Consider the following 57671-nt stretch of genomic DNA (forward strand, 5'->3'; position numbering starts at 1 on the left):
TCGACTACGGCGCCTTCACGCCGATCCAGGTGGCCGCGACCCATGCGCTGAACGGCGACGGTTCCGACATTGCGGAGGTTCGCAACGTCTACAAGCGTCGCCGCGACGTCATGGTCGAAAGCTTCGGAAAGGCCGGCTTCGACGTGCCGCCGCCGGCTGCCACCATGTTCGCCTGGGCAAAGATCCCGGAAAAGTTCCGTCATCTCGGTTCGCTGGAGTTTTCCAAGCTGCTGGTCGAGAAGGCCGACGTCGCCGTTGCACCGGGTATCGGCTTCGGCGAAATGGGCGACGACTATGTCCGTCTGGCGCTCGTCGAGAACGAACACCGCATCCGCCAGGCCGCGCGCAACATCAAACGCTGGCTTAGCGGCGACGAGAAATTTGAAATCAACGTAATGAATCAGTGAAAGGATACCCGATGCCAATCTTCGGATCATGCCAATGCAAAGCGGTTACGTACCAGGTTCAGGAAATTGATGGACCCATGTGGAATTGCTTCTGTCAAACATGCCGGAAGTCACACGCCGCTGATCACAATACCGCTGCGAAGGTGAAAAGCGAGCACTTCAAGATCCTTACAGGCCATGATACGCTTCATAGCTTCGAATCGACGCCTGGAAAGCTGCGGTGGTTTTGTTCGGTATGTGGCTCGCACGTTTATGCGGAGCGGCCGGCCAGCCCGGAGCTCAAAGTCGTTAGAGCCGGCACGTTCGATACCGATCCTGGAAGTGTGCCGATGTCAAACGTATGGGTATCGCATGCGAAACCTTGGCTCGCCCATGATCCATCGAAGGCAAGCTCACCAGAGTTCCCGTAAGTGACCGGGATACTACCTGTCGTAACTGAGGTGGAGCCACGGCGACCGTATATCAAGCGGCAACGCCTCATTCCGTGTCCAGGAGGTTCTAACGCAAACGTGCTGGGTCGGTAAAAGCGGCAGGGATTGCAGACAGTAGGTGCGCTTGCACGGCGAGCCACCCATTGAGAGAATAAAGTCGTACGAGACAGAAGACTTCTGCGAAGCAATCCAGCCTTCGAGGTTGGGAAATTACGGGTTGTGAGGGCTCAGGACACCGCAGGACTATTTTTGCCCCCACGGGTCCTCAACAACCTCCATTGCGGTGTGAGTGAAAATTGTAAGATTGTCTTATGCGAGAATGTTGGGAGTCCTGTGACATGAAAGTTGTTGTAATAACGGGGAATTTATCGCGCCCCTCGAAAACCCGGGCCGTAGCAGACTTCATGGTGGATCGGGTGCGCGCGTCCGGCAACGAAGCAAGCTGCTGGGACCTTGTCGACCTTCATCCGCACCTTGGGGCAACAGTGTTGCCCTCCAGCGCCGCTGAGATTGTTAAAGCGGCACTCAACGATATTTTGGCTAGTGACGTGCTAGTTGTTGGTAGTCCGGTCTACAAAGCATCTTACACTGGGTTGCTGAAGCATTTATTCGACCTTGTCGACATGAAAGCGCTTAAGGGCCGCTATGTGATCCCTTTTGCAACCGGTAAAGCATCGAGTCACAAGCCGCTCGTCGAAGCCTCGATGGAAGCCTTATTCGACTTTTTCGAAGCGCAAATACATAGCCGTTTCATTTTCGCTCTCGATGAAGATTTTCAGAACGATGCTCTTTCTGAGAACCTGCGCGCGCTTGTCGACAGAGAGCTCGATGCCGCGCGTCGCGCCGTCAGCCCATAATAAGGAGGAGGATTCCATGTCTTTTTCGAGCATAGATGAGGCGATCGAGGCGATCGAAGCGGGCGAGATGGTTATCGTGGTCGACGACGAAAACCGGGAGAATGAAGGCGACCTAGTCGTTGCTGCCGAAAAAATAACAGCTGAGCACATCGCTTTCATGATGAAATATGCGAGAGGCCTTATCTGCGTGCCACTTCCAGCCGAACGTCTCGACAAACTCGAGATCCCCCTGATGGTCACACGTAATTCGGACTCACTGCAGACGGCATTTACCGTTTCCGTCGATTGCAAACACGGCACAACGACAGGGATTTCAGCCGAAGATCGAGCAGCAACCGTCAAGTCGCTCATCGATCCGCAGACGCGGCCGGAAGACCTATCGCGACCGGGTCACATTTTTCCTTTGCGTGCAAATCGTCTCGGTGTCCTGGGCCGTCCTGGCCACACCGAAGCTGCCGTGGATCTTGCACGACTTGCCGGCCTGGCGCCGGCTGGCGTAATCTGCGAGATCGCCAATGACGACGGAACCATGTCTCGACTGCCAGATCTCGAGAAGTTCGCAATCGAACATGGCCTGCACATAGTAACGATCGACGCTTTGATTGAGTACTGCAGGAGTCGTGATACGAGGGTAAAGCGTTACGCGCAGTCCTTTATGCCAACGCGGTTTGGGGATTTCAAGGCCATTGCTTATCGCGATAGTTTGACGGGAACGGAACACTTAGCTTTGACACTTGGCGAGTTGTGCGAGAAGGAAGACGTTCTGGTACGGGTGCATTCTGAATGTCTGACAGGTGAGGCGTTCCGGTCCATGCGATGCGACTGCGGTCAACAGCTCGAAATGGCTCTTCGGGCGGTCCAGTTAGCGGGCGCTGGTTGCGTGATCTACATGCGTGGGCAAGAGGGGCGTGGCATTGGCTTAGGAAACAAAATTGCGGCTTACAGCCTGCAGGATCATGGTCGTGATACTCTTGAGGCAAATCGGGAACTCGGCTTCGCATCTGATTCCCGCGAATATAACGCAGCGGCGGATATCATCCGCGACCTCGGTATCGGCAGCGTTCGGCTTCTGACCAACAATCCTACAAAAATAGAGGCGCTGCGAACGTCAGGCGTCATCGTGTCGTCTCGCCAGAGTCTGATCGCCGCATCTAGCGCGTCCAACATCACTTATCTTAAGACAAAGCGCGATCGGTTTGGCCACCTGTTGGACCAGGACACGTCAGCTGAACACGTCGGCCGGAACAACGTCTTTTCAGTGTTTGGCGCGCAGGTGTTCTCTGGACCCCTTGGATAACGGAGCCGCCCTCGCCACTTACCTGCCGGTGATTGTAGGGGGCCGCCTTTGACCGGCAGAGTCCTAGAGCTTTTGCGTGGGCCCTGCCAGCACATCATTCGTGCAGGCGTATCGGAGTGATGTGGCCCGCGATTGCATCGAAAGCAGCGTTCGACCATATCTCGTCTTGAGCACGGCTGTTCCGACGGATCGCATTTAATCGCGGTCCGTCTTGTCTTTCGAAAAGTCTCGCAAAACTAATGCTTCATGCGAAGGATCGGCTTAATGACTTTGCCGCTCTCGGAATCAGCCATCGCCTCGTTGATCTGGTCGAGTTCATAGAACTGAACCAGTTTGTCGAACGGGAAAAGTCCCTGCTGCCAATACTCGATCAACTGCGGGACGAACTCGGACGGAACGCTTTGTCCTTCGACAACGCCGATCAATGTGCGGCCGAAAAGGAAGTTCCCGATATCGATCGTGCCTTCAGTGCCGAGAGCGGACGAGCCAACGAGACCGCATGTTCCCGGCGTACCAAGGCAGTCGACTGCCTGACGGAAAACTCGCGGCGAACTCGTGCATTCCAAGCTGAAATCAACGCCTGCGGGGACGATCTTCCTGATCGCGGCAACGCTGTCCAATTTGCGGGCATTTATCGTGTGCGTCGCCCCGAGTTCGCGCGAAAGTTCCAGCCGTTCATCGTTCAAGTCGATCACGATGATGGTCGCGCATCCGGCGATTTTCGCGGCCATCGTAGCCGCCATGCCAACCGCACCAGCACCGAACACTGCTATTGACGAGCCGGGCTTCGGCTTGAGGCAATTCAGTACCGCGCCAGCACCGGTCTGAAGCCCGCACCCGAGCGGTCCGATCAACTCGAGTGGAACATCCTTTGCAACCTTCACGGCGTTTCGTTCGCTGGCGATGGCGTAGGTTGCAAATGAGGACTGCTCGAAGAAGCAGCCACTAATCTGTTTCCCGTGAGAATCATGGATCGGGCAGGTGCCATCCGGACGAGTGCCGCGGAAATTGCGACCGAAGAAGTCCTCGCAGTAGAAAGGTGTACCGGAAAGGCACTTTTCGCACTTGCCGCAATAGGCGTAGCTCAAAGCAACGTGATCACCGGGCACAAGATCTTTAACTGCGCTCCCGACGGCCTCGACGACGCCAGAGCCTTCGTGTCCCAACACAACAGGTTGAGGTACGTCATATCCCTGGTCCCTGACCACCAGGTCGGTATGACATACCCCCGATGCGACGATGCGGACCAAAATCTCGTCTGCACGAGGTTCCTCAATCCCTATGCACTCCAAGATCAAGGGCTTCGCCTTTTCGCGCGAGACCGCCGCATATGCCTGCTTCATGTAACTGTTCCTCCAAGGCTCACAACGCAATTCGCGCGAACGTACTCATCGTCAGACAATCAGTCAATAATTACTCTATTAAATTAGATCAGTTCAACCGGAGCAGGGCTGCAACGCTGATTTGAAGTGATCAAAGGGTTCCGATGCATGTTCGAAAGGGAGCATGCGTCTTGTCCCGCTTTGGGCTGAAAGATCGGCAGACGAAAATTTAGTAGCAACGTGTGAGGCGAGCCGGATGGCGTCGCTTGCCGACGTCGAGCCGGTTCTGAAGGCTATCGACAGCTTCGAGACACCGGTATTGCCAAGTTCAACCGACTACAAACGATGCTACTGCCAGCCAGGCTTAACAGACAGTACCAACCAGGACGTTAGTCTTCTCGATGATCGAGAGGTCCGACGCAATCCGGTATACAGTTGGCGCGGCGGTCGGTGACTCAATAGCGAGCGTATCCTGGATCGTGAGGCGTTCGATGCCCTGCTTTAGTGACCTGATCGTATTCCCGTGGGCCACCACAAGAACCGACTTCCCTCTCAACAAGGGGGGGAACACTTCGCTTATCAAAAAGGGCAGAACCCTCGCGCTTATGTCCCGTATGCTTTCTCCCCCAGGTGGTGGAGTGCTGTACGAGCGGCGCCAAACCTGGACAACATCCTGGCCCCACCGCTCACGTGCCACGTTCTTGTTGATGCCGGTGAGCTGTCCGTAGTCGCGTTCGTTCAACTCGGTTCTCCTGATTGGCTCCAGCAGATCGCCGTTGGTTTCGTTCAAAATCGCTCTGCAAGTGTCGACTGTGCGCAAGAGGGCAGAGCTAAACGCAATATCGAACGAGATGCCGAGGTTCGCGAGCAGTGAGCCGGCTCGCCTGCTCTCAGACCAGCCCTCCTGTGTGAGCGGAACGTCGCTCGCACCCGTGAACTCCCCGCGCGCGTTCCCTTCGCTTTGGCCATGCCGGACAATCACCAGAGTGGACATTCATAACCCTCCCATCGATTTAGCGAACACGAATATTGTCGCACTATCGGACAATCCGTCAAGTGCGACTATGTGCAAGTGAAAACAAAACGATGTCGAAAAAACAAACGTCGAAGTTTATATTTATTGACAGATTGTCTGATAGCTCATACCAATGCACTCCGCCGTATTGAGGAGAGTCCGGCACGGCTTGGGAAGGCAAGGCTCTCGCCTTAACAGACAATGCCGCCCAGAGCGGCCGGAGGAGGAATTTTCATGAAGAGACGTACATTTCTACAAGCGAGCGGGGCAATTGCTGTAGCCGGCACGTTCGGAATGCCGGGGATTCTTCGCGCCGACGACGCGATCAGTCTCCTACCTGACACTTGGCCCTCCGAAGGCGCCAACCCAATTGTCGACGCGGGTAAGTTCAAGAAGTCAGGCCCGTGGAAGATCGGACACAGCCACTACGGCCTCGCTGGTTCAACGCATACCTACCAGACGGCGTTTGAAGCCGAATATGAAATAAAAAAGAACAAGGATCGGATCGCTGATTACCAGTTCCGGAGCGCTGATCTCAATGCCTCCAAACAAGTTGCCGATATCGAGGATCTGATCGCCCAGAAGGTCGATGCGATCATCATCGCACCGCTAACCACCGGTTCCGCCGTCGAGGGCATCAAGAAGGCAAAGGCTGCTGGCATTCCAACCGTAGTCTATCTCGGACGCGTCGACACCGAGGAGTTTACGGTTCAGGTCCAGGGCGACGACTTCTATTTCGGGCGCGTGATGGCTCAGTTCCTCGTCGACAAGCTTGGCAACAAGGGCAAGGTATGGGTTCTGCGTGGCGTCGCCGGGCATCCCATCGATGCAGATCGTTATGCAGGCGCCATGGAAGTCTTCAGCAAGTCTGGACTTCAGATCACGTCGACCCAGCACGGAAGCTGGTCTTATGAGGACTCAAAGAAGATCGCCGAAAGCTTGTATCTCTCCGACCCCGATGTCGCGGGCATCTGGACCGATGGAGCCAACATGTCTCTTGGCGTTTTGGATGCCTTGCAGGAGGCTGGCGCCTCAACGATCCCGCCAATCACGGGCGAAGCACTTAACGGCTGGATGCGTCGTTGGAATGACGAAAAACTTTCCTCGATCGGTCCGATTTGCCCACCCGCTCTGTCTACTGCCGCGCTACGGGCCGCCTTCGCCTTGCTGGATGGGAAGCCGATTCAGCGTAACTGGACGAACCGCCCCAAGCCGATCACCGACGAGACGCTCTCCCAGTTCTATCGCGCAGATCTCACTGATGCGTACTGGGCGCCGACCGAAATGCCGAACGAAAAGCTCCTTGATTATTTCAAGGCTTGATGAACTACGGGCACGATCACTCGTGCCCGTATCCCTGTCGAAGATGGAAATTCCCATGAGCACGCTTGTCGAGATGGTCGGCATCAACAAATCGTTTGGTTTCACGAAAGTCCTTTCGGACGTTCGCTTTTCCCTGGAACGTGGCTCCGTGCACGCTCTGATGGGGGAAAACGGCGCGGGGAAGTCCACCCTGATGCGTATTCTGGCGGGGGTATATCAGCCGGGCGCAGGAAGTGTTCGGCTCCGCGGGGAGGAAGTCAATTTCCGTTCCCCTAAGGAGGCACGGTTGGCGGGAGTGTCGACGGTGTTTCAGGAGTTTACCCTGATCCCCAATCTCACCGTTGCTGAGAACATGTTCCTGGGCCACGAACCTCGTCGCATTGACGGTTCGATCGATAGCGTCGAGGTAGTGAAACGCGCTCGCGCTTTGCTGGCTGACGTATTTCCACAGCTCGACGCAACCGCGATCGTCGAGACACTGACTGTCGCGCAGCAGCAGGCAGTAGAGATCGCGAAGGGACTTACGTCGAACGCGGACGTATTCATCTTCGACGAGCCAACGGCGGCGTTGAACTCGACCGATGTCGCGCATCTTTTCAAGGTTATCCGCGACCTTAAGGCTCAACATAAGGCTGTCGTCTACATCTCTCATCGCATGAATGAAGTCTTCGAACTATGCGACACCATCACCGTCATGAAAGATGGCGCTTGGGTAAGGACTGCAAGAGCGCAGGACTTCAACTTGCAAACGCTGGTAGCGACAATGGTTGGTCGCGAACTTCAGAACTTCTTTCCGCCGCGCTCGCAGGCCACCGGAGCGGCAATGCTGGAGGTTTCGGACTTGCGCCTCGACGACAGCAGCTCGACAGTCACTTTCGTTGTCAGAAAAGGTGAAATCATCGGGCTGGCAGGGCTCGAAGGACAGGGCCAGCGAGAGATAATGCGTGCCATTGTGGGCGTTGAATCGCCAAAGGCCATCGCCGTGTGGCGTGCCGGCCCCGACAACAGCATGCATGTGGTGAATGTAGGGTCAGGGTTCGCTCGCGCGGTCGCATCAGGAATCGGTTTTATCCCTGAGGACAGGAAGCAGGAAGGGCTGTTCCTGCGCCTGCCTATCTACGACAACATCGCGCTGGGAAAACAGCTCAATCGGAATATGGCAAGCGTTGCGTGGCGATCGGTGTCGAAGGTCCGCGAGGTGATCAAGTCGTTACGAGTTGCGGCCGCCGATCCCAATGCGCCCGTAGGTAAACTCTCGGGCGGGAATCAGCAGAAGGTGCTGCTGGGCCGCTGGTTGCTCTCCGGAGTGGACATCCTCGTTATTGAGGAGCCCACGCGCGGCGTCGACGTCGGTGCAAAGGCAGAGATTTACAGATTGCTGCGGGACTTCAGTGATCGTGGCGGTGCGGTCGTGGTTTCGTCGCGCGAGCACGCTGAGCTTATAGGGCTCTGCGACAGCATTTTGGTCGTTCATGACAGGAAGATCGTCGGGCAGATGTCCGCAGAGGGGGCGACCGAGGAAAGAATCCTCGAGACTGCGCTGGGGGCGAGTGCGTCACCGGATCCCCGGCTGCGGTGCATTGAGGAGGATAACTTATGAATTCATTTGCCAGTCGCCTGAAGCTCCCTTATCGCGCGGGAGCGATCGGGCTTTCCATTGGAACGCTCCTGGTGATGGTTGTCGCCTCGGTAATATTATTGCCGGACTTCATGGATCCGGAGAATTTGTCTAATCTCCTGGCGCAATCGACGGTGCTCGTCATCTCGGCTCTCGGTCAGACGTTCGTCATTCTCACTGGCGGCCTCGACGTGTCGGTTGGGTCCGTCATCAGTCTAACGACGACGATCATGACGCTTGATCTTCCTGAGATAACCCGCGTGCTTATCTGCATCGCGGTGGCGATGGGGTTCGGAGTAGCGAACGGTTACGGTGTCGCGCGCCTCAATGTACATCCAATCATCATGACGCTGACAACAATGGGCATCGGCCAAGGTATCGCGTTGATCATTTTGCCAATCCCAGGTGGGCGCGTTCCGGAGTGGCTTTCCGGCTCGGTAGCCGGATCCATCGGCCCCGTACCTAACTCATTGTTTTGGTTGATCACGGCATCGCTCTTCGCATCCTGGATTCTCTATCGTCGTCCCTTCGGCCTCTACCTCTTCGCTTCCGGCGGCAATGACTTCAACGCACGGATGAACGGTGTTCCCGTCGAGCGCACCATCATCAAAGCGTATGTTCTTTCCGCTCTATTCGCATGCGCTGCGGGGATGTTTCTTGCAGGTCGCCTTGCATCGGGTGATCCTAAGGGCGGCGCTTCATTCGGGATTGAGTCTGTAACGGCTGCAGCATTGGGTGGGGTCCACCTCGCCGGGGGCATCGGAAGCATTGTGGGAACCGTCGTTGGCGCGGCGATCCTCGGGACAGTGAATAATGTGATGAATCTGGCCAACGTCTCTGCATTTCTTCAGTCGGTCGTCAAGGGTGTGTTGCTTCTCGTACTCGTCGTTTCGCAGCGACGCAAAACAATCGGACTTTGAAAGAGATGGACTTCTCGATGACCACATCAGACTCGAAAACTGAAGCACCATCTCGCTTATTGAGGGGTAAGAGCGCCATTTCGTGGATACTCGGGCTACCGCCCGCATACTATGTGCTCGCAATCCTGGTTGCGGTTGCTCCAGCAGTGAGCGCCACGCTCATAAATCCCAACTACTGGTTTGTAATCCTCAAGCAGTCAGCGCCGCTCGGGATCGCGGTGCTCGCCCAGTCGCTTGTCATGCGGGTGCGATCCATCGATCTCTCTGTCAGCGGTATTTTCGCGTTCGCGATTTATCTGGCCAGCTCGGGCCAGCTCAACAACTATCCACCGCTAATGACCGTCCTCATGCCTGTTGTGATTGGGCTAGCTGTGGGGGGTGTAAACGGAATACTCGTAGCATACGTGCGCGCTTCTGCCGTTATCTCCACACTAAGTGTTTCGGCCATTCTGATTGGGATCGTTCAATACATGAGCGCCGGCCGCGCGCCCGGTTCAACGCCAAGCTGGCTTCGAATACTTACGAGCGGCAATATCCACGGCCTTTCCTATTCCGTGGTCCTGTGGATCGTCATCGCCGCCCTGATTTCTATCGCATTCCGCTTTCTCATCGTCGGGCGTTACTTCAGGGCCGTCGGCGACAATCCGAGGGCGGCGGAAACTACAGGAATTCCGTTGGCACGTACGATTTTTGTCTCGCACACGCTCGCGGGCGCCCTGACAGGCATCGCGGCCCTGGTCCAGGTATCCGCGTTGGCGGTCGGCACCATCAAGCCAGGCTTCGACACCTTCATGAATGCGCTCGCCGCCACGATCCTCGGCGGTGTGACGTTCGGCGTCGACCGGGGCGGCGTCGCTGGGCCGTTCGTTGCCGTCGTTGCCTTCAGCTTCCTGTTCGCGATGCTGACCGTCTTCGGCATCCAGGAGCCGGGCAAGCTTATCGTCCAGGGCGTGATCATTGCATTTGCCGCAATCATCTACGGTGCGCGCGCGGGTCGCGTCTAGTCCGTGGGGCCGATCAAGTCATTCCCGTAGCAATTGCGGGAGAACGCAGGAGAATATAATGGTGAAAATCACTGCGGCTGTCGCCGTGAAGCCAAAGAGCCCGCTGGAATTCCGTGAACTCGAACTGGCTGACCCCGAAGGCAACGAGATCCTGGTTCGCACGGTTGCGAGCGGGATCTGCCACACGGACTTGCTGCTTCGCGACGGTATTTTTGGCCCGCCGGCACCGGTGATCCCGGGGCACGAAGGCGTCGGCGTCGTCGAGGCGGTCGGACCAGAAGTTCAGAGCCTCAAAGTGGGTGATCACGTCGCACTGAGCCAGAGCTCATGCGGATTCTGCGCCGACTGCCGCCGTTCTCACCCAATGAACTGCCAAAACTATACCCAGTACAATCTTACGGGGCTTCGTCCGAATGGTAAGAAGGCATTGCTCTGCGATGAAGTTGGCATTGGCAGCAATTTCGTGGGCCAGTCGTCCTTTGCGACGCATATCCTTGCGACTGAAAACAATGCAGCGCTTTTGCCGAAAACAGACCTCGACCTTACCGACGCTGCGCCACTCGGGTGCGGCATGGCAACGGGTGCAGGAACAGTGATAAACGCGATGAAGCCGGAAATAGGGTCGACGATAGCCGTTTTCGGCGCAGGTGCTGTCGGCATGGCCGCCGTGATGGCCGCCAAAGTTCGTCGGTGCAGCAAGATTATCATCATAGATCTGAATCAGCAGAGGCTAGACATGGCCATGGGGCTTGGTGCCACACATGCGATCAACGGCAAAGATCCCGACGTAGTCAACCAGATCCATGCGCTGACGGGCGGCGGTGCCGACTTCGCGATCGACGCAGTTGGCATCATTCCGGTTATTCTGAACTCGATCAAGTGCACCCGTGCCGGCGGGCACGTTGTCTTGCTCGGCCTCGACGCGCTCGGGAACGACATTCCCATCCCCCTCGATCTAATGGTGTTCAATCGCAAGATCCAGGGTGCGATCCTTGGTGATCAGATTCCACAGCTGTTCATTCCGCAGATGATGGATCTTAATCAGGCTGGGCTTTTCCCCTTCCAAAAATTGATCACCAAGTATCCCTTCGAGAAGATCAACGAAGCGATCGCGGACGCCGAAGCCGGGCGAGTGATCAAGCCGGTCGTCGTTTTCAATTAGGAGCCAGCGCAAATGACATCGACGAAGTCAGAGGAACAGCACCTTGTCGTGGAATTCAAAACCACGTCCCAAAATCGAAATCGCGTAAAAGAACTCCTTCAGGAATTCATTGGACCCGCCCGCGAAGAGTCTGGTTGTCTCTACTACGACCTCTACCAGCGGTCGGACGATCCGAACACTTTCATCATCTTAGACGGCTGGCAGAATGAGGCGGCTGTCGTTGGCCATGGCGAACATCCTAATGTCAAGCGGGTGCTGGAGCCTCTTCTTCCACTGTTGGTGAGTCCACCGTCGATTAATGTAAATACCCGTATCAGCGACTGATCGGGCGCAATGGCCATTTCTACGAGGCGCGCGCCCCGAGCGCGCAGGTTTGAGGGAGACGAAATGGATACGCATCGAGTTGTCGTAGTCGGCGGTGGCTTTGCCGGACTCCAGTTAGCGAAGGACCTCAAGTGTCCCGACACTTCCATAACGATCGTCGACAGGCGCAACCATCACCTCTTTCAACCGCTCCTCTACCAAGTTGCCACGACTGTATTGGCAACCTCGGAGATAGCCTGGCCCATCAGAGCATTGTTCAGAGGACGAAAGGATGTATCGACGCTGCTGGGCGAGGTTGTTGGCGTTGATACCGAGGCACGCGTAGTATCGCTCAAGGATGGGAATGCTATTCCCTATGACACGCTCGTTCTCGCGACAGGTGCAAGGCACGCCTATTTTGGCCGGGACGAGTGGGAGCCGTTTGCGCCCGGGCTAAAGGCACTCGAAGACGCGACGACCATCCGGCGGCGGCTTCTTCTCGCGTTTGAGAAGGCCGAATTGGAGGCTGATCCCGAACGGCGGAAGGCAATGCTCACGTTCAGCATAATCGGAGCAGGCCCGACAGGCGTGGAGATGGCTGGGATTATAGCGCAACTGGCCCAACGAACCCTTGTTGAGGAGTTCCGTAGCATCGACACCAGATCGGCGCGCATCCTTCTCATCGAGGCAGGTCCACGTGTCCTACCCGTGTTCCCGGAAGCACTTTCGAGATATGCCGAGCAGTCGCTAATCAAGATGGGCGTCGAAGTGAGAACAGGCATTCCCGTGACGGCATGCAACGAGAACGGCATCGCGATCGGCGATGAGTTCGTTTCAAGCCGGACCGTCATCTGGGCTGCGGGGGTGCAAGCGTCGAACGCCGCCGCCTGGGTCGGTGCTGAAAAGGACAGGGCGGGTAGGGCGGTCGTGCAGCCAGATCTGACTGTTGGCGGTAAGCCCGAGATTTTTATTATTGGAGATACTGCCTCCGTGAAGGCCGCTGATGGAACACCCGTCCCCGGAGTGGCTCCCGCCGCCAAACAGCAAGGCAAATATGTCGCTTCGGTAATTGAAGCACGACGTCTGGGTACACCCACTCCAAGTGCGTTCAGATATAGGCATCTGGGAAACCTGGCTACCATCGGGCCGAATTCGGCTGTTATCGACTTCGGGAAAATCCGGCTCAAGGGCGGAATTGCATGGTGGATTTGGGGGCTTGCCCATATCTACTTCCTGATAGGTACGAGGAGCAGATTGGCAGTGGGACTAAGCTGGCTATGGATCTTTGTTTCCGGCCATCACTCCGCACGTTTGATCACGCAAAAAGAAACCTTAAAGGATGAGGTTTAGTCGCTAGCGCGAGCACGCCCGAGTCTGCTGGGCGGTGAATGGAGACCATCAAAGGCCAGACATTTGGGAATCGGTTGCGAAGCGATGGTTGGCAGCAGGTAACAATTCTGTCGGAGTTCCATATAAAACAATGATTGATCTTCGCACTATCAACTTAGGCGACTTCGACTGCGTCGAATTCACGGCGAGGACTGGCCGCGACAAGTCAATTGCCCTGTCCGCCTGTCGTTAGCGATAGGCGGGCCTCATGCTTGAATACCGTTTCGGGAAGAAGTGATGATGTGGAGAGTTGAGAGTGTCCCCCTCTAAGATTGACCATTTCTCGCTCAAAGGTACCTGCAGCGAGGAACTCGCGGCAGCGCTTTCGAGGCTTTCCCCGCAATCTGAAGCGCATGTACATGGCGATAAGACGATCGCCTACGATGTACATGCGATTACCAATGGTCCGATTGCAGTTATTGCCGCGCACTACGAGGGCGACCTAACGGTCCAGCACCGGGGACCGGCGGAGGCAAACATCATCATGCTTCCACTACATGGGCGATCGGTCGTTACCGTTGACGGCAGACAAATCCCGTCAGAGGGAACGCGGGGCGTTTTCGTGAACAGTATGTCGGCGAGTACGACCCAATTCATTGGGCCCAGGAAACATTTGGGGCTTAGGATCGCCCATGATGAGCTGACGCGCCGTTTGGGATGTCGGCTCAATACGCCAATAAGAGGCAGCCTCGATTTTTCGCCAGAAATCGACCTATCGGTCGGGTTCGGCTCCCTTTTGGTTCAACTGGTACCAGTGCTGTATGCTGGATTACGAGACGGAACCCTCCTTCAATCACCGATAGCACTTCATCACCTCACTGAAACGACGATGGAGCTTTTGATCGAAGCTGCGCAGCATCGCTACTCATCTGAGTTATGCCGCGTTGCTGAATCACCCTTACCCAAGGCCGTTAAGCGGGCGGTCGACTATATGCGTGCCAATATTACTCGGCCGCTATCTCTTGAGGAAATCGCAACGGCTTGTGGCGTAAGCCGACGCACTCTTCAAAGCGGTTTTCGCAACTTTCGGAATACGACCCCTCTGGCATTCCTGCAGCACCTACGGTTGGAATTAGTGCATCAGGAACTGATGACAGGCGAACCTGGCCTCTCGGTCACGCAGGTCGCTCTGAAATGGGGCTTCGTGCATAGAGGCAGATTTTCTGCGGACTATCGCAAGCGCTATGGGGTACTTCCCTCGGAAACATTGCGTATATCATAAGCAGATTGCGCCGACCGAGCTACGATCAGCCGGCACGCTCGACCGTCCTCAAGGCTTGCAGCAACAGCACTCTCCAGAAAATCCGACTGCCTCGGCCCAAGATCTGTCTTGCAGATGATCCCCTGAACGCGACGATGTTCCGATCTGCGCAACGCAGTTCAAGACCACTACAGGGGTTAATCTTATAGTAATTATGCCGAGGTCATCTCACACATAGCGGTCAATGTCGCAATGTTCTGGACCGCGTCGCTAATGGAAGCCGGTGTAATTTATAGTCGTCTATGAGGAACATATGTCGAGACTGCCGCTATCTCTACTTTTAATGATTTTGGCAATTATCCCGTTGACGGCGTTCGTAATCATCGGAGTATCAACATCACTGGGATATTACCGAGAATACTCTACCTTCCGCAGCGCACAAACAACGCAGCGACTTGGGCGGGAAGGCGGATTCCTCGCCCAAGCTATAGCGGCGGAAGCGTTTGCAGGCGCCGACGTGCGTCGGGCAAAGCAAGCTGCATCGGACAGGGCTTTTACAGCGGTCTTTTCCGCTTACGACTCTTGGAAAAAGGCATTCGACGATCCGGCCATAGAACGGGCGGTACAGATCATTCGTGAAAGGCGGGACAATATCGATAGCTTCCGCCGGCGCGTCGATGACGGAACGGCTAGCGAGGCGGAGGGAGCTGTTGCTTTGCGCCCAGCTGCCCTTGCGGGCTTGGAGCTCGTCCGTCGCACTGGGGCGACTGTCAATGATTTGGATTTAGCACGCCAAATTACCGGTTTTCACGCGCTCATGCAGATCACGGAAGCTAGTTTGCTGGAGATCAGGCCCGGCCGAGCCTACGTCAAAAATTCAGCTATGTCCGTCGATCTATTTTCGTCCCTCTTACAGTCAAAAAATCTAAAGCAGCTTTATGTGCCTGCGATGCAGGAATTTCTCCCCGCCGATCTCGTCAAATCTTATGACGACTTCGAGGCCAGCGCCGCAGGCAAGTTCATCGCGGGCGTTCGCGATCAGATGTATGCAAACCAGCCGGGCGTTTCCTTCCCCCCCGAGACGTTGGATCGATGGAATGAAATCACCCAACAGCGGGCTGCTTTGTTGACCGCACTCATTATGCGCACCGGCGACGAGTTGGACGAGATGGCATTTCAGCGTTACGCCGATCTTCGCAATGCCTTTATCGGCTACTCCGGCGCCACGCTTCTGATCATGTCTACGGTACTCATTTTGTGCATTTCGGTCGTTCGGAGAATTTCAAGCTCCATTCGGACTCTGACAAGCCGAATGAAGGCACTCGCAGAAGGCGATACGTCGGCGCCGGTGCCCTTGACGATCCGACGCGACGAGATCGGGGACATGGCGCGTTGCCTTGAGTTTTTCCGCGGCGCGGCCATACAGAAAAGTAACCTGGAGACATCCGCGGAAGCTGAGCGCATTCGTTCTGACCAAGAGAAGCTGGATATTCAGGTAAGGGCGGAAAAAGAAGCAGAAGAGCGCCTCATCCGAGCGACGACGGCATTGGCAACCGGGTTGAAGCGGATGGCGGATGGAGACTTGATTTATGAGATTGAGGAGCCGTTAGCGCCACAGTTTGAAAGTTTGCGCAGGGATTTCAACGCTTCCATTCGTCAGCTCCGGGACGTGCTTGTTACCGTCGGCCATTCAGTCGAAACGGTCACGAATGGCAGCTCGGGCGTCTCGGCCGCATCTGAAAATCTTTCAAGACGCACGGAGCAGCAGGCGGCTTCGCTCGAGGAAACTGCAGCGGCGTTGGAGGAGATAACCGTCAACGTTGCATCGACCACGAAGAGGACGGCTGAGGCGCGCGGAGCCGTCCAACAGATGCGAGATCATGCGGAAATGTCCGGTCGGGTTGTACGCGATGCTATCGGCGCCATGAATCGCATTGAAAACTCCTCCAAGCAGATTTCCCAGATCATCAGCGTCATCGACGCGATCGCCTTCCAAACGAACCTCCTGGCGCTCAACGCCGGCGTCGAAGCAGCGCGTGCTGGCGACGCGGGAAAAGGCTTTGCGGTTGTTGCCCAGGAGGTCAGGGAGCTTGCACAGCGCTCAGCGACAGCGGCAAAAGAAATCAAGGATCTCATCGGCAATTCAGCTCTTGCCGTCGACGAAGGCGTAAGGCTCGTGAGTGAAACCGGATCGGGCCTGAGAACGATTGAAGGGCTTGTGCAGGATGTAAATCTTCATATGGACGCAATCGCAACGGCCTCCCAGGAACAATCGTCGGGCCTGCGCGAGATTAACGGCGCGGTTAACCATATGGACCATGCTACTCAAGAAAATGCGAGCATGGTCGCGGAGATGAATACTGCAGGATCGCACCTCGCTCAAGAGAGCCAAAGCCTAGCCGCACTGTTGAAACATTTCCACTTCAAAGACGAGAGCGGGAAGCCACAGAAGGTCACGGGCGAACTTGGGAAGAGCTTCCCGCCCGGTCAGACAATGGTTGACCGCGGAGACTATCCGATGCGCCGTGGTAACCTGGTGCTCGCGCCTTCGAATGATGATTGGCAAGCGTTCTAAATGATATGGGCGGCGTCGCCGACCACATGCAAATACACGTCTTTGATGATTCTGAATGAGAGCGATATCCCGGTGGGGTAGCGGCATGGTACTCCGCCAAATGAATTGTGCGGTCCTAACAAAATGCTGGCTTGACGCATGATTGCTCAGCCACGTGACAAAGCAGGACAGGCACATGAAACACGTACGTCAATCGGAACGCACATCCCGCCCCGAACAGCCTGTGGAAGTGCAGATGGCGACTGATGCTCAAATCGACCAGGGGCGTGGAGCCTTCCGCAACGCGGTCAATGCCAGCCCTCCGCTTGCCACGGGCACGGCCCCGCCATTTTCGGAAGCCTCCGTTGTCCGGCCATCGCACGGTCACGACGCAGATGTCGCAAGTCTGAAGCAACCGTTTGAGAAGGCTTTCCGGGCGAATCCCCGGCATCCTGCGACAAACGTCGACTTGCCATTCAACGCCGAAGAGATGTCCAGTGCCGTCGTACTCGACGCGATCCCGTTACCCGTCTTCTTCAAAAACAGAGATGGGATACACCTTGGTTGCAACAGGGCCTTCGAAAGCTTCTCCGGCCGCTCAAAGGGAGATATTATCGGAAAAACCGTTTTCGATTTGGTGCCCGCACCCATAGCCGAGACGTATGCCGCGTTGGACGAGGCGCTTTTTGCAAATGGCGGTGTTCAGCAATATGAAGCAAAGGCCACCACCGAGAATGGTGGTGTCGTTGATCTTTTGCTCAGCAAGACCGCAATCACTGATATCGCTGGTAACAGGATCGGCTTGGTTGGCGCGATGTTGGACATCACAGAGCGAAAACGTGCGGAGCATGATCTTAAAGAGGCTCTTGAATTCGCAGAGGGAATTATTGCCGCCATTCCTGACGTTCTGTTCGAGGTAAATGCCGACGGTCGCTACCTGCAGGTCTGGGCAAGGAATCAGGAGATCCTGGCGCAGCGAAAAGAAGTGCTGCTCGGCAAGCTTGTCCGCGATGTGCTCCCTCCAGATCAGGCCGACATCGCTATGCTGGCTCTTGAAGAAGCCGATGAAACCGGCGCCTCCTACGGTCGTTGTGTCCGTATAGCCCTACCAAACGGCGAATCCCGTTGGTTTGAACTGTCGGTCGCAAGGCGACCAAGCAGCAATCACTCAACCGTCACTTTTCTGGTGTTATCTCGCGATATTACCGAACGAAAGCACGCCGAGGGCACGACTACTGAAGCTCGAGCTCGCCTCCTAAGTGTCCTGCAGACCATTCCGGATATGGTATGGCTGAAAGACGTAACAGGCAAATATCTGTTGTGCAATCATGCCTTCGAAGAATTGGTCGGCAAGGCAGAAGCGGAAATCGTCGGGAAAACGGATTATGACCTGTTTACTCCCGAACTCGCCCAGTTTTTTCGTGACAAGGATGAGGAGGCCATGCAAGCCGGCCGTATTCTCATCAATGAGGAACGGTTTACCGCTCACGAGGACGGTCGATCAACGCTTTTGGAGACTCGTAAGGTTCCGGTATTCACGGGGGGAAAGCTGATGGGGATCCTCGGCGTCGCCCGCGATATCACCGAACTGGACACGTCCCGTAAGAAAATCCATCAGATGGCATTCTACGATTCTCTGACCGGCCTGCCTAACCGGACACTTTTCAATGAACGGCTACGCGAGATGATCGGGGACGCGGCTTCGGCGGGCCAGCGAGCCGGGGTGATGCTGATCGACATGGACCATTTCAAAGCGATCAATGACACTATGGGACATCCCGTCGGTGACGAGTTGCTGCGGCAGGTGGCGACACGCATGAAAAAAGGCGTCCGTGCCAGCGACACCGTGGCGAGACTCGGTGGAGATGAATTTGCAGTCTTGCTGCCCAATGTTCAGGACAATGACGATTTGGCTCAAATTGCCAGCAGAATGCTTGCCGCATTCGGCGAACGCTTCATGCTTTCCGACAGGGAGATCTTTGTATCCTGCAGCATCGGGATATCGGTATTTCCAAATGACGGCGACGCTCCCGACGATTTGGTGAAATATGCGGATTCTGCGATGTATTTGGCGAAGCGCTCGGGGCGTAGCAACTTCCGCTTCTACTCAAAGGATCTCACGATTGGGGCTGAAAAGCGCCTAGCGCTAGAATCAGACCTACGCCTAGCTTTGAAACATGAGCAACTTGAACTCCATTATCAGCCAAAGGTCCTATTGGACAACGGAAAGGTGATCGGTTCAGAAGCACTGCTACGATGGCATCATCCGAAGATGGGATTGATCCCTCCGGGAGAATTCATAGGTGTCGCCGAGGAAACGGGATTGATCATCGATCTTGGACGATGGGTGCTGCATGAGGCGTGTTGCACGGCTGCCGTCATGAATGCAGATGGACTGCCCCCGCACAAGATTGCGATAAATTTGTCTCCTAAGCAGTTTCAATGCCCGCGTTTGTCGCAAACGGTGGCGGACGTATTGCAGGAAACCGGTTGTCGTGCGGAGTGGATCGAGGTTGAAATAACTGAGAGTCTCCTGCTCCATAACTGCGAGGTCGTTTCGACGACACTCTCTCAATTGCATGCGAGCGGAATTTCCATAGCGATCGATGATTTCGGCACCGGCTACTCATCTCTGAGCTATTTGGCTAACTTTCCCATTGATACCCTCAAAATTGACCGGTCATTCATCAATCGATCCGACAAGCGAAGTAGAGAACTGGTCAAGGCAATTCTCTCAATTGCGCGCTGCCTAGGGCAAAATGTAGTCGCTGAGGGCGTGGAGACGGTCGATCAAGAAAAATTCTTGGCTGAAAGCGGCTGCGCTGTGGCACAGGGGTTCTACTATAGCAAGCCCATCCCGAAGTCCGAACTTCTCGCTGCAAACGCAGTGCCCGAGTTCTCTCGCGGTGATTCCCATCTTACGCCGATGCCCGCAGAGGAAGGGGTGGCACTCATGCGCTTGCCTCCCGCATCTGTTGGGACCCGAACCGCGTGAAGCCTACGGCTAACAGCGCGCAGGATCCACGCCACCTGCGGCGCTGTTTATACCGCACTCATCCAACGGAAGCCCAAACTACTCTGGGCGATTGGATAAAACGCGGACCAACAGGAACTACTGAAAACTTCAGGTGCTTTGATGTTCCGAAATATGCAGGCCCTGTACCGAATTGCGCGACGAAACATACGTTGACGTGTTTTCGCTTTCGATTGCCATTGCAAAGACTTGCCCAGTACAATCTACTATTCTGAGTCGATATCGTCAAAAGCATAACCGTGCAAAAGCTCATCCCATTTCCCCATCCGAATAGAAATTCTGCGGATTTGAAAAGTTCAACTGCGAATTCGAATGGCTCCGGACATTTCGACATCATCCAATCGCTGAAATCGGAACTTCACGATTTGGCTAGTGCCGTAAATCAGTTGGAGGCGCTATGTGAGTCATACCGATCCCAAGTTGATACGTGCTCGCAACCTGACTGAACGACTGAGCGTCCGCGCTTGTCATCGTATTCCCTATGACCCTCTCTGGGCGTGGCGGCCAGTGGTTCGTTGAATCTTGCCGAACGTTCCCGGATCGTACCACTTCCCGAAGACGGGAGCTTCAATTCGATCAACTCGAAACTTTCGGCCATTTGAACGGGTGGCGGAAAAAAACGCCAGCGATTGCGCCGTGATTTCGTAATGGTTCTGCCTATTTGCTGAAGGCGGTCGGCCGATTGGAATGCTCCATCAGACCTCAACTTACCGGCAGCAAGGACTGCAGGTTCGATAGCTTCTTTTCGTGGATGAGGATATACGGATCCTCGAACTCTACCCGCATCTTGTCCTGGTTGGCGACGAAGTAGGGGCTGAGGTACGCGGTCGAATTGCATGCGCGCGAAGACCACGAGTTTGGTCTCGGCGGTCTTGGCTTCCTCGACGAAATGGCACTCTCGTTGCTAACCTTCTCCATTGCGTCGACGAGGAACGGCCGCGCAAGGTCGATGCCACGCTTCGGGTCCATCGATTCATCCCGGACGCTCCCGCCTTGCGTAATAGACTGGATTTTTCATTTCTGCCTGGGTTTCAAACCAGTCTCGCCGTGGTGTTGCTGCATCCCGTCCTGCCCCGGCTTTTGGTCCTGCCAGGCTCGCGCCGCCCACAACGGCTTTGCCGTCCTCCACTTCGTTGCGGCCCTGCGGGTGCGGGCCGCGCTTGCAGCCCGGCTTTTGGACCGCCGTAGCAGGTCGCGATGGCCGCGACCTCGAACGGAGGTTCAGACATGAACAGGCAGCAATCCAATCAACGATCCGATATCTACAGCCGCATCACCACCAAGATCATCGCCGATCTCAAACAGGGCGTCCGTCCATGGACCAAGCCGTGGACGGCGGGAGGCGGGACGGCCGAGGTCAGCCGGCCACTGCGCCACAACGGCCAACCATACACCGGCATCAATGTTCTGCTCCTCTGGTCTGAAGCCATCGCCCGCGGCTTTGCATCGCCAAGGTGGATGACGTTTCGTCAGGCAATCGAGCTTGGCGGCGCCGTCCGCAGGGGCGAAACCGGCACAACCGTCGTCTTTGCCAGCTCTTTCATCCGCGCCGAGACGACGGAGACAGGCGCCGAAATCGAGCGGGATATCCCCTTTCTCAAAACCTACACCGTGTTCAACACCGATCAGATCACCGGGCTCAATGGCCTTGCCCATTCCATCGCCCGTGATCAGGATTGGATGAGCCGAATCGGTGCTGCCGGCCGCTTCTTTGCCAATACCGGCGCCCTGATCCGCCACGGTGGATCGGCGGCCTATTATGCTGCTGCTCCGGACTACATCCAGATGCCATGCGTCGACGCCTTCCGGCACGATGCCTCCTACGTCGCCGTCCTCAGTCACGAGATGACGCACTGGACCGCTGCACCGCGAAGGCTCGATCGGGATCTGAGCCGCTACGCGAAAGACAGGAGCGAACGCGCCCGCGAAGAGCTCATTGCCTTATCTTGACAGTCTGCACTAACTCTTGGCTTCATGCTCAGGTTGATTCACTCGCTGACGGAGGCGCTTTCCAGGCCGGACGCAGCGCTCCCAAATAGCTGGCGGAGGCCGGCCTGGAGAGTGCCGGGCAAGTTGAACTCCTTCGTTGATTCTGGGCTCCCCGGATGGGGGTCCGGGGGAAGGTTGAGCAACTTGTGGACAATGTAATCGCAGCTTTGAGTATCACCATTCAGGAGCGCAGATCATCGGCGGGGCTTGATGCCTATGTCCCGATGATCCTCTGCGATGGGGCGCTATACGATCCTGATCTGGACCGCTTTTTCCGCGACCTCCCTCTCAACGGCGTTCGCTCCCGCCATTCTCTTCGTGCCTATGGCTACGACGTTCTCGTCTGGGTTCGTTTTCTTTCGGAAGCCTGCGCGAAGACGATATGGCAAGCCGACCGGCATGATGTTCTTGCCTATCACCGCGTCCGGCGCCGCGCCGACGCTGGACAACGCATCTCCGCTGCCTCGTGGAACCGCGCCGTCGCCTGCCTCGACCGGCTATATCGCTGGGGTGTGCAGGAAGGACTGATCGCGGAAGCACCCTTCACGCATCGCTCGGTCTGGAGGCAGGGGTACGCTGGGCGGCGGTCGCAGGTGGCAGCGCGGAACGATGCCTATGAGCCCGCCGCGCGTCGAACCGACGTCAGTTTCGTCACGCTCGATGACTACCGACGGTTTCGGGACGTCGGCCTCAAAACGCTTTTGCCTGACGGCCACGTACGCCCTGGCGCCCGAGATCGCAACGGTATCCGCAATGCGCTGTTCGCCGATCTCCTGGTGACGACAGGTCTTCGGCTGGAAGAAGCATCATCCCTCTTCACCTCCGATCTCGGTTTCGGCGATCAGCGTCCGGGCCGTCAGGTCTGGCTGGATTTGGCGGATGCCCAGACCAAGGGTGATCGCGGTCGACAGATCCTCGTTCCCGCTCGACTGCTCCAGCAGGTGCGCGCCTATGTCGGTGTCGAACGTGCTCATGCCGTCACGAAGTTCCAGCAACGCTCTGCGTGGCGGTCGATCGACCGACCGATCTTCGTTCATCGGGATCGGCATGCTGCCCGGCTGCGGTTGCTTGATGGCGGCGATATCGCACTCGACCTGCTCGATCCGGAGGAACGCGGTCGGATCATTGTCTGCGACAGCGACGGCACGCCGAGCGAACCGGCGATATTATGGCTTTCGGAGATCGGCTTACCGGTGCAGCCGAACTCCTGGGAAGTCGCTTTCGCCCGTGCCTCCAGCCGGTGCAGATCCTTCGGTTTCGATATCAGCATCAGCCCGCACCAACTCCGTCACACCTTCGCCGTTCACATGCTGGCGATGCTCATTCAGCATCGCCTCCGCGATGCTGCCTTGCCTGCCGGGCTGATGGAGGGATATCGGCAAGTTCTTGGCGATCCTCTCCAGCAGGTGCAACGGCTTCTGGGCCATGCCAGCCTGACGACAACATATATTTACCTGGACCACATCGCGACGCGCTCCGATACCGTCGATGCGGCTGTCGAAGAACTCCTGGGACTGCTCCCCTCGGAGGCCACGCTATGAGGGGGCGCCCACGCAAGGGAACTGCGGTTCGTTTTGCGCCAGCCGATGGCGTTGTTCTTCCACACGCCAGCGATCCGGTGCTGGGTCTGCGCTTCAACATCGAGGCGCGGTATGGCGGGTCCGTCGAAGTTGATCTTGTCGGCGAGCATCCGAGACCCTTCGCCCTCGCGTTTGCAGGGGCTCTGCGCCGGCAGTCCGAGCTTGGTGGTCCGCTCGGCGCGCGGAGCACGATCAAGCAACACCTCCAGGCCTATCTCCGCTTTTTCGCATATCTGCGCGAGCATTCCACGGTAAAGACGCCCGCCGATCTGCGCGCAGATGATATCGATGGGTATGAGGATTTCCTCGCATTCGTCGGGATGACCCCGATCCACCGACACACTGTTCTCGCCAAAGCCATCCTCGCCCTGCGCTCGATAGACGCCGACCAGCCAAGGCTTCTGGATGAAGGTGTTCGTCGTCGCCTCAGCTACACTAGCTCACAATCCGCCGGCCGATCCCGACCGCGTGATGCCTATAGCCCGTTCGTTGCAAGGCAGCTTCGCGACGCTGCCCGTGGCGATATCGCCAGGATATTCCGGCGGATCGGGAAGCCGCTGGATGAAGACGACAACTATCCCAATCTTCGCAGAGTGACCGACGAGGCCAATGCCCGGATCGTCGCGTCCGGCAGGCTCAGCAGCGCAGACCCCGCCTTCAAAAGCCTCTATTTCATGAGGCTGCGGCGTGGTCTTCCGGTCTCGACCCTGGCCGAGGATCTACATGCAGGTTTCCATCTGCGTGCAATGGATATTCCTCCTCTGCTGACCTTCCTGTCACTGGAGACCGGCCTTGAGATCGAGTGCTGCAAGGCATTGACGGTCGACTGCCTTCAGAATTCCGGACCCGGCACGATCGAGATCGCCTATGTGAAGCGGCGGGCCCGCGGCGCTGAGCACAAGCACATCCGCGTCCGTGACGGTGGGATCGGAACACCGGGCGGTCTGATCCGCAAGCTGATCGAGGCAACGGCATTCACACGGCAGTTCGTGCCGAGCGAGAATCTTTGGCTCTATTATTATACCGGGCCTACGCAGCTCCGGGCGGGTATCGAGCATCCACATGAGCTCGTCGACCGATGGACCGCAGGCCATGGGATCGTCGATGACAATGGTGAACCTCTTCGTCTCGTTCTTTCCAGGCTGCGCAAGACCCACAAGGCGCTCTGGTATCTGAAGACCGAGGGTCATATGACCCGTTTCGCAGTCGGACATACGCCGGAGATCGCCGCTCGCCACTACGCGGATATCCCCTCGCTGCGACCGCTGCACGAAGCCACCATTGCCGAGGCATTCTCAGAAGTCGCGGCCGCTGCAGGTCCGATCGTTGTGGCGCCCGCCCGGGAAGATTCCTGGCGGCAATGCGATGCGACGCCGGAAGCGCGCGAGAACCGAGACGGTATCCTCAGTGGCGAGCAGGACGTTTGGCTGGCGGCATGCTCCGGGTTTGACCGCAGCCCGTTCGGAGACTCAGGCGAGCCCTGCCCGCAACCGTTCTGGGGCTGTCTCGAATGCCGTAACGCTGTCATCACCGCGCGCAAGCTGCCGGCTATCGTCGCGTTCCTGCGGTTTATCGAAGAGCAGCGGGCGGGTCTCTCCGCGGCGGATTGCGCCATGAAGTTTGGGCGTGCCCATGCTCGCATTGCCGGGCAGGTTCTGCCGGCATTCCCCGACAGTGTGGTTGCCGCAGCCCGTCGCGAGGCAGAAGTGCATCCCCTCTATCTCCCTCCGGAGGCCCGCCAATGAGGGGACTATCGTCAGCAGCCCGGCAATACGATCTGCGCCCGGTTCTCGCGACCGCTCCGTTGAAGCCTGGTTTCGATCGGGACGCTCTGTCGCGCTACAGTGATCCGAGCTGGGATCTCGGCCCGGCCGTGTTTCGGGAGAGCGCCCGTCGCTGTCATGTCACCGTGCATCTCGGGTCTGTCGGGGATACGAGCGTCCGCGAGGCGTTGCGCGAACTCCTCTATGCCCGGCTGAACGTCGATCTGCCGGGTCACCGCAAGATACTTCCTCCCGGCAGTGTCCGGCAGGCGTTCAACCGAGCGCGGCGCTTCTTCGATTTCGTGCGTGATGAACTCGGTGCTGTCGATCTTCACCTGGTCGATCAGCCACTCCTGGACCGATATGCCCGCCATCTCAGTGCCGATCGGGCCCGTCGGCCCGTCATTGTCGCGCAATTACTGGAAGTACCTGCCGATCTCTTCCTCTATCGCGACCATCTGCCCTCCGGAGGACTGCGGTTTCAACCTTGGCCCGGAAGATCACCTGCGCGTGTCGCGGGCTATCGTCACATCTGCGAGAACCGAACGCCGCGCATTCCCGAGACAATCATCTCACCGTTGCTGGCTTGGTCGATCCGGTATGTCACCGAGTTCGCCGCCGATATCTTCGCAGCCCGCGAGGAGATGGACCACCTCGAAGCTCACTGCACCTCACTCATCGAGCAGGACAGCGTTCTCGAACGTAAAGACCGGCGGCGCCAGCAGCGTAAGCGGCTTGAGGATTATTTCGGGCGGCTGCGCAGTGAAGGTCGCGGGGTGCCGGTCTGGGGCACTGCCCATAACGGCATGTTTCTCCGGCATCCCGAGACAGGAGAGCTGTCGCCACCCGTCAACGCCCACCTGCTTCACCTGCACATCGGTATCGACACGCTGGCCGAGCCGAAGATGCACATTCAACTCACGAACGGCGCTCCACGCCAGATCAGAGCTGCGGTGCTCGAGCTCGGTGTCGAGACTGGCGGCATGGATACACCCATCTCCATTCTTCCAGAGACCGGCAAGCCCTGGCGGTCTCGCTTCGATGCCAAGACCCTGGCGGCGGAAGAGCGCATGCTGCAATCAGCGGCCTATATTCTCTGTGCTTATCTGACCGGCATGCGAGATTGCGAAGTCCAGGCGATGCAGCGTGGATGCGTTTCTCTGACGCGCAGCGACGACGGCGTGATCATGCGCCATCGCGTGCAATCCGTCGCCTATAAGGGCAAGTCTGCCCAGGGTGAACCTGCCGGGTGGGTCACCATCGAGCCCGTTGCCAGAGCTGTCGAGGTTCTGGAACGCTTGTCTTTTCGGGTCGCTTCCGCCCGCGGCCTGATGACGCTCTGGCCCGTTCTGATCGCAAGGCCTGTTTGCAAGGACCACCTCTCGGCTGAGATCGTCCGCCAGCTCAACCGATTCCGAGATCACCTCAACGACCTGTTCGGAACACCCGACGAGCCAGCGGTCCCGAGCGGACCAGGTGGACAACCCTGGCGTATTACGACGCGGCAGTTCAGACGAACGATCGCATGGCACATCGCCAATCGTCCCTTCGGCACCATCGCCGGAATGATCCAGTACAAGCATGCCTCCGTCGCCGCTTTCGAAGGATATGCCGGCTCCAGCCGTTCCGGTTTCAGGGCGGAAGTCGAGAACCAGCGTAGCCTCGGCCAGCTCGACGACCTGTTGATCTATTTCGACGAGCGGCAGGCCGGAGCCAGGCTGTCGGGGCCTGCGGCGGTGCGGATCGCGAAGACGCTCGACAGCGTATCGGATGATCTCGGGCCGCTTCCGGCCATGATCGCTGATCGCGCCCGACTGCGCACCATGCTCGCGAGCCTCGCGCGGACCCTTCATGTCGGCGTGCTGGCCGATTGCTTCTTCGATCCCGGCATGGCCATGTGCCTGAAGCAGGCCACCAACAACGACAACAAATCGCCGCTAACAGCACTTTGCCAGCCAACGCGCTGTCCAAACGCCTGCATCACCGCTCGGCACCTGCCAGCATGGAAACGTATGGCTGACGATACTCGAAGCTTGTTGAAAGAGAAAAGGCTGTCAAAATTGCAACGGGAAGTACTAAGAAGTGAGCTTGGGCGCATACAGGCAGTTCTGGAGGGAGGGGGGCAATGACAGATTATATTATCCGTGCGTCATTACACGACGAGGCGAATGAGGGGTGGGTCTGGGTCGAAGATTTCCCGTCCCGAAGTTTGATAAAAATAATCCATCAGACAAATGATCGGAGCGTCGTTTGTCAGACCAGAAAGTTCGATAAGAACTTCTTGGATCGCTACAATGCCGAGGGTGCTGGCCGTATAGAGATCAACGAGCTGAAGCAAAACACCATCGTGATGTCTGGGTGGTATCGAGATGCCTTGGGAGGCTTTGGCACTACCGACAAGGATAACGAAACTGGCAAGGTAACACTCAATTTATGCCCGCTCGGGTGCTGGAAACCCTGGTACCAGATGCGTGCTGCGTCACATCATCCAGATATCGTCGTGAGGTTAGGGGTTCGTCTCGGTGCTATAGGAATCTGGGCGGGATTACTTAGCATTTGGCTGGGTCTGCTATCAATCGTTCAGCCCGGCGGATGTGCCAAACCGATAGCAGGGGTCAGCGGTCTTGTCGTGCTGCTCCTAGCGGGCTTCTTCCTAGTTGCTGCATGCTGGCCACCGAACACATCGCCAAGAGGCCGCCATGAGTGAACGAATTGCAATCCTCGGATGGGGCTCTTTGCTATGGGACGGGCGCCCAGATTTCGATAATTGGCATGGGCCGTGGCAATTCGACGGGCCGGTCTTGAAGATCGAGTTCTCACGTATTTCGTCGTCTCGCCTCGGAGCATTGACGCTTGTGCTGGATCCGATGAATGGCTCCGATAACCAGGTTGCCTATTGTCAAAGCTTGAGAAGTGACCTGTCGGAGGCTGTGGAGGATCTCCGCATCCGAGAAGGCACAAGCCTTGCCAATATTGGTTATATCCATCGGGATGGCCGCACACGATCGCGAGATGATGGGTCGGGCTCCATAATTAACGCTTGGGCGGTCACGAGAGCGTTCGATGCCGTCGTCTGGACCAATTTGCAGAGCAATTTCACGCAGAAGACCGGCAAGCCGTTTTCAATATCCGCTGCTGCGGAGCACATTCGATCGATTTCAGAAGATGGGCGCCGCGCGACGCTCGAATATGTCGCCAAGGCTCCAGATTTCATTGACACCCCTTTTCGCCGGTACTGCGCCACGTCCTGAACATCGTATTTTTCGGTTGACTGTCAGGATATATTGCCGAACTTGGTAGCTGCTTTCTCTGCGCCGATCTTGGTGTCGTTCCAGAGCTCGAACCGCGCCCCGACCACGCAAGCTATCTCGACAGCTGGCTCAAGGTTCTCGGCAACGACAAGCGCGCCATCTTTTCAGCGGCAGCTCATGCGCAACGGGCCGTCGACTACCTGCATGACCTGCAGCCGGATCTCAACAAGGAGGAGGCGGCTTGAGCCGCCTCCTTATCAGCCACCCGGACGCCGCCCACTGCCGCGACCCGACGGCCGCAAGCTCCTATCCCGCGAACCGGCGTCTAAAATCGTCACGCATTGACCTCGCGCAGCTAGTGGGGCGTATTCACCGGCATATTGAAGTGACGCGCGAAGTATTCCGACGGCGTCGTCATGCGGCCCCGTGGTGAGAACCAGCGCATCCCCTCGACCGTCGATGCTGAAAATCACGCTACTGTCCAGGCTTGCAACCTCCTCCGGCAGATCCTCCCTTAGCATCGCGATGGCGGAAGCCATCGTCCGCCGAGGGCGAACGAGAACGATGTCCCGCGCGAAGGAGTCGTCGTGCGTAGCATCGAGAGAAGCGTTGATGACAGCGGGTCGTCGGATGATTTATTTGGAACTAGCAAAAAATATTGCTTTGGCGCCCTCACCGGTAGGTCATGTTCCAGCCGAGTTCGCCGGTGCGCAACGCGCTCCATATGCTGAGCGGCGACGGAGATAGGGAACGCACGGGCGGGGGCAGTCGGTCCCGCCTCCCTTGACGGCCGCTATGCTGAGGCTCCTGCGGCTGCCCTTGTTCCGCCCTTAGCGGGGCGAGAATTCCCGAAATCCGCCTCACGGCGCCGCTATGCTAATTTCTCCGATACTCTTCATTGTTTGATTGCAACCCGCCTGCGGACGGGTTGCCTGATCGTCCCTGATGACTACCGGCAGCCATGCGATCGGGCTGGCGGATGATTCGGTATCTCGCCTCACTAAAGGCCGAAAATCAGTCAGTTTAACCCCGCCTCCTGGCTGGCGCGGAAAGAGCTCAGCTTGCTCAGGAGGTGCTGAGAGATCTCGAATTGCCGCGCCGTCCCCCGGCCCATGGCGTTCTTCCCCATCGTCTCCACCAGCATTCCCCGCTTTACCAAAAGGTCGACCGTCTCCTTCACACCGCTGCGTGTTAGCTCGGTAATCTCAATGATATTAGAGAGTGTTAGCTTCTGATGGGCCTGGGTCATCGTATAGAGGATCGTCATCATGCCGATCTGCTTCAGTCTCGCCTGCGGAGTCTCGTCCTCCAGCGGATGGTCGAGGATCTCATGGAGAATAAGTCCCGAGAAGGCAAGGTTGTGCAATTGCGTTTTAATCGCGCTTGTCATGTCATTTAACTATGTTATATACGACAGTATAAATGCGGGCAGGCGGATTGGGTCTCCCGAAACGCAATAGGGCGCCATCGTCTCGAAGGATCCTGTTCATGAAAAGCCTTCTCCTGAATTCACTGCTTACGGTCTGCTTCGTTGCGCCACCCTATCTTATTTTCGGCAGTAAAGCGCGGGCCGAGGATTGGGGATGCCAGGTTATTCTATGCCTTTCCAATCCCGGCGCGCCGACGCAATATGCAGAATGCCGGCCGCCGATCCAGAAGCTGTGGCGGGAGCTTGCCGAGGGGCACTCATTCCCGACCTGTAGCGGCGTCGGTTTTCAGAGTTCGCGGCCTGGCTATGAACCCTATTATTGCGATGCGGGGTACAAGCTCACGACTGATAGCGGTCGCGGCGGTCGGCAAGCAACCTGCGTATCGACATCGCCGCAGCCGGTGAGCAACAGCCTCTGCTGGGATGGGAACGACTATACTTCCCGCGACAATTCGGTCCTGTCGCCACATTGGCAGCGCGTGGACGGGCACCGCCAGTGCATCGGCTATCCGACAACGCGCCCGAATGTGCGATCGCAGCCGCACTATGTCGATGTCACCATCGACGGCGCCGGTAAACAGCGCGTTTGGTATTGACCGATGGGTGCTGCATTCGTCGAAATCGCGCAAACCTGCGCGCCGATGGTTCAGGTGGAGACGCTGGCCGGCATTGTCAGCCTTGAGAGCCGGTTTCAGCCCTTCGCCATCCGCATCAACAGCGGCCCACCACTCGCTGCTCAACCCGCATCGAAGGCGGAGGCGATCGAGGTCACGACGTCTCTGATTGCCGATCACCAGGATATTCAGATCGGGCTCGGCGGTATCGCGATAGAGGCGCTTCAAAAATTGAAGCTATCCGTCGCCGACGCCTTCGATCCCTGCATGAACCTCAAGGCCACGGCTACGCTTCTCGACGGATACTACCGCGCCGCATTACGCGCGGGGGATCCGGCTCAGGCCGAAAGGGTGATGCTCCAGTCCTATTATGGCCGCGATGATCGATCCCTCGGCGCCATGGTCAAATATGACGAGCAGGTACGCCAGGAAGTAAAGCAGTTATCGCCGACGCTTGCCTCGCTCACCATCGGCGAACGAGGTGACCAGGCCGGGTCTGGCGTGCCGACGCAAGATGAGGCGCCGCCGGCGCTTGCGAAACAATCCTCCCAAACCGCTGAGGCCGCATCCTGGGATGTTTTCAGCTCAGGGCGGCGATCCACGGTTCTCGTTTTCCAGAATGATTGATCGGAGCAAAGTGAATGATCTCCAAAGCCAGCCTTCGCCCCTTTGCCGCATCCACGCTGATGGCGGCCGCCATTGTCATCTGCCTGGTCGAGCCGGCCTTCGCCCAGGCCGCCGGCATCGAAACCGTGCTGCAGAACATCGTCGACATGCTGACCGGCAATATCGCCCGTCTGCTGGCGGTCATCGCCGTCATCATCATCTGCATTGCCTGGATGTTTGGCTACATGGATTTGAGGCGGGCCGGCTTCTGGATTATCGGGATCGGCGGCATTTTTGGCGCCACCGAGCTGGTCAACACCATCGTCGGAGGCTGACGGGCATGGCAAACGCTCCCAGCCTCGAAGAAGACATCCTGTTCCTCGCCTGCACCCGCCCGGCGACGATCGCAGGCGTGACGATGGAGGCGATGGGCGTCAACATCATGCTGACGACCATTCTCTACATCACAGCGGGGTCGATCGCCTATGCGCTGATCGGCGTCGTCTTCCACGTCGTGTTCCGGGCGCTCGTCAAGCACGACCACAACATGTTTCGGATCCTGATTGCGTGGATCGAAACCCGTGGCCGCTCCCGCAATGCCGCCTATTGGGGCGGCGCCACGCTCTCGCCTCTGACGCTCACCCGACGTTATGACGAAAGGGATCTCAGCTTTGTCTAACATTGCAACGCTCCGGTCGCGCGAGCTCGGGCCGGAAACCTTCATCCCCTATGTCAGGCATGTCGACGAGACGACCATTGCGCTCGAATCCCGAGCGTTGATGACGATGATCGCTCTCGACGGCGTTTCCTTCGAAACTTCGGACGTCAGGGACCTCAACGACCTGCACCGCAGCCTGAACACGCTCTATCGCAATATCGCTGACGAGCGGCTGGCGCTCTGGACGCATCTGGTGCGCCGCCGCGACAATGCTTATCCCGAGGGACGCTTCGCCAATCCCTTCTCCGACGGTCTGAACGCGCGATACCGCGAGCGCATGGTGAGGGAAGATCTGTTTCGCAACGATCTTTACCTCACCCTTGTCTGGCATCCCGGCCGGGATCCTGCCGAAAAGGCGGCCAAGCTTCTCTCCCGGCTGCGCAAGGCCCGCCGATCCGATACCGAGCTCGACGGGCAGGCCCTGAAGCATCTGCGTGACCGCGTGGCGGATGTCGTCGCCGGCCTGAAGCGCTTCGAGCCGCGGCTGCTCACCCTCCACGAACAGGACGGGATCCTGTTCTCCGAGCCGAGCGAAGTGCTCCACCAGATCGTCGGCGGCCGGCGGGAGCCGATCCCATTGACGGAGGGACGAATTTCCTCGGCAATCTATTCCGACCGGGTCATTTTCGGGCGCGAGACCGTCGAGATCCGTCACGAGGCCGACAGCCGCTATGCCGGCATGTTCGGCTTCAAGGAATATCCGGCGACGACGCGCAGCGGCATGCTCGACGCTATCTTGACCGCACCTTTCGAGCTTATCCTGACGCAGTCCTTCGCTTTCACCTCAAAGGCCGATGCCCGCACGATCATGGGCCGCAAGCAGAACCAGATGGTCAGCGCCGGCGACAAGGCGGCCTCACAGATCGAGGAACTCGGCGAGGCGATGGACGATCTCGAATCCAATCGCTTCGTTCTCGGGGAACATCATCTTGCGCTTGCCGTCTTCGCGCCCTCGGTCAAGGAACTGACTGATCACATGGCGAAAGCGCGGGCCTATCTCACCAGCGGCGGCGCGGTCGTCGCCCGCGAGGATCTTGGGCTCGAGGCTGCCTGGTGGGCGCAAGTGCCGGGCAATTTCCGCTACCGGGCGCGCTCGGGAGCGATCACGTCGCGCAACTTCGCAGCCCTTGCTCCCTATCATTCCTATCCGGCGGGCAAGAAGGACGGCAACGAGTGGGGACCGGCGGTCGCCATGCTCAAGACCGCGTCCGGCTCGCCCTTCTATTTCAACTTTCATCACGGCGATCTCGGCAACAGTTTCGTCTGCGGTCCGTCGGGCGCCGGCAAGACGGTGCTCTTGAATTTCATGCTGTCCCAGCTCGAAAAGCATGACCCGCATATGGTCTTCTTCGACAAGGACCGTGGCGCCGATCTCTTCGTGCGGGCGGCCGGCGGCACCTATCTGCCGCTGAAGAATGGTGTCGCCACCGGCTGCGCGCCGGTGAAAGCACTGGAATTCACTGCGGAAAACAAAGTATTCCTCACCGGTTGGATCGCCAAGCTGGTCCGATCCGGATCTGGCGAATTGTCGATCACCGAGTTGCGCGACATCACCTCGGCGGTCGACGGGGTGGCGGACCTGCCGGTGGAGCGTCGCTCCATCGGCGCCCTGCGCACCTTCCTCAACAACACCGATCCCGAGGGCATTGCCGCACGTCTCCGACGATGGGAAAAGGGCGGCCCGCTCGGCTGGGTATTCGACAACGAGGCTGACGATATCGGCATCGGCGCCAGGTTCATCGGCTACGACATGACCGATTTCCTCGACAATGAGGAGATCCGCACGCCGTTGATGGCCTACCTGTTCTATCGGATCGAGCAGCTGATCGACGGGCGTCGCATCATCATTGTCATCGACGAGTTCTGGAAGGCGCTGCAGGACGAAGGCTTTCGTGATCTCGCCCAGAACAAACTCAAGACGATCCGCAAGCAGAACGGTCTCATGCTGTTTGCGACCCAGAGCCCGCGCGATGCCATCGTCTCGCCGATCGCCCACACGATCATCGAGCAGTGCCCGACACAGATCTTTCTTCCGAACCCGCGCGGCGACCGCGCCGACTATGTCGACGGCTTCAAGCTGACGGAGCGCGAATTCGAGCTCGTCTCGCGCGAACTCTCCGTCGAGAGCCGCCGGTTCATCGTCAAGCAGGGGCACAACAGCGTTGTCGCCGAGCTGAACCTCAACGGCTTCGACGACGAACTTGCCATCCTCTCCGGCCGGACCGCCAATGTCGAGCTTGCCGATGCTATCCGTTTGGAGATCGGCGAGGGACGGGAGGACTGGCTTGCCGTGTTTCATCAGAGGAGGAAGACAGCATGATCCGAACAGGAACGATGCGGCCATTGTTTGTATCGGCCGCTCTTTTGGCGTCGGCGATGCTAGCATCGGCGCAGGGCATCCCCGTCATCGATCAGACATCGATCGCCAAGCAAATCGAGAGCATCGCGCAGCTGAAGTCCCAGCTCGACGCCTTGAACCAGCAGCTCCAACAAGCCCAGCAGCTCTACGGCTCGCTGAACAAGATCACCAACATGGCCGACGTCGCCAACCTGCTGAACGATCCGTCGATCCGCAAGGCGCTTCCGCAGGACTTCAACGCGATCGAGGGGCTGTTCAAAGGTTCCGGCAGCGGCGTCTTCGGTAGTTCCGCTTCCAAATTCCTTCAAGACAATTCCACCTACCGCACCGATGCCGACGATTTCTATGCGCAGGAACTGTCGCGCATCCAGAACCAGAACGCCGGGCAGATGAGCCTCGGCCGGCAGATCTACGATGCGGCGACCAAGCGCATCGGCGGCATCGATGAGCTTCGCCAGAAAATCTCCGGTGCTGCCGACGCCAAGGACATCGCCGATCTGCAGGCCCGCCTCCAGGCCGAGACCGCCTTCTTGCAAGCCGACGTCCTGCGCATGCAGGGCCTGCAGATGGTCCAGCAGGCTCAGGTGCAGGTCGATGACCAACGCAAGGCTGAGGACTGGCGCAAGCGAATGGACACGATGGGAGCGGCGCTGAAATGAAGTGGCTTCTTTCTAGCGCGGCCATGCTTTTACTGGCGGCCTGCTCCCCACAGGCGGATAACATTTACACCGTCGATGAGCTCATGGCGGACGATGGTCTGCTCGCTAGGATTATCGGCGAATGCCGTAACAATCCCGGAGAACTCCGCGATACGCCCAATTGCCGCAACGCCGAGGCAGCCGACGGCAATCTGCGGCTGGAGCGGATGGGCAAATCGTTGGGAGGCTGACGATGTATCAGGTCTTCAGCTTCGTCGACGGACAGTTCAAGACACCGCTGGAAAACTTCATTTCCTCCGGCACCTCGAATATCGCCAACTGGGTCAGCGGCCCGCTGACGGCGGCACTCACCCTCTATGTCGTGCTCTACGGCTATCTCGTCCTGCGCGGCTCCGTGCAGGAGCCGATCCTCGAATTCGCCTTCCGGGCGATGAAGCTCGCCATCATCGTCATGCTGGTGAGGAACGCCGGCGACTATCAGACCTACGTCACCAATATCTTCTTCGATGCGCTGCCGCGCGAAATCTCGCAGGCGCTGAATTCGGGCACGGCGCCGAGCGCGTCGACCTTCGACAGCCTGCTCGATAAGGGCCAGAAATGCGCCAAAGAGATATGGTCGCGGGGCTCCTGGCCTATCGATATCGTCACCGGCGTGGGCGGCCTACTGGTTATCGGCGGAAGCTTTCTTGTCGCGGCGATCGGTTATATAGTTTCGCTCTATGCCCGGCTGGCGCTTGCCATCGTGCTGGCAATAGGTCCGATCTTCATCGCGCTCGCCATGTTCCAGTCGACCCGCCGGTTCACCGAATCCTGGATCGGCCAGCTCGTCAATTTCGTCATCCTTCAGGTCCTGGTCGTTGCCATCGGCTCGCTGCTGATCACCTGCATCGATACGACGTTTACGGCGATCGAAGGTTATAGCGACGTGCTGATGCGGCCGATCGCGCTCTGCGCCATTTGCGTCGCCGCACTCTACGTCTTCTACCAACTGCCCGGCATTGCTTCGGCTCTTGCGGCGGGCGGGGCGTCGCTCACCTACGGCTACGGCGCCGCCCGCGATGCGCACGAAAGCACGCTCGCCTGGGCGACATCCCACACAGTCAGAGCGGTCGGCCGCGGCGCGCGTTCCGTCGGCCGCCGCCTGACGCCAGGCCGGACCGAATGACGGTCACCAACGCTTCAGACAATTGAACAGGTTTTTTCGATGCTTCGTATCGTTTTGTCGTTTTTGCTGACCGCCGGTCTCGTAGGCTGCGGTTCGATTTCCCACCCGCTACCGAAATGTGATGGTTATTCCCGCCGGCCGCTGAACCGCGCCATGTGGCAATGGCAGGACAGTGGAGGCGAGCAGCCGGCGACCCGGGCCGTTCCCGCTGAGCCGACCAGTCACGCCGCCGCCTATGTGCCGGAACCATCCTCAGGCACACCGGCCGCTTTCGCGCATTTCGATGTCGCGAGCTCCTACCGTCCATGCGAGGGCGAGTGACATGGTGACCACGGATAACCTCAAAAGTTACTTCGACAAGGCCCGCCGATTCGATCAGGACCGGGTGATCCAGGTCGAGCGCTCCGCCCGCATCGCTTGGTTCATCGCTGCTTGCGCCGGTACGCTTGCTGCCGTTTCCGTCTTTGCCGTTGCCGGCCTCACGCCTTTGAAAACCGTCGAGCCCTTCGTCGTGCGGGTCGATAATTCCACCGGTATCGTCGATGTGGTCTCGGCGCTGACATCCACCGCCGGCACCTACGACGAGGCCGTCACCAAATATTTCGCGGCCAAATATGTCCGCGCCCGCGAGGGCTACGTCTGGAGCGAGGGCGAGGAGAATTTCCGCACCGTCGCGTTGCTATCGACGCAGCCGGAACAGACTCGATTTGCCACAGTCTACCGCGGCAGCAATCCCGATTCCCCGCAGAACATTTATGGCCGCAGCGCCACGTCGCGGATCAACATTGTTTCCATCTCGCTGATCAACGCCAATGTGGCATCCGTCCGCTATATGAGGACCGTGACCCGCGGTGACGAGGTGCGCACCACGCACTGGGTTGCGACCCTGACCTTCTCCTATGCCAGCGCTCCGATGTCCTCGACCGACCGGCTGACCAATCCGCTCGGCTTCGTCGTCAGCGAATATCGCGCCGATCCGGAGGCCATCAATTGAGACCGCACTTTCTCCTTCCGCTCATCCTGGCCACCGGGTTTTCGTCTGCAGCGCTCGCCCTCGAGACGCCGCGCGGCGCCGCGCAGGACAGCCGCATCCGTTTCGTCGACTACCAGCCCTATAACATCACCAAAGTCGTCGGCACACTGCGGTCTTCGGTGCAAATCGAATTCGCCGCCGACGAGGAAATTGCTCATGTGGCGCTTGGCAACAACGTTGCTTGGGAAGTGGCGCCGGCCGGCAACATCCTGTTCCTGAAGCCCAGGGAAAATCAGCCGGTGACGAATATCTCGGTCGTGGCGACACGGCGGGACGGCTCGACCCGCAGCTATCAGATGGAACTCACCGTCCGCGACGGCAGCGTCGAAGCCGGTCAGAACACCTATTTCTATGTGAAATACCGCTATCCCGCTGATGAGGCGGAGCGGCGCCGCCAGGAAGCAGCTGCGCGCGCGCAGGCGGCACAGGCCGGCGAGGCCGATCGCGTGCTTGCCCTTCACGAAGCTTATGGACCGCGCAACTGGCGTTATTCGGCGCAAGGGTCCCAGGCGCTCGAACCGCAAGCGGTCTATGACAACGGCAAGGTCACCACCTTCGCCTTTGCCGGCAACCAGGAAATGCCGGCGATCTATATGGAAAATTCCGACGGCAGCGAAAGCCTGGTTCCGAAGTCGGTCGACGGCAATCTCGTCCTCGTTCACGCGATCAGCCGCAAGTTCATACTGCGCCGTGGCGGCGACGTGCTTTGCGTCTTCAACGAAGCCTACGATCGCGTCGGCACCAATCCCGAGACCAACACGACGTCACCATCGGTCGAACGCGTCGTCAAAGTGCCGCCCGGCGCGGCGCAATAGGAGGTGACATGGCCGAGGAAGAGATTACCCAGATTCCGGGCGAGCGCGCCGAGACGTCGGCCGGTGGCCGGCTCGACAATAACCCGATCCTCAAACGCGGCGCTGTCGCCTTGGCGATCGTCGCCTTTGTCGCCTTCGCTCTCTGGTCGATGCGAGGGCAGGACAAGCCGTCAGACGGTGCCCAGCCGGAGCGCGTTGTCATCCGGCAGACATCGGATTTCGAACCGGCGAAGGAGCCACAGCCGGTGGCGACACCGCCGCAGGTTCAGCTCCCGACGCCTGTCGCCGCCGAGCAGGCGCCGACCGACGATGACAAGCTGCTCGACGCTGCCCGCCGTGCGCCGGTCATCGCCTATGGTGGCGAGAAATCGCCGGCGACGCGGCGGCAGGATCAGGGCGAGGCGTCGGATCAGGCCTCGAATTACGTGCCGCTCGGCAACAATCAAGCAGACCTCGGCTCGCAGGGCGAAAACGAAGATCAGCGCTTCAACCGCTTGCTGACGCCGACGCAATTGCAGGGATCGCGTGCAGGGACGTTGGGCAATCGCGATTTCATCGTCGCAATGGGGACATCCATTCCTTGCGTTCTCGAGACCGCGCTCTCCTCCGATCAGCCGGGGTTCACGAGCTGCGTCATCAACCGGGACGTTCTTTCAGATAACGGCCGCGTGGTGCTGATGGAAAAAGGCACGCAGGTCGTCGGCGAATATCGCGGCGGCATTCGCCGCGGGCAAAAGCGCCTGTTCGTTCTCTGGAACCGGGCGAAGACGCCGAAAGGCGTGATCATCACGCTGGCATCGCCGGCAACCGATGCGCTTGGCCGGGCCGGCATCGATGGTTATGTGGACACCCATTGGTGGGAGCGGTTCGGCAGCGCAATGCTCCTGTCGATCGTCGGTGATGCCAGCTCTTATGCCAGCAGCCGGCTGCAGGACAGCGATGTCGACGCGCAAAACACCACCAGCGCCGGTCAGCAGGCGGCGGCGATCGCCGTCGAGCAATCGATCAACATTCCGCCGACGCTCATGAAACATCAGGGCGAGCTGGTTTCGATCTTCGTCGCACGCGACCTCGACTTCTCGAGCGTTTATCGGCTTCGCGTGACCGAGCCCCGCAATCGCGTCTACGACCGTGCTGTCCTTGGGGATTTCAGCCCCTCCTCGAAGCTCGTGACAAAATAGGTTCGGCAATGACTGAAGCTGCCGACGCCGGCGTCGTGCGCGAACTGCTTTCGCCGCTATCACGCTTCCTGCGTGACAAGACCCTCTATGAGGTCATCGTCAACCGGCCAGGGCAGGTTGTCACGGAGGGGAGACAGGGATGGCAGACCTATGAGATGCCCGAACTCTCTTTCGACAGGTTGATGCGTCTCGCCCGCTCGGTCGCGAGCTTTTCCAATCAGGCGATCGACCAGACGCGACCGATCCTGTCGGCGACGTTGCCGGATGATGAGCGGATCCAGATCGTCATCCCGCCGGCAACGACGAGGGGAACCGTCAGCATCACCATCCGCAAGCCGTCCTCCGTGTCGCTGACCCTTGAGGATCTCGATCATGGGGGATTGTTCGCCGATGTTTTGCGGGTCGACGGCGACGGGAGCCGATCGGACCAAAGGCTGTTGGAATACTATCGCATTGGCGCCTACAAAGCGTTTCTCCGGGAGGCGGTGTTTGCAAGAAAGAACATCATCATCTCCGGCGCAACCGGGTCGGGAAAAACAACTCTATCGAAAGCGCTGATCCGCCACATTCCGCAAAGCGAGCGGATTATTTCGATCGAAGACACTCCGGAACTGGTGGTCCCGCAGCCCAACCACGTTCGACTGTTCTATTCCAAAGGCGGCCAGGGATTGTCTAAAGTCGATGCGAAGGATCTGCTGGAATCCTGCTTGCGCATGCGGCCCGACCGCATCCTACTTCAGGAGCTCCGAGACGGCACGGCATTCTACTACATCCGCAATGTCAACTCCGGCCATCCTGGCTCAATCACCACCGTCCATGCCGACTCCGCCCGCCTCGCCTTTGAGCAGCTGACTTTGCTGGTCAAGGAGTCGGAGGGTGGTGGGGACCTCGAACGGCACGACATCCGCGAGATGTTGACGATCGCGGTCGACATCATCATCCAATGCAAGCGTATCGACGGCCGGTTTCGGGTGAGCGAGATCTACTATCGAGACGCCACGACTGACCTCGGCCGCTCTTCGTCGGATCGAGCTTAACGGGTTGCTTCCGGGCCTCTAACAATTCTGTCGGTCTCGACCGTCAGTCCAATTGTGCTGCCTTCTCACGCAGGACCACTGAAAACGCGCGGAGCCCCTGATGGTCCAGTGCATCAATGAATTCGTGAACCGCCGGCACCGTCTTGCGTAAATTCAACCGGGCGTGCCTGATGCTGTCGATCAATGCGCTCGAAAAGGTGGAATGGAGGCCCACGAGGAAATTGTCTGGCGATACGCAGGTCACCCCATGAGGCCGAAGGTCCGCGGCTGGGAAATCCTTGAGATTCCACGTGACAATCACAGAAGCCTTTCCGGCGATGGCTGCAGCTAAAACATGACGATCATCCGGATCCGGTAGCGAGAGGTCGGGGATGAGAATTCGGCGGTTGCCGACATCGGCATCGGGCAAGACTTTTTTGATCCGATCACGGGTCGCTTCCAGACGGGGGAAGGGTATCTCGGGTGAGCCGATGGCCAGATTGCGAATCCACTCGGCGTGGATGTCGTCGGTCCAGCGTGCGTCGACGAGACCGTCGAAAGCACACTGGACCAAGACATTACGCAAATGGAAAGGGTAGAGGACGCAGGCATCATAGACCGCGACAGGCGGCTTAGAGGCCATGATTGACGATCAGATCCTCTGTGTCCTCGGCCAGCGCGTCGAGGCTTTTCTGGCGAGCATCGAGCTTGGCCTTGAGCGAGAGAACATCCTTCAACTTGGCTCGGCGGTGCTTGCCGACATAGCGGAAGGGCAGATCGCCGCGATCCATGCGCAGCACCACGAGAGGACGTGAGATGCCGAGGATGGTGGAGGCGTCGGTCGGGCTCAATTCCTGATCTTCCGTGAGCACGGCAACACGCTTGCCGCGCAACAGGTGATCGAGGAGTGCTTCGACAGGCGCGAGAGCCGAGGCTGGGAGAGAAAGGGTTTGAAGTTGTCCACTTTGACGGCGAATCCGTAGTTCCAGTTGGTCGCCCTCCGCCAGATTTGGCATAGGCGCGACGGCCTTGCGGTCGCGATCCGACAATTTGGTAAATTGAAGAACATGGCTGGTCATGGCGAACACCTCTGACCATGTATATAGGGCAAGTCGCTCATAACTGCAATAACTGAAATATCCTCCGCTTTCCATCTCCGATTTCCGGGTGCCATAGGAGCGCGCGGCGAACGAGCTCGACCCGCCAACTTGAAGCGTGGGTTACCGCCAACGGCAAGCGCTCCGCTTCCGATGTGATCGTGCAATGCAAAGGGGCCGCCTCACCAACTATGCAGAAAAATAGGGCCGCTGGAAAACCAGGGCCCTTTAAGGTGTGAAGGTCAATAACCTCCAGAGGGGAACAGCTGATACGATGGCACTGGGAGGAAAACCATCGACTGCATCAACTGGAGGCAATATGCTCATATTTTGACCGCTTGGTAAAACATTTTTTGTGCAGTGCAGCTATGCAGAAATGGCAGAGAGTTCTCTGGGCCGATTTGACCGGGATATAGCTTCACGCATTCGAGATCGCCCGGGCGATGGCTTCCTTTTAGGGCGCCTACGTCGCTGACCAAGGAGGCTGGTGTGGATCATGGCAGCCGCGGCATTTCGCCGTCGGCCACACGCCAGATCCACGGCGTCATCTCGGCTCTCGCGGCGATCATCTCATTCAGTGCAACGTCATAGTCTTCGTCGGCCTTCGTCGGAACGATGAACATGGCGATCGGCGCTGGCTTTGCCTCCGGTAAGGTCACGGAGGCAATCGGCTGGTCGCGCGAAAGATCGAACCGGAGTCCTTTCACGCTTCTTCGCTTCAGGCTTGAGAGCCGCTCCAGGAGACGCTGTTCATGGATGGTTTCGAACGGGATCCAGTTCTCATTGACCACCATCAGCGCCACTTCCTCGACCGAAGCTATCCCCGCTCCCGAAATGCCGAACGTGGCGATGACGATGAGATGAAACCCCTCGTTGGATCGCCACAGTTCCAGTTCGGTTTCATATCGGGCATTCAACCGTTTCCACGCACCCTCATCGAGCATGAAGGGGAAAGGCAGGTGGCGCACCAGCATCTTCTGGCCATCGCGCGCTGAGGAAAATTCCTTTACCTCTCCGACGGTCATCATCAGTTTCCGCGGACCGGGACCGGTTAACTGGGCTCCGGCCAACATCGCTGCGCGCCTGGCGGAGATCCCTTCCTTGTCCTCCTGATGAAACACTTCCGGCACGAACAGGATGTCGCTAAGCGGACCGCCGCGGACAATCATCTGTCGCGCTGCGTTCAGCAGGCTGCTGCGGACGCGACCCCAGCCGCGTCTCCCAGCCCACAGCGCCGTCCATTCAGTCAGTTCCCCTGTCTCCCAGAGATAATGGAGCATGGCCTTGAGCGACAGCTTTTTCGGATCGTTTCGCACCGTTTCCGACGGCTCCGAAGATGAGGCCGAAGCCGATCGGTTCCCTCGTTTCGACAGCGAGAAATCGAGTTTCAGCACAGCCGCGCCCGTCGCTGCGTCGATCTGGATGGCATTGCCGATCAATGGACCAAGACCCGACAGCTCATATGGCGGTTCATAGGATGGGCAGCCGGGATCGTGATCTCGTCCTGAAAGCGGCATCCGTTTGATCAGGAATTGGCCATCCATCCGGGCGATATACATCGGCACCGGCGGTTGCCGACACGGGCAAAGTGGCCTGAGCTTCTGTTCGTAAGCGCGTTCGAGCTGCGGCAGAAACTCTGGAGAACTGTCGTCGAACGCCTGGTTGCCGATCAAAAACTGTCGCACGTCGTTCCTCCCTTGCCTGGCCAAAGGCTGATCGAGCCGTAAAAGGAAGGCGTAGCATGAGCTTCGCGCACTTTACTAGCGCAAAATAGTTAGTATGTAAATGTTACGGCCGCTGGGGCCGATTTCAACGCCAAGGCAGGAAAGAAGATACGTGCATTCCAGCCTCCAAAAATTAAAATTAACGATCATGATAATTAGAAGTCAACGGTGCGTTGATTAGAAGTCAGCCGGTCAAAATGTAGAGGCTGCGCCAGCATGAAGTGAGTTCTAATCGCGTGCTACCCAGCCCTTCGAGCCGGCCGGCACTGAACCGCCGATCACCTTGCCGCCTTCCGACTGCCCGATGGCTGCCGGCGTCTCTACATCGCAGCTGACGCCGATGCGGCCGGCCGGCACGTATCGAGGGATTGAGCTACCGCGCCCAGGCGCTGGGGATCCTGCCGCTAGTGCTTGCCCCGGAGTTCGGCGACTTCAACGAGGATCTGCGCCGGCTCAGTCCGGAACGGCTCATCGCTAATCTCAGGGCGCAGCTCGTTCTGAAACGCTCTGGCCTTTCTGCCCGCATGATCGAGCCGGACGGGGAAGGTGAGGGCGTGAGGGCCTACAGGATGGCAGGTCTCTGCCGGTCGCAGCACGGGTAGGCGCCCGCCCGCGGGCCTGCCGAGAGGCGACCCTTACCATGCGGCGGGCGGGCCTTCAGCGGGTCGCTCAGGTTTCTTCCCCTGGCTTGGGCCGCGTGCGGCCCGCCATTCCTGGCACAGCAAGAAACCTCCCTTCCGCCGCCCGGCGCTTCGCCGCGGCGTCAGGCGCCGCGGTTCCGGCCCGTCTGCCGCGTGGACAGGGATCGCCGTCAGGCCGCGAGAGGCGCGGCCCAAATCCGACGGAGACCATCTGAACCTAAGTCTTCCCATCGACGACGCCTTCGAGCCCCGCCCCGCCTCGTCCCCAACCGACCGTTTCATCTACGAGATGCAGATCTACGGCCATCGCCCCTTCCAGGATGAACCGGACCCGCGTCCGCTGCCGGAGGAGCCGGTCGTCCAGTCGGCGCTGACCGCCATGTTCGATGCTCTATTCGAAATGCTCGGCAATACCCGCCTGGAGCCCGATCTCGAAGACCTCCTGTGGTCGACGGTCAATCTCTTCCACCGCGCCGGCGAGCGCATCCAGCGGGAGCTTCAGCGTAATGAGGATAGCCAACGCAACGGTCAGCGCGAGCAGGACGGCTCGGAGGTCAAGAGTGTCGAGTTGGAGCGCCTCGTTGCCGAAGGCATCACGCTGCTTGAGCGCCGCAATGCCTTCGAGTTCATGCGCGCCTATGCGGGCGACCACTTCGAAGCCAATGCGGCTCGGCATGGCGGCCGCGGACGGGCTCCAAGGTCAGCCACGCCAACATGACCGCGGCGATGATCGACTCCAGAGACTTTCCATCCGCCCGCCGGCGCGCCGAGACCGAAGTGCTGATCCCGGCAGGCACCAAGATCGCCTTCGGCGGCGGCATCGACTACAATGATCACGAACGAATCTGGGCGAAACTCGATCAAGCCCTCGCCAAATATCCCGACATGGTGCTGCTGCACGGCGGCTCGCCGAAGGGCGCCGAACGTATCGCTGCCTGCTGGGCAGAAGCGCGCAAGGTGATACAGATCGCCTTCAAGCCGAATGGACGAAGCACGCCAAGGCCGCACCGTTCCGCCGCAATGACGACATGCTCTCGGTCATGCCGGCTGGCGTCGTCATCTTCCCCGGCTCCGGCATTACCGGCAATCTTGCCGACAAGGCCCGCCGACTTGGCATCTCCGTTTTGGCAAGCGGCGGGAGATGGCGCGTAAGCGCCATCTGTCCATACGGCTGAAGGAGATGCTTGCATTTCGCAAAAATTGTGTACACATTTGCCGCTGAAACGGAGCTTCGCCATGACCCAATCTCGGCAGCAGATACCATCTCCCCGCCGTGTCGGCGTGCGGGAATTTCGCGGCAACCTGACGTCTTTCCTCAAGCAGGTCGAAGACGGCCAGCGGTTCGTCCTGACGTCGCATCACAAGGTTGTCGCCGAAATCGGCCCGCCGTCAGCCGGCGTCGTCATGCGGAAACCAGGCGCGTTGCGCGGAAAGATCATAGTTGCCGATGACTTCGATGGTCTGCCGGCGGATGTTCTGAAGTCCATGGAAGACGGGACGTGAGGCTGCTGCTCGATACACATGCCTTGCTGTGGTGGCTGAACGACGACGAGAAGCTAGGGAACCATGCGCGTCGCCTTATTGGCGATCCCGAGAATGATGCCTGTCGTCAGTGCTGTCTCCCTTTGGGAAATCACTGTGAAGCTGCGCATCGGCAAACTTGATGCCGATATCGAAGAGATTGTTGCGATTTTGCCGGATCAAGGTTTCGACCGGCTGGATATCTCGGACGCGCATCTTATCGCTCTCGCTGCTCTTCCACTTCATCACCGCGATCCTTTCGATCATCTGCTCATGGCGCAAGCCGTGGCGGAGGGAGCGTATTTGGTTTCGGACGATCAAAATGTCGCGCTTTATGGCATTCCGTTTGTGACTTGCTCCGATCCTGTTGCCTTGTGATCTCACCGAGCTTGGCTCCGCGGATGAAGCCGGCTCAGATCGTTCCGGTTGCGTGTTTGCCAATGGCGATGTACCTGGCGACCCATCGGCGGCTCAGGTGCTTGGGAGCGGGCACGTTTGGGGAAGATCACTCATTCGACGCCCGCGTGAACAGCTTCACCCGGGATTGGAGCACGGTCTGCAGACGGCAATGCGGTGCCGCGGCGACCTCGCCGATCAGCAGAAATGTTATCGAGGTGCTCACAGCCTGCCGCAGCCGGGAGCGGGCGAGGGTATTATGTTGATCGACATGCGGGCGAAGCGTCCGTGGAGTGTGCGGCCAATATCCCCCAGTGCTTGGACCGGGAGGCCATGGTTTGTTGTCTCCTTCGATTGCCCCGAACCATTCCCGTTTTATATCGCTCGTATAGACGACCGCCTGCTTTGGCGGCCAACCCCTGAAGGGGTAAGACTCGCCCGAAATTTTTGCAAAATTCGATTTCGGTTCGTTTATCCTGGTGGAAAATAGAATTTTGCAAAATTTTCAGGCGAGCTGACCGCAGCAGGTCGGCCGTCTCTTCGTGCGCCATCGGGAATGGTCCCGAGCAACCGAAGGAGACAACAACCATGGCCACCACGATCGCAACGCTCACGCAGAAGACCGACGGCATCCTCGAAGGCGTCTTCGCCACGATCCGGGTCAACGCCCCGATCGCCATCGTCCCAAATGCCAGCAAGGCAAGCGAAGAAGCGCCCGACTACCGCGTCATTCACCGCAAGACGGGCTTCGAGATCGGCGCCGCCTGGAACCGCATCGCGCGGCAGACCGGCGAGGAATACCTCTCAGTGAAGCTTGAGGCTCCCGAGATCGGTGTGATCTTCGGCAATCTCGCACCGGCACCCGGCGGCGATCCTAGCAAGAAGGTGATCCTCTGGAACAGCCCGAACTGAAGAACAAAGCGAGCGGCCCCGAGCAATCGGGGCCGGCTTCGCCGTATCTCAGGTTTTGCGCGCAATAGCGGGATTGAAAGCGGGCATCGAGCCCGCCTTCAATCCTCCTGTCGTGCCACACGAGACCAAGGACCCTGTCTGCTCAGATACTTGAAGTCTGCCGTGAGGCTCGTGCCGCCTCAAGGACTTCGCGGCCCCTCCAATTTTCAGCCGGCGCCCTGAAGGGCACCGTCAGAAAATCGGTTCCTCCGCTCGCCGGCTCCGCCGGTCGCTGACGCGATCCTTGACCCGGCCCGATCCTCACGACCCCGGGCGTCATCTTTCACATTTCAGGAGACGACGACGATGACGATTGCACTCGAAATTCAGGTTGAGGAACTGCGGGCCGAGCTCAGGAACGCCGATCCGGCTGAGCGCCGCCAGATCGAAGCGGAGCTGGAGATCGCTCGGGCCGAACTGAGGGTAGCGATCGCCGAGCAGGAGGGCGCCATCGACGCCGCGCCACCCTTCTGAGGCGGCGTTTGCCTCCTCGCCTGGGCCGGCACGCCGGATCGACCGGCGCGTCGACCCGAAGCTGCGCTTCACGCCGATAATTACCGGCAAGGACCAGGAAGACTTCCGCGGACAGCCCGGACCATGGGTTCCCGTCCGACATTTGTGTTCGGCCTATAGCCGCGCGCCCGTTTTGATCGGAGAAGTTCGAGGAACATACGGACTGCATCCTCCTCTCTGTCGAAGTGATGCACCATGGCTTGTCCGATCGTTCCGATGCGTCCCCATCGCCGCGTCAGGCATGGTGTGCCGAACAACGTCGGTTCGATTGCGAGCGCGTAGAAGCGCGCCATGTTTTTCGTCGCGTCCCTGCGTTCGATGTAGAGCTGATAGGGTTGAGTGAGCATGACGGAGAGTCGCCTCTTCCAGCTTTTGCGTCTAACGACACTTATGAATCGGTCGGCCCACACCGATTCATTTTTGTGATGATCGTTGAAGCCGAAGATCATGGATTTGGGCGAGCCGGCCAATCGGCGGCCGGGTGCTATTCGCTCCGCTCACGGAGCCCGAACACCGTCTCCGCCTCCGGTCACGCCCCCTCTCGCGGAATGACGTGAGCGAATTGCCCAGCCGCAGGGCGGCGGTTCTATCCTCGACACCTCCTGCCGGCTCACGCCGGAAACGGTCGCGTCCCCTTCGGGTCCGCGGGTCTCTTCTCTCTCTGACGTCCAATTTTACTCCAGCAAATCCGGCGTCAAGGACGGCGCGTCTCCCCCAATTTTTCCGCTGCTGCGTTTCACTGCGCTCTGGAAAAATCGGTTCCCCCGCTTGCGAGCCGCGTTCCGCGGTCCTTGACCCCTCTTTGCAAGAGAGTGGCCGATCTCCGTCATCAACGAAGGAGATCACATTATGACAACCGATCAGAACCTCATACTCTACACCAAGTTTGCCGGCTTCCGGCTCGTCGTCCTGGCAAACCGCTTCGGCTGCGACAGCGATTTTTCGCGAGAGCTTCACGATCGCCTGGTTGAGGGGCTCGACGCGGCAATCGATCGGATCAGCGTCATCATGGAATTGGAACGAAGTGTTCTCATCGGGGAGGATGAATTCGCCGAATATCAGCTGGAGGGCGAGATCGAGATTTTCGGGCGCTTCACTATCAATCTGCTGGACGAACTCGAAATTGATTACGACACGCATGAATTCCGCGTCAACGGCGGCGATTGGATGAGCGCTTGGGCTGCCGACGACACTGGCGTCGATATCAACTATCCTGAGCTCGTTGCGCTGATTGCGGACGAACTCGGCTCGCTGGCGCCGATCATCAAGGATATCACGTTGGCAACTCGCATCCCGGTCTATGCGGGGCGCGTCGTTTGGTCATGGTGGTAGCAGCACCATCTCACATACTGAGAGGCGACAGACGAGGTTGCCTCTCAGTTGCCGATGGCCCTCAAGTGAGCCGAGGAAGGACGGCTGCGAAGTTTCACAACAATCGCAGTAATGTTGTAAATGCTGTAAATTCCAGCGATAGCAAGGAAGCCCAATGCCGAAGCCAAGCGGGACGTATTCAACCAGTGACCTCTCATGTAAATCCGGCGACATCATCGCCGAGGCGCTGCGTCATCCGGTGACGATCGCCCAGCGGAACAAACCCCGGCTGGTTCTCCTCAATATCGAAGATTATCAGCAACTGATCAGGCAGGCAGACCGACGCACCGTCGGCACTATCGAAACGATGCCCGATGAGCTTTTTGCCGAACTCGAAAACGCCGTCGACGCCTATGCCGGCGAGGACGAGGTGGGCCGCTCATAAAACCACGATCATAGCACCGGTTTGACGAAACGATTGACCTTCGCTGCCTGATCCATCTCCTTTCGCCGGAAGTAGATCGCCCGGCCGCAGCGGATCGGACTATGCCCCTGGACGATGATGATCTGCTCGTCCTTCCTCATCGACTGGGTGATCTCGTGCGGCATGATCAGCGGCCGGCGCTGGAAGTTGACGTTCTCGGATCTCCTGGATGCATTGTTCTTCGTGTCCCAGCCGATGTTGCGGGAACTGCCCTTCACCTCCACCGTCATCTCGCCACATTGCGCAGAGAGGTTGCGCGCCGTGTCGAGCGCCTTGATCGCTGCGTAAGAGGCGAAAGCGCAGCCATCGATCCATGACGTCGCGCCATCCTTCCCGAAATGCCGCTCCAACTGCCCGACCGACTGGTACATCAACATCATCGAGATGCCGTACTTGCGGCCGCGGTCGCGCGCCTCCTCGAGCACCCTCATGTAGCCGAGCAGATCGACCTCATCGAGCATGAACAGCGCCCGGCGCTGGAAGGCGCCGTCGGCCTGCACCATGGCGTTGATGAGCGAGCCGATGATCACACGAGCGATGCCCGGATAGGAGCGCAAGATCGATGCGGAGATGTTGAGGAAGACGTCCTTCTTGCCCGAAACGATATCACTCGATTTGAAGGCATTGCCGCAGACGAGCGCGGCATAGCTGTCGAGCGACAGCCACTGGGTATCCTTCGATGCTGTGGAATAGACGCCCGAAAACGTCTGCTCGGTCATGTTGGTGAAGACGCCGAGCGTTTCGCGGATGAAGGCCGAACCGGAATGCTCCTGAATGTCGCGCAGCATAGCGAGCACCGAGGGCTCCGGTTCGGAAACGATCTGGCGGAGACTGCGCAAGCTTCGCCGGCCCTCATATTCGGGCGAGAGCATCACATGGGCGAGCAGACCGGTCAGGAGGTTGTGCGCCTGGTTCTGGAAGTAGGATCCCGTCGAGCTTTCGAAGCGAAGGCTTTCCGACAGCAGCATATGGGCAATGCCGACGATGTCCTCTTCCTTTTGCTTGGATGCTTCGATCCCGTCGAGCACGTTGAAGCCCATGATCGGGTTCGTCGGATCGAGCACCATGACCTCGCGCCCGAGCGCATTGGTGCGGTGCTCGACGACCATGGGCGCGACCTCAGTGGAAGGATCGAGGCAGATCATGGGTCCGGTATATCTGAGCGCCGTCGGCACGACGTTGCTGGTCGTTTTGTATCCGCCCGATCCCGCGAAAAACAGCATATGGGTGGAATCGAAGTCCTGTCTGTAGGTGAGCAATGGCGCCTTCCCGCCCTGTCCCCATGTGCTGCGATCGTTTACATCGAAGGGAAGCGCATGGATGATTTCCTTGTCGACCCGATAACGCTCGCCGACCACGATTTCCCCATCCGGCGGGAACAGCTTTCCTGCTGCCGCCATCGGCAGCCAATCGGCATCTCCAAATATTCCACGCCGGGCACGCTTGATTTCATCTGGCACGACGACGGAGATGCGGGCGGACACCGCCACTGCCATGAAGCCGGCGACGGCAGCAATGACTGCGGCCATATCAAGATAGGACAGCGCTCGATCCCACGGAACGACCCGGGCCTGCACAGTAGGTGCAAGCCGGCCGAATTCGCGCAGCGCATAGAAGGCGGCAACGCTGAGAAAACACAAAAGACTTGCCATGGCGACCGGCCTTCGCCGATGCAGCGGCAAGACCCACACGGTCAGAAGTCCGGCAAGAGGTCCGAACAGTAGAGGCGGTACAGGTGCTGCCCGCAGGAACCAGTGTTCTATCTTCCCGGACATGCCGGCGGCGAGTCCCGGCCATCGCCAGCCAACAATGTAGATTGTGATCGTGGTGACGGCGATCGGTACCAAAACGAGTAACAGGCTCGGATGCGGTTTCCCTCTTAGGCCCATCTTACTTTCTCCTCGAGATGCGATGAACCGTTCCTCAGAGAGGGGGCCTTGAAAGCCTCTTCGCCGATATCGCGCAGCCGCCGATGCTCGATGGAGCCTGGGACGAGCCTTGCCATTTCTATGAGGCCGCCGAGCAGGAACGCCCGATCCGCCTTCGATAGCCCGGCTTTGACGACGATCCCGCCGAGCAGGATCTTTTCGCGCGTGTCGCGCTTGCGCTCAGCCGTCATTTGGAACCTGCCCCTGCGCTCCAGCGCCGCTATCTGCTGGTCGACGCGTTTGAGGAGTGGGGCCAGCGGCGCCTTTCCTTTCCCCCTTCCGAAATCGCGCGGCGGTTTCCTCGATGATCCGATCGACCTCCTCGTCGGCGATCTCCATCTCCGCCAGCCCGGTTCTGGTCGCGGCGCGGGCAAACCGCTCGGCCGATTTAACTATCAACAATCGTTTGCGTTCGCGCAGCTTTTCGATCTGGGCGTCGAGATCGGAAATCGATGATTTTGTCGCCATTCCTGGTTCCTTTTCTGCTTTGATGTCGAAGGTGCGATTATACTAACTAGAATAAAACAGTAAAATGCGCTACCGTGCAACCAGAAAAGCGGCATCGGCCCTTCGGTCCGATCTGTTTGAGGGCGCAATATACGTCGCTGTCGCGACGTGCTTGGGCCAGTCTGGAGACGCCAGTGGCGATCATGTTCGTCAGAGCGCAGGTGATCAGCAGGGGATCGGGACGCAGCATCGTCTCGGCTGCCGCCTATCGCCATCGCGCCCGGATGATGGACGAGCAGGCCGGCACGTCGTTCAGCTACAGGGGCGGGGCGTCGGAGCTCATGCATGAGGAACTGGCGCTGCCGGATGAGATCCCGGATTGGCTGCGGTCGGCGATATCAGGTCAGTCCGTCAGCAAGGCCAGCGAAGTGTTTTGGAATGCGGTCGACGCTTTCGAGACGCGGGCGGATGCACAGCTCGCCCGCGAACTGATCATCGCGCTGCCGGAGGAGCTGACGCGGGCCGAGAATATCACGCTGGTGCGCGAATTCGTCCGCGACAATCTCACCTCGAAAGGAATGATCGCCGACTGGGTCTATCACGACAAGGACGGCAACCCGCACATCCACCTGATGACGACGCTCCGGCCGCTGACGGAGGAGGGGTTCGGGGCAAAGAAGGTTCCAGTGCTTGGTGAGGGTGGCAAGCCGCTGCGTGTCGTCACGCCGGACCGCCCGAACGGCAAGATCGTCTACAAAGTCTGGGCGGGCGACAAGGAAACGATGAAGGCGTGGAAGATCGCCTGGGCGGAAACGGCCAACCGGCATCTGGCGCTGGCCGGACATGACATCCGCCTCGACGGTCGCTCCTATGCCGAACAGGGCCTCGACGGCATCGCGCAAAAACATCTCGGGCCGGAGAAGGCGGCGCTGGCGAGGAAGGGCAGGGAGCTCCACTTCGCGCCGGCCGATCTCGCCCGCCGTCAGGAGATGGCCGATCGGCTGCTTTCAGAGCCGGAGCTTTTGCTGAAGCAGCTCGGCAATGAACGCTCTACCTTCGACGAGAGGGATATCGCCAGGGCGCTGCACCGTTATGTCGACGATCCCACCGATTTTGCCAACATCCGCGCCAGGCTGATGGCGTCGGACCAATTGGTCATACTGAAGCCGCAGGAGATCGAGGCAGAGACAGGAAAGGTGTCGGAGCCCGCGATGTTTACGACGCGGGAGATGCTGCGCATCGAATACGACATGGCGCAGTCGGCGCGGGTTTTGTCGGAGCGTCGCGGCTTCGGTGTTTCCGAGCGGAATGTGACGGTGGCGATCGAACGCGTGGAGAGCATCGAGAGCGGCGATCCCAAAACTCCGTTCCGGCTCGATGCAGAGCAGGTCGATGCTGTCCGTCATGTCACCGGTGATGGTGGCATTGCCGCTATTGTAGGCCTTGCCGGCGCCGGCAAATCGACGCTGCTTGCTGCCGCACGTCTTGCCTGGGAGGGCGAGGGACACAGGGTGATCGGTGCAGCCCTTGCCGGCAAGGCCGCAGAAGGGCTGCAAGACAGTTCCGGCATCAAGTCGCGGACACTTGCCTCCTGGGAACTGGCCTGGGCCAATGGCCGCGATACGCTCCATCGCGGTGATGTGCTGGTGATCGACGAGGCCGGCATGGTGGCCTCGCAGCAGATGGCCCGTGTGCTGAAGATTGCCGAGGAGGCTGAGGTAAAGGTCGTGCTGGTCGGCGATGCGATGCAGCTGCAGCCGATCCAGGCCGGTGCTGCCTTCCGGGCAATTACCGAACGCATCGGCTTTGCAGAGCTTGCCGGCGTGCGCCGCCAGCGTGAGGCCTGGGCACGTAATGCCTCACGGCTGTTTGCCCGCGGCGAGGTCGAGAAGGGCCTCGACGCCTATACCCAGCAGGGCCACCTGGTCGAGGCGGGCACACGCGAGGAAACGATCGACAGGATTGTGGTCGATTGGACAGAGGCACGCAAACACGCAATCGGTCGCTCGATCTCCGAGGGCAGGGATGGCCGTCTTCGCGGTGATGAACTGCTGGTGCTCGCCCACACCAACGACGATGTCCGCAAGCTCAACGAGGCGCTGCGTGAGGTGATGGCCGGCGATAATGCCCTCGGCGAAAGCCGCAGCTTCCGGACCGAGCGCGGGGCGCGAAAATTTGCCGCCGGCGACCGCATCATCTTCCTGGAGAACGCCCGCTTCCTCGAGCCGCGGGCCAAGCACTCCGGGCCGCAATATGTCAAGAACGGCATGCTCGGCACGGTCACCGCGACCGGCGACAAACGCGGCGATCCGCTGCTGTCGGTTCTGCTCGACAATGGCAATAAAGTCGTCTTCGGCGAGGACAGTTATGACAATGTCGACCACGGCTATGCCGCAACGATCCACAAATCTCAAGGGTCGACCGTCGATCGCACCTTCGTGCTCGCCACCGGCATGATGGACCGGCATCTGACCTATGTGTCGATGACCCGGCATCGCGACCGCGTCGATCTTTATGCGGCGAAAGAGGATTTTGAGCCGAGACCGGAATGGGGACGCAAACCGCGTGTCGATCATGCCGCCGGTGTCACCGGCGAGCTTGTCGAAACCGGCGAAGCCAAATTCCGGCCCGAGGACGAGGATGCCGACGACAGCCCCTATGCCGATGTCAGGACGGACGACGGAACCGCCCATCGGCTCTGGGGCGTCAGCCTGCCGAAAGCGCTCGACGATGCCGGCATCTCCGACGGCGACACCATCACGCTGCGCAAGGATGGTGTCGAGCGGGTCAAGGTCCAGATTGCCATTGTCGACGAGGAGACGGGTCAGAAGCGTTACGAGGAGAGGGAGGTCGATCGCAACGTCTGGACAGCCAGCCAGGTCGAGACCGCTAGCGCACGACAGGAGCGCATCGAGCGGGAAAGTCATCGGCCGGAACTCTTCAATCCGCTTGTCGAACGCTTGTCGCGCTCCGGTGCCAAGACGACGACGCTCGATTTTGAGAGCGAGGCGGGCTATCGCGCCCAGGCGCAAGACTTCGCCCGGCGCCGCGGGCTCGATCATCTCTCGCTTGCTGCCGCCGAGATGGAGGAAAGCCTTTCCCGGCGCTGGACGTGGATTACCGCAAAGCGAGAGCAGGTGGAAAAGCTCTGGGAGCGGGCAAGCGTGGCGCTCGGTTTTGCCATCGAGCGGGAACGGCGCTTCGCCTACAACGAGGCGCGAACTGAATCCCACACCATCGCGAGCGCAAGCGCTGGCGAACCACAGTATCTGATCCCGCCGAGCACGTCCTTCGTTAGGAGTGTCGAGGCGGATGCGCGGCTGGCGCAGCGTTCGTCACCGGCCTGGACGGAGCGGGAAACGATGCTGCGACCGCTGCTTACTAAGATCTACCGGGATCCGGATGCAGCACTTGTCGCCCTGAATGCGCTCGCCTCGGACACCGGCACCGAACCCCGCAGGCTCACTGCTGATCTTGCCGCAGCACCCGACCGGCTCGGCCGGCTGCGTGGCTCCGAGCTGATCGTCGACGGAGGCGCGGCGCTTTCCGAGCGCAAGGTCGCAAAGGCAGCCCTGGAGGAACTGCTTCCCCTGGCCCGGGCCCATGCGACCGGGTTCCGCCGGAATGCCGAACGGTTCGAAATGCGTGAGCAGACGCGGCGCTCCTACATGTCATTATCGATCCCGGCGCTTTCCGAGCGCGCGATGGCGCGCCTTATGGAGATCGAGGCGGTGCGCAACCGGGACGGGGACGACGCCTATAAGAGCGCCTTTGCGCTTGCCGCCGAGGACCGCTCGGTCGTGCAGGAGATCAAGGCGGTCAGCGAAGCGTTAACGGCACGCTTCGGCTGGAGCGCATTCACCGCGAAGGCGGATGCGGTTGCTGAACGCAATATGACCGAGCGTTTGCCGGAAGATCTGACGGCCGGCCGGCGCGAGGAGCTGGCCCGGCTGTTCGAAGCGGTCAAACGTTTTGCCGAGGCGCAGCATCTCGCCGAGCGGCAGGATCGCTCGAAGATCGTCATGGCTGCCAGTGTTGTTCGGGGCCAAGAGACAGAGAACGGACCGGGGAAGGAGAATGTCGCCGTGCCGCCGATGCTTGCTGCCGTCATCGCGTTCAAGACGTCGGTCGACGATGAGGCTCGATTGCGGGCGCTCTCCAACCCTTTCTATCGCCAGCAGCGTGGCGCATTGGCCAACGCCGCGACAATGATCTGGCGCGATCCGTCGGGCGCCGTCGGCAAGATCGAGGAGCTGCTCCGGAAAGGCTTTGCTGCTGATCGCATCGCCGCCGCGGTGACCAATGATCCGGCCGCCTATGGGGCTTTGCGCGGTTCTAATCGCCTGCTGGACCGGATGCTGGCGTCCGGCCGGGAGCGGAAAGAGGCGATGCGGGCCGTGCCGGAAGCTGCAGCGCGCCTGCGCGCGCTCGGTGCGGCCCGCCTCAATGCCCTCGATGCCGAACGCCAGGCTATCACGGACGAACGGCGGCGCATGGCGGTTGCCATTCCAGCTCTTTCGAAAGCTGCGGAAGAGGCTTTGGCGCACCTGACGGTCGAGGTGAGGAAGGACAGCAGGAAGCTGAGTGTTTCCGCCGCTTCCCTCGAGCAGGGCATTGCCCGGGAGTTTGCCGCTGTCAGCCGAGCGCTCGACGAGCGCTTCGGTCGCAATGCCCTCGTCCGGGGTGACAAGGATCTCATCAATCGGGTCCCGCCGGCGCAGCGCCCGGCCTTCGCGGCGATGCAGGAGCGGCTGAAGGTCCTGCAGCAGACTGTCCGTCTGCAGAGCAGTGAGCAGATCATAGCGGAGCGGCGCCGAAGGGCTGCTAGCCGCGCTCGCGGCATCAACCTCTGAGACTCGAAGAAAAGCGGGGGGACGAAATGGTTGGTCGATTGGAAAAGCACTACGACCCGATTGTTCCGAGATCGATCTTCCTTTGGGTGGCGGAGCGGTCGAAGCTACTGTTCGTCCGTTCCGCAGCGGTCGTTGTAGAGGCGATTGCAGGTTTCACCAGATCGGGTGCCGTCTGCGTGAAGCCACTCTATAGCCCCCTCGGACACGGACGTGGCCAGAAACAAGCCTGCTTCCAGCAGCGCGCGGATGCCACAGAAAGTGACGAGGTCTCGCGCTGAGACCGTGAAGAACAGGCTTTCACTGGTCGGCCTTATGATCGCGCCTCCACCTTCGAAAGCTAGAAACCTGTCAGGTCCCACGGAGACGAGGGATTGGTAGAAGTTCTCGATTTGCGTGCAGATCTTGTCGGCAACGTGCTGCGTGCGCGTGATTGCGACACACGCTTCGGCGACGTGCACGCACTTTGGAACATCTTCCTCACCCGCGAATGATGGCGCTCGTGTCAGGACCAGATGCGCGTTGCACGGCGGGCTCAGCTCAACGAAGTGACGGACTTCGCCAATCGATTTCTTCATGCTGTTCCTGCCTATTTGGAGAAAAAAGGCTTTTAGAGGTGGCAAAGCGCTGAGGGCTGCTCAACGTGATGGAGCGCTTTCTGCTGACGCGAACGTTGTTCCAGTTGAGGCTCGTGAAGACGTGACGCAGTTGCGCTTACGCGACGGTGAAGATGAGGAATCGCTAAAGGGTCCAAGATCGCCCCGATAGCCGCCTTGCTTCGGATTCCGGGTAAAGGCGGTAGGGAAGGTCCGCATAGACATATTCTGCCGGAATCGCGGGTGGGGACAGCTTCGATAGGAACAGGTCGAGATTCTCCCGACTGTTGCTGGAGACAAGCGTGTAGAAATTGCCGCTGTTCCAGGTGACGAATGAGTGTCCAAAGAACCGGCGTAGTGTTTCGCTCATCTCCGAAAGGGTAACTTCGTTTCGATCCATTCGCGTTAGCACCGTCTCTTCCTTGGCGCGAATATCTGACGCGCTGAAGAAGCGAGCTTTGAAGCTATGGTCCTTCTGGCGTTCCCGCCGCCGATATTCCTCGGCGTCTTCATGCCTGAACTTCTCGACGAACATGAAGAGCCCGTTGGTCTTGAGATGCTGCGAGACGAAACGGATCTGATCGAAGCGATTTGGCGAATACATCTGGAAAGTCGTGTCCTCGAGGATGATATCGAAACCGCTGCCAAACTTTCGGAGCTCCACGTCTTCTTGGACCCTTTGCGATGTCAAATGATGAAATGGTCCGTGAAAAAACATGGCATGAGGAGGAACGCCATAGGCATAGAAGCTTCTAAGGTTTTCGACGTTGGGACTGCATGACAGCGTTTCTATCCTGCCCTTGCCAAGTTCGCCGATCACACGAGCCATCGTCCCCTCGGCTGTACCTAGCGTGTAGAGTTGCAGTTGACCCTTTCTGGCCCGCGCGTATTTGAGGATCGCGCCGCCTATGCGGCACTCCTCTTCGAGGCGGTAGGGTATGCTGCTCAAGTAGTGCTTATCGAATGGACCTCGGCGCAGCGGATGAAGGGCTGAAAAGCGCCTGAACGTCATGTCCACTGGGAACAAGCGGCGATCGAGCTCGGGCGGACGGATAGGCATTCCGGCCTCACCGGATGCGGTGGTCGAAAAAAACTCAGAAAGCTCGTTAAGGCGAGGGGCACGGTCGCACTCCTCAATGAAGTCGGCAAATTCACGCATGCGAAAGCCTGCCTTTCTCTCGCACCATCGCGTTTTTG

Annotated in this window: 50 protein-coding genes and 6 pseudogenes; 43 read left to right on the forward strand and 13 right to left on the reverse strand. The window is 58.9% G+C overall.

What is annotated here, in order from left to right; translation table 11 throughout:
- The 4 genes from ATY75_RS18705 to ATY75_RS18720 all read left to right on the forward strand — a co-directional run.
- Positions 1–407: aminotransferase class I/II-fold pyridoxal phosphate-dependent enzyme (locus tag ATY75_RS18705; RefSeq protein WP_143535318.1), on the forward strand; the 407-nt coding region annotated here is incomplete at its 5' end.
- 77 nt (positions 408–484) lie between these two features.
- Positions 485–817, forward strand: coding sequence for a GFA family protein (locus tag ATY75_RS18710; RefSeq protein ID WP_245317603.1), 333 nt, complete (start codon positions 485–487; stop codon positions 815–817).
- 359 nt (positions 818–1176) lie between these two features.
- Positions 1177–1695: an NAD(P)H-dependent oxidoreductase gene (locus ATY75_RS18715; RefSeq protein ID WP_004671524.1), complete on the forward strand. Its 519-nt coding sequence runs from the start codon at positions 1177–1179 to the stop codon at positions 1693–1695.
- A 16-nt stretch (positions 1696–1711) separates the two neighbouring features.
- Positions 1712–2992, forward strand: a complete 1281-nt coding sequence (locus ATY75_RS18720; protein WP_037145498.1) for a bifunctional 3,4-dihydroxy-2-butanone-4-phosphate synthase/GTP cyclohydrolase II — start codon at positions 1712–1714, stop codon at positions 2990–2992.
- A gap of 236 nt (positions 2993–3228) precedes the next feature.
- Here ATY75_RS18720 and ATY75_RS18725 read toward each other — a convergent pair whose 3' ends face one another.
- Entirely contained in the window at positions 3229–4335 is a 1107-nt protein-coding gene (locus ATY75_RS18725) for an NAD(P)-dependent alcohol dehydrogenase (RefSeq protein WP_088938736.1), read from the reverse strand.
- A gap of 343 nt (positions 4336–4678) precedes the next feature.
- Positions 4679–5308 (reverse strand): 2,3-bisphosphoglycerate-dependent phosphoglycerate mutase, encoded by a 630-nt coding sequence (locus tag ATY75_RS18730; RefSeq protein ID WP_088938737.1) that lies wholly within the window; start codon positions 5306–5308, stop codon positions 4679–4681.
- Between the two features lie 255 nt (positions 5309–5563).
- Between ATY75_RS18730 and ATY75_RS18735 the strand changes: the two genes are divergently transcribed.
- The 10 genes from ATY75_RS18735 (at position 5564) to ATY75_RS18780 (ending at position 19798) form a co-directional block, all read left to right on the forward strand.
- The gene (locus ATY75_RS18735; protein ID WP_004671515.1) at positions 5564–6652 is read left to right on the forward strand and encodes a substrate-binding domain-containing protein; all 1089 of its coding nucleotides are present in this window, start codon (positions 5564–5566) and stop codon (positions 6650–6652) included.
- 55 nt (positions 6653–6707) lie between these two features.
- A complete protein-coding gene (locus ATY75_RS18740) occupies positions 6708–8252 on the forward strand; it encodes a sugar ABC transporter ATP-binding protein (protein ID WP_183844346.1) in 1545 nt (514 codons plus the stop codon).
- Positions 8249–9190 carry an ABC transporter permease gene (locus ATY75_RS18745; RefSeq protein WP_004671512.1) on the forward strand — a complete coding sequence of 314 codons (942 nt, stop codon included), beginning with the start codon at positions 8249–8251 and terminating at the stop codon, positions 9188–9190. Before ATY75_RS18740 ends, ATY75_RS18745 begins: the two co-directional genes overlap by 4 nt.
- 5 nt (positions 9191–9195) lie before the next feature.
- A complete protein-coding gene (locus ATY75_RS18750) occupies positions 9196–10194 on the forward strand; it encodes an ABC transporter permease (protein ID WP_029532395.1) in 999 nt (332 codons plus the stop codon).
- Positions 10195–10252: 58 nt separating this feature from the next.
- Positions 10253–11356: an NAD(P)-dependent alcohol dehydrogenase gene (locus tag ATY75_RS18755; RefSeq protein WP_004671507.1), complete on the forward strand. Its 1104-nt coding sequence runs from the start codon at positions 10253–10255 to the stop codon at positions 11354–11356.
- A 12-nt stretch (positions 11357–11368) separates the two neighbouring features.
- A complete protein-coding gene (locus ATY75_RS18760) occupies positions 11369–11680 on the forward strand; it encodes an antibiotic biosynthesis monooxygenase (protein WP_088938739.1) in 312 nt (103 codons plus the stop codon).
- A gap of 63 nt (positions 11681–11743) precedes the next feature.
- The gene (locus ATY75_RS18765; protein WP_004671504.1) at positions 11744–13009 is read left to right on the forward strand and encodes an NAD(P)/FAD-dependent oxidoreductase; all 1266 of its coding nucleotides are present in this window, start codon (positions 11744–11746) and stop codon (positions 13007–13009) included.
- 295 nt (positions 13010–13304) lie between these two features.
- Positions 13305–14270 (forward strand): AraC family transcriptional regulator, encoded by a 966-nt coding sequence (locus ATY75_RS18770; RefSeq protein ID WP_008534397.1) that lies wholly within the window; start codon positions 13305–13307, stop codon positions 14268–14270.
- Positions 14271–14562: 292 nt separating this feature from the next.
- Positions 14563–16824 (forward strand): methyl-accepting chemotaxis protein, encoded by a 2262-nt coding sequence (locus tag ATY75_RS18775; protein ID WP_088938740.1) that lies wholly within the window; start codon positions 14563–14565, stop codon positions 16822–16824.
- A gap of 175 nt (positions 16825–16999) precedes the next feature.
- Positions 17000–19798, forward strand: coding sequence for a bifunctional diguanylate cyclase/phosphodiesterase (locus ATY75_RS18780; RefSeq protein WP_088938741.1), 2799 nt, complete (start codon positions 17000–17002; stop codon positions 19796–19798).
- Between the two features lie 744 nt (positions 19799–20542).
- Here the strand turns inward: ATY75_RS18780 and groEL are convergent.
- Positions 20543–20770: pseudogene (groEL, locus tag ATY75_RS18785) on the reverse strand (chaperonin GroEL); the annotation flags it as partial.
- Between the two features lie 294 nt (positions 20771–21064).
- Between groEL and ATY75_RS18790 the strand changes: the two are divergent.
- The 7 genes and pseudogenes from ATY75_RS18790 to ATY75_RS18820 form a co-directional block, all read left to right on the forward strand.
- Positions 21065–21778: pseudogene (locus tag ATY75_RS18790) on the forward strand (ArdC-like ssDNA-binding domain-containing protein); the annotation flags it as partial.
- Between the two features lie 164 nt (positions 21779–21942).
- On the forward strand, positions 21943–23367 hold the full coding sequence (locus ATY75_RS18795) for a site-specific integrase (RefSeq protein ID WP_088938742.1): 1425 nt from the start codon (positions 21943–21945) through the stop codon (positions 23365–23367).
- Entirely contained in the window at positions 23364–25151 is a 1788-nt protein-coding gene (locus ATY75_RS18800) for a hypothetical protein (RefSeq protein WP_088938743.1), read from the forward strand. The genes ATY75_RS18795 and ATY75_RS18800 overlap by 4 nt, the downstream gene beginning before the upstream one ends.
- Entirely contained in the window at positions 25148–27298 is a 2151-nt protein-coding gene (locus tag ATY75_RS18805) for an integrase (protein WP_088938744.1), read from the forward strand. The genes ATY75_RS18800 and ATY75_RS18805 overlap by 4 nt, the downstream gene beginning before the upstream one ends.
- Positions 27295–27876 (forward strand): hypothetical protein, encoded by a 582-nt coding sequence (locus ATY75_RS18810; protein WP_077991337.1) that lies wholly within the window; start codon positions 27295–27297, stop codon positions 27874–27876. The genes ATY75_RS18805 and ATY75_RS18810 overlap by 4 nt, the downstream gene beginning before the upstream one ends.
- Complete coding sequence (locus tag ATY75_RS18815; protein ID WP_077991339.1) at positions 27869–28420, forward strand: hypothetical protein; 552 nt, start codon at positions 27869–27871, stop codon at positions 28418–28420. Before ATY75_RS18810 ends, ATY75_RS18815 begins: the two co-directional genes overlap by 8 nt.
- A gap of 32 nt (positions 28421–28452) precedes the next feature.
- Positions 28453–28665, forward strand: a pseudogene (locus ATY75_RS18820) (zincin-like metallopeptidase domain-containing protein); the annotation flags it as partial.
- Positions 28666–29438: 773 nt separating this feature from the next.
- Here ATY75_RS18820 and ATY75_RS18830 read toward each other — a convergent pair.
- Positions 29439–29810 carry a MarR family transcriptional regulator gene (locus ATY75_RS18830; RefSeq protein WP_088938745.1) on the reverse strand — a complete coding sequence of 124 codons (372 nt, stop codon included), beginning with the start codon at positions 29808–29810 and terminating at the stop codon, positions 29439–29441.
- Positions 29811–29908: 98 nt separating this feature from the next.
- Between ATY75_RS18830 and ATY75_RS18835 the strand changes: the two genes are divergently transcribed.
- From ATY75_RS18835 to virB11, 13 genes are read left to right on the forward strand one after another with little or no spacing between them, the layout of a single operon-like run.
- Positions 29909–30445, forward strand: coding sequence for a hypothetical protein (locus ATY75_RS18835; protein ID WP_088938746.1), 537 nt, complete (start codon positions 29909–29911; stop codon positions 30443–30445).
- Positions 30446–30448: 3 nt separating this feature from the next.
- Complete coding sequence (locus tag ATY75_RS18840) at positions 30449–31090, forward strand: transglycosylase SLT domain-containing protein (protein ID WP_004673406.1); 642 nt, start codon at positions 30449–30451, stop codon at positions 31088–31090.
- Positions 31091–31104: 14 nt separating this feature from the next.
- Positions 31105–31404, forward strand: a complete 300-nt coding sequence (locus tag ATY75_RS18845; protein ID WP_004673407.1) for a TrbC/VirB2 family protein — start codon at positions 31105–31107, stop codon at positions 31402–31404.
- A gap of 5 nt (positions 31405–31409) precedes the next feature.
- The gene (locus ATY75_RS18850; protein WP_018247156.1) at positions 31410–31748 is read left to right on the forward strand and encodes a type IV secretion system protein VirB3; all 339 of its coding nucleotides are present in this window, start codon (positions 31410–31412) and stop codon (positions 31746–31748) included.
- On the forward strand, positions 31741–34107 hold the full coding sequence (locus ATY75_RS18855) for a VirB4 family type IV secretion system protein (protein WP_004673411.1): 2367 nt from the start codon (positions 31741–31743) through the stop codon (positions 34105–34107). The genes ATY75_RS18850 and ATY75_RS18855 overlap by 8 nt, the downstream gene beginning before the upstream one ends.
- A complete protein-coding gene (gene virB5, locus ATY75_RS18860; protein WP_088938747.1) occupies positions 34104–34805 on the forward strand; it encodes a P-type DNA transfer protein VirB5 in 702 nt (233 codons plus the stop codon). Before ATY75_RS18855 ends, virB5 begins: the two co-directional genes overlap by 4 nt.
- Positions 34802–35035 carry an EexN family lipoprotein gene (locus ATY75_RS18865; RefSeq protein WP_088938748.1) on the forward strand — a complete coding sequence of 78 codons (234 nt, stop codon included), beginning with the start codon at positions 34802–34804 and terminating at the stop codon, positions 35033–35035. Before virB5 ends, ATY75_RS18865 begins: the two co-directional genes overlap by 4 nt.
- Positions 35036–35037: 2 nt before the next feature.
- Entirely contained in the window at positions 35038–35970 is a 933-nt protein-coding gene (locus ATY75_RS18870; protein ID WP_190241383.1) for a type IV secretion system protein, read from the forward strand.
- Between the two features lie 39 nt (positions 35971–36009).
- Positions 36010–36291, forward strand: coding sequence for a hypothetical protein (locus ATY75_RS18875; RefSeq protein WP_088938749.1), 282 nt, complete (start codon positions 36010–36012; stop codon positions 36289–36291).
- 1 nt (position 36292) lies between these two features.
- Positions 36293–36964 carry a virB8 family protein gene (locus tag ATY75_RS18880; RefSeq protein WP_088938750.1) on the forward strand — a complete coding sequence of 224 codons (672 nt, stop codon included), beginning with the start codon at positions 36293–36295 and terminating at the stop codon, positions 36962–36964.
- Complete coding sequence (virB9, locus tag ATY75_RS18885) at positions 36961–37818, forward strand: P-type conjugative transfer protein VirB9 (RefSeq protein WP_088938751.1); 858 nt, start codon at positions 36961–36963, stop codon at positions 37816–37818. Before ATY75_RS18880 ends, virB9 begins: the two co-directional genes overlap by 4 nt.
- Positions 37819–37826: 8 nt before the next feature.
- Positions 37827–38999, forward strand: a complete 1173-nt coding sequence (gene virB10 / locus ATY75_RS18890) for a type IV secretion system protein VirB10 (protein ID WP_088938752.1) — start codon at positions 37827–37829, stop codon at positions 38997–38999.
- Positions 39000–39007: 8 nt separating this feature from the next.
- A complete protein-coding gene (gene virB11 / locus ATY75_RS18895) occupies positions 39008–40036 on the forward strand; it encodes a P-type DNA transfer ATPase VirB11 (protein WP_037146974.1) in 1029 nt (342 codons plus the stop codon).
- 43 nt (positions 40037–40079) lie between these two features.
- Here virB11 and ATY75_RS18900 read toward each other — a convergent pair whose 3' ends face one another.
- The 3 genes from ATY75_RS18900 to ATY75_RS18910 all read right to left on the reverse strand — a co-directional run bounded on the left by ATY75_RS18900 (position 40080) and on the right by ATY75_RS18910 (position 42797).
- Positions 40080–40658, reverse strand: a complete 579-nt coding sequence (locus ATY75_RS18900) for a PIN domain-containing protein (protein WP_008536010.1) — start codon at positions 40656–40658, stop codon at positions 40080–40082.
- Positions 40648–41094, reverse strand: a complete 447-nt coding sequence (locus ATY75_RS18905) for a DNA-binding protein (protein WP_245317600.1) — start codon at positions 41092–41094, stop codon at positions 40648–40650. The genes ATY75_RS18900 and ATY75_RS18905 overlap by 11 nt, the downstream gene beginning before the upstream one ends.
- Before the next feature lie 512 nt (positions 41095–41606).
- Positions 41607–42797 carry a DUF1173 domain-containing protein gene (locus tag ATY75_RS18910; RefSeq protein ID WP_037146978.1) on the reverse strand — a complete coding sequence of 397 codons (1191 nt, stop codon included), beginning with the start codon at positions 42795–42797 and terminating at the stop codon, positions 41607–41609.
- Positions 42798–43106: 309 nt separating this feature from the next.
- Here ATY75_RS18910 and ATY75_RS35105 point away from each other — a divergent pair.
- The 6 genes and pseudogenes from ATY75_RS35105 to ATY75_RS34650 form a co-directional block, all read left to right on the forward strand.
- A pseudogene (locus tag ATY75_RS35105) lies at positions 43107–43364 on the forward strand (toprim domain-containing protein); the annotation flags it as partial.
- Between the two features lie 324 nt (positions 43365–43688).
- Positions 43689–44629, forward strand: a pseudogene (locus tag ATY75_RS18915) (DUF2493 domain-containing protein).
- 84 nt (positions 44630–44713) lie between these two features.
- A complete protein-coding gene (locus ATY75_RS18920) occupies positions 44714–44980 on the forward strand; it encodes an antitoxin of toxin-antitoxin stability system (protein WP_088938769.1) in 267 nt (88 codons plus the stop codon).
- Positions 44977–45376: pseudogene (locus tag ATY75_RS18925) on the forward strand (type II toxin-antitoxin system VapC family toxin). The gene ATY75_RS18920 and the pseudogene ATY75_RS18925 overlap by 4 nt, the downstream one beginning before the upstream one ends.
- A gap of 606 nt (positions 45377–45982) precedes the next feature.
- On the forward strand, positions 45983–46306 hold the full coding sequence (locus ATY75_RS18935) for a DUF736 family protein (RefSeq protein ID WP_004676095.1): 324 nt from the start codon (positions 45983–45985) through the stop codon (positions 46304–46306).
- A 345-nt stretch (positions 46307–46651) separates the two neighbouring features.
- Positions 46652–46819, forward strand: coding sequence for a hypothetical protein (locus tag ATY75_RS34650; protein ID WP_004676096.1), 168 nt, complete (start codon positions 46652–46654; stop codon positions 46817–46819).
- Between the two features lie 80 nt (positions 46820–46899).
- Here the strand turns inward: ATY75_RS34650 and ATY75_RS18940 are convergent, their stop codons facing one another.
- Positions 46900–47205, reverse strand: a complete 306-nt coding sequence (locus ATY75_RS18940) for a WGR domain-containing protein (RefSeq protein ID WP_004676097.1) — start codon at positions 47203–47205, stop codon at positions 46900–46902.
- A gap of 502 nt (positions 47206–47707) precedes the next feature.
- Here ATY75_RS18940 and ATY75_RS18950 point away from each other — a divergent pair.
- On the forward strand, positions 47708–48190 hold the full coding sequence (locus ATY75_RS18950) for a hypothetical protein (RefSeq protein ID WP_004676098.1): 483 nt from the start codon (positions 47708–47710) through the stop codon (positions 48188–48190).
- 154 nt (positions 48191–48344) lie between these two features.
- Positions 48345–48614, forward strand: a complete 270-nt coding sequence (locus ATY75_RS18955) for a type II toxin-antitoxin system Phd/YefM family antitoxin (protein WP_088938754.1) — start codon at positions 48345–48347, stop codon at positions 48612–48614.
- Between the two features lie 8 nt (positions 48615–48622).
- On the opposite strand, the gene traG is transcribed toward ATY75_RS18955, so the two are convergent.
- From traG to ATY75_RS18970, 3 genes are read right to left on the reverse strand one after another with little or no spacing between them, the layout of a single operon-like run.
- Complete coding sequence (gene traG, locus ATY75_RS18960) at positions 48623–50542, reverse strand: Ti-type conjugative transfer system protein TraG (protein WP_004676100.1); 1920 nt, start codon at positions 50540–50542, stop codon at positions 48623–48625.
- Positions 50533–50772 carry a conjugal transfer protein TraD gene (locus ATY75_RS18965; protein WP_004676101.1) on the reverse strand — a complete coding sequence of 80 codons (240 nt, stop codon included), beginning with the start codon at positions 50770–50772 and terminating at the stop codon, positions 50533–50535. The genes traG and ATY75_RS18965 overlap by 10 nt, the downstream gene beginning before the upstream one ends.
- Entirely contained in the window at positions 50762–51049 is a 288-nt protein-coding gene (locus ATY75_RS18970) for a TraC family protein (RefSeq protein WP_088938755.1), read from the reverse strand. Before ATY75_RS18970 ends, ATY75_RS18965 begins: the two co-directional genes overlap by 11 nt.
- Positions 51050–51222: 173 nt before the next feature.
- On the opposite strand from ATY75_RS18970, the gene traA reads away from it, so the two are divergent.
- Positions 51223–55881, forward strand: coding sequence for a Ti-type conjugative transfer relaxase TraA (gene traA / locus ATY75_RS18975; protein ID WP_088938756.1), 4659 nt, complete (start codon positions 51223–51225; stop codon positions 55879–55881).
- A gap of 104 nt (positions 55882–55985) precedes the next feature.
- Here the strand turns inward: traA and ATY75_RS18980 are convergent, their stop codons facing one another.
- Both ATY75_RS18980 and ATY75_RS18985 read right to left on the reverse strand, forming a co-directional pair.
- The gene (locus tag ATY75_RS18980; RefSeq protein ID WP_088938757.1) at positions 55986–56456 is read right to left on the reverse strand and encodes a hypothetical protein; all 471 of its coding nucleotides are present in this window, start codon (positions 56454–56456) and stop codon (positions 55986–55988) included.
- 163 nt (positions 56457–56619) lie between these two features.
- Complete coding sequence (locus ATY75_RS18985; RefSeq protein WP_088938758.1) at positions 56620–57633, reverse strand: class I SAM-dependent methyltransferase; 1014 nt, start codon at positions 57631–57633, stop codon at positions 56620–56622.
- Positions 57634–57671 lie beyond the last annotated feature (38 nt).

The sequence above is a fragment of the Rhizobium sp. N122 genome (genome assembly GCF_002211295.1).
Classification (GTDB): Bacteria; Pseudomonadota; Alphaproteobacteria; order Rhizobiales; family Rhizobiaceae; genus Rhizobium.

Bases quoted from the DNA above. Each gene is read 5' to 3' on its own strand.
- ATY75_RS18710 (WP_245317603.1), top strand. From the start codon at position 485: ATGTGGAATTGCTTCTGTCAAACATGCCGGAAGTCACACGCCGCTGAT.
- ATY75_RS18715 (WP_004671524.1), top strand. From the start codon at position 1,177: ATGAAAGTTGTTGTAATAACGGGGAATTTATCGCGCCCCTCGAAAACC.
- ATY75_RS18720 (WP_037145498.1), top strand. From the start codon at position 1,712: ATGTCTTTTTCGAGCATAGATGAGGCGATCGAGGCGATCGAAGCGGGC.
- ATY75_RS18725 (WP_088938736.1), bottom strand. From the start codon at position 4,335: ATGAAGCAGGCATATGCGGCGGTCTCGCGCGAAAAGGCGAAGCCCTTG.
- ATY75_RS18730 (WP_088938737.1), bottom strand. From the start codon at position 5,308: ATGTCCACTCTGGTGATTGTCCGGCATGGCCAAAGCGAAGGGAACGCG.
- ATY75_RS18735 (WP_004671515.1), top strand. From the start codon at position 5,564: ATGAAGAGACGTACATTTCTACAAGCGAGCGGGGCAATTGCTGTAGCC.
- ATY75_RS18740 (WP_183844346.1), top strand. From the start codon at position 6,708: ATGAGCACGCTTGTCGAGATGGTCGGCATCAACAAATCGTTTGGTTTC.
- ATY75_RS18745 (WP_004671512.1), top strand. From the start codon at position 8,249: ATGAATTCATTTGCCAGTCGCCTGAAGCTCCCTTATCGCGCGGGAGCG.
- ATY75_RS18750 (WP_029532395.1), top strand. From the start codon at position 9,196: ATGGACTTCTCGATGACCACATCAGACTCGAAAACTGAAGCACCATCT.
- ATY75_RS18755 (WP_004671507.1), top strand. From the start codon at position 10,253: ATGGTGAAAATCACTGCGGCTGTCGCCGTGAAGCCAAAGAGCCCGCTG.
- ATY75_RS18760 (WP_088938739.1), top strand. From the start codon at position 11,369: ATGACATCGACGAAGTCAGAGGAACAGCACCTTGTCGTGGAATTCAAA.
- ATY75_RS18765 (WP_004671504.1), top strand. From the start codon at position 11,744: ATGGATACGCATCGAGTTGTCGTAGTCGGCGGTGGCTTTGCCGGACTC.
- ATY75_RS18775 (WP_088938740.1), top strand. From the start codon at position 14,563: ATGTCGAGACTGCCGCTATCTCTACTTTTAATGATTTTGGCAATTATC.
- ATY75_RS18780 (WP_088938741.1), top strand. From the start codon at position 17,000: ATGAAACACGTACGTCAATCGGAACGCACATCCCGCCCCGAACAGCCT.
- ATY75_RS18795 (WP_088938742.1), top strand. From the start codon at position 21,943: ATGGGGGTCCGGGGGAAGGTTGAGCAACTTGTGGACAATGTAATCGCA.
- ATY75_RS18800 (WP_088938743.1), top strand. From the start codon at position 23,364: ATGAGGGGGCGCCCACGCAAGGGAACTGCGGTTCGTTTTGCGCCAGCC.
- ATY75_RS18805 (WP_088938744.1), top strand. From the start codon at position 25,148: ATGAGGGGACTATCGTCAGCAGCCCGGCAATACGATCTGCGCCCGGTT.
- ATY75_RS18810 (WP_077991337.1), top strand. From the start codon at position 27,295: ATGACAGATTATATTATCCGTGCGTCATTACACGACGAGGCGAATGAG.
- ATY75_RS18815 (WP_077991339.1), top strand. From the start codon at position 27,869: ATGAGTGAACGAATTGCAATCCTCGGATGGGGCTCTTTGCTATGGGAC.
- ATY75_RS18830 (WP_088938745.1), bottom strand. From the start codon at position 29,810: ATGACAAGCGCGATTAAAACGCAATTGCACAACCTTGCCTTCTCGGGA.
- ATY75_RS18835 (WP_088938746.1), top strand. From the start codon at position 29,909: ATGAAAAGCCTTCTCCTGAATTCACTGCTTACGGTCTGCTTCGTTGCG.
- ATY75_RS18840 (WP_004673406.1), top strand. From the start codon at position 30,449: ATGGGTGCTGCATTCGTCGAAATCGCGCAAACCTGCGCGCCGATGGTT.
- ATY75_RS18845 (WP_004673407.1), top strand. From the start codon at position 31,105: ATGATCTCCAAAGCCAGCCTTCGCCCCTTTGCCGCATCCACGCTGATG.
- ATY75_RS18850 (WP_018247156.1), top strand. From the start codon at position 31,410: ATGGCAAACGCTCCCAGCCTCGAAGAAGACATCCTGTTCCTCGCCTGC.
- virB5 (WP_088938747.1), top strand. From the start codon at position 34,104: ATGATCCGAACAGGAACGATGCGGCCATTGTTTGTATCGGCCGCTCTT.
- ATY75_RS18865 (WP_088938748.1), top strand. From the start codon at position 34,802: ATGAAGTGGCTTCTTTCTAGCGCGGCCATGCTTTTACTGGCGGCCTGC.
- ATY75_RS18870 (WP_190241383.1), top strand. From the start codon at position 35,038: ATGTATCAGGTCTTCAGCTTCGTCGACGGACAGTTCAAGACACCGCTG.
- ATY75_RS18875 (WP_088938749.1), top strand. From the start codon at position 36,010: ATGCTTCGTATCGTTTTGTCGTTTTTGCTGACCGCCGGTCTCGTAGGC.
- ATY75_RS18880 (WP_088938750.1), top strand. From the start codon at position 36,293: ATGGTGACCACGGATAACCTCAAAAGTTACTTCGACAAGGCCCGCCGA.
- virB10 (WP_088938752.1), top strand. From the start codon at position 37,827: ATGGCCGAGGAAGAGATTACCCAGATTCCGGGCGAGCGCGCCGAGACG.
- virB11 (WP_037146974.1), top strand. From the start codon at position 39,008: ATGACTGAAGCTGCCGACGCCGGCGTCGTGCGCGAACTGCTTTCGCCG.
- ATY75_RS18900 (WP_008536010.1), bottom strand. From the start codon at position 40,658: ATGGCCTCTAAGCCGCCTGTCGCGGTCTATGATGCCTGCGTCCTCTAC.
- ATY75_RS18905 (WP_245317600.1), bottom strand. From the start codon at position 41,094: ATGACCAGCCATGTTCTTCAATTTACCAAATTGTCGGATCGCGACCGC.
- ATY75_RS18920 (WP_088938769.1), top strand. From the start codon at position 44,714: ATGACCCAATCTCGGCAGCAGATACCATCTCCCCGCCGTGTCGGCGTG.
- ATY75_RS18935 (WP_004676095.1), top strand. From the start codon at position 45,983: ATGGCCACCACGATCGCAACGCTCACGCAGAAGACCGACGGCATCCTC.
- ATY75_RS34650 (WP_004676096.1), top strand. From the start codon at position 46,652: ATGACGATTGCACTCGAAATTCAGGTTGAGGAACTGCGGGCCGAGCTC.
- ATY75_RS18940 (WP_004676097.1), bottom strand. From the start codon at position 47,205: ATGCTCACTCAACCCTATCAGCTCTACATCGAACGCAGGGACGCGACG.
- ATY75_RS18950 (WP_004676098.1), top strand. From the start codon at position 47,708: ATGACAACCGATCAGAACCTCATACTCTACACCAAGTTTGCCGGCTTC.
- ATY75_RS18955 (WP_088938754.1), top strand. From the start codon at position 48,345: ATGCCGAAGCCAAGCGGGACGTATTCAACCAGTGACCTCTCATGTAAA.
- traG (WP_004676100.1), bottom strand. From the start codon at position 50,542: ATGGGCCTAAGAGGGAAACCGCATCCGAGCCTGTTACTCGTTTTGGTA.
- ATY75_RS18965 (WP_004676101.1), bottom strand. From the start codon at position 50,772: ATGACGGCTGAGCGCAAGCGCGACACGCGCGAAAAGATCCTGCTCGGC.
- ATY75_RS18970 (WP_088938755.1), bottom strand. From the start codon at position 51,049: ATGGCGACAAAATCATCGATTTCCGATCTCGACGCCCAGATCGAAAAG.
- ATY75_RS18980 (WP_088938757.1), bottom strand. From the start codon at position 56,456: ATGAAGAAATCGATTGGCGAAGTCCGTCACTTCGTTGAGCTGAGCCCG.
- ATY75_RS18985 (WP_088938758.1), bottom strand. From the start codon at position 57,633: ATGCGTGAATTTGCCGACTTCATTGAGGAGTGCGACCGTGCCCCTCGC.